The organism is Levilactobacillus tongjiangensis (assembly GCF_003946345.1).
Taxonomy (GTDB): domain Bacteria; phylum Bacillota; class Bacilli; order Lactobacillales; family Lactobacillaceae; genus Levilactobacillus; species Levilactobacillus tongjiangensis.
This window is the reverse complement of record NZ_RHNY01000009.1, coordinates 57,672-115,342: the sequence shown is the minus strand read 5'-3', so window position 1 is coordinate 115,342 and position 57,671 is coordinate 57,672. Positions and strand designations below refer to the sequence as shown.

Here is a 57,671-nt window from a genome sequence, read left to right as displayed (position 1 = left end):
TTGGTCATTTTCAATAATTTCTCGCAAAATCTTGCCAGGACCCAGTAGATGTTGCTGGCCAACGAATTGGTCCAGGTCTTGGGGCCGAACCCGACTGGCCAACGGCGTGTTCTCTGGTTGATTTGAGAAAAGTGATTCCTGTTTCATGTACGACGCCACCCTACCTTCAGACTTCAGTAATCGAACTGTTGTAGGTAATCATAAACTATGACGTTGCGGGACAGTCAACCAACAGCGCTTATTGATTTAAACACAGTCACGCTATCTGCAATAAAAAAAGCGAACACAGTATCTGCTCGCTTCGTTTACCTTAAACTATTCATCCTGACTCAAGCCCGAACCCGCCGGACCGACACCAGTTCTCCCTGCACCACCAACCGCTTAGGTTCGCCGCGCTTGGCGGAGGCACAAGTTACCAGTGTCACCAATTTCTTGCCGGGTACGTCGTCAATGACGTTGACCTGGTGGCGATCCACCACCCGGACCCGTGAGACTTGGTAATGGTACACCTGTTGCTTGTCCGTCAGATAGACGTTATCTCCGCGTTGCACGCCCTTTAGTGGGGAAAACAGGAGCCGCTTAGCCGCCATGTAATGCCCGGCCAATGCGTAATTACCCTGGCCCATCCGTTGGTCTGCCTTCAGCGTTCCCGCCCCCCGCACCAGCACGCTATTACTGACACCAATGCCGATCGGTAAGTCCAATCCCACCGTTGGGACTCTCAGCTGGCCCACCGCACCATCGTAACCACTATTCCCGGTCAACTCACGGAGGCGATACCCACCAACCGTGAGCGGTGTCAGCTGCGAGGTCTTGGCGTAATCAAACGGGGCCGTCCTACCCTGATCCGTTTTTTTCTGGGCCGATTGCTTGGCCCGCCGAACACTCTCAACCGTCATCTCCCGTTTAGCCGTATCACCCATCCGGGTTACCGAGGAATTTTGCGTCAACCCGAGTAGGACCAGTCCACTCCCGACGAGAAACATCACCAGCAACCAGAGGGAACCTTTTTTAAAGCGTCGTTTACGTTTCGTCATTTAGTTACCCTCCCTTGCTTGTCTGAATCGCCGGTAACCGGCCCACGTGCCACCGATCAGCAGGAGTGCCCCGATGACCAGCAGGATAATCTTGTACCAGTCCCACACCATCTTCCCTTGCGGAATCGTCTTAGTTTCGTTCGGAATTCGCTGTCCCGTCACCAAGAGCCGGTGGGTGTTGATCATATACGGCGTACAGGTCATCAGCGTCACCTGATTTTTGGTCGTGTCCCGCAGGATTGGCTGACGCGTGGCCGCTTTCACGGTCCGAATGTTCGTCACCCGATAGGTCATCAACCCGTAGGCATTCTTCAGGTAGAAATGGTCGCCCCGCTGTAACCGCGGTAGGTCCGTGAACAGGGTCGCGTTGGGTGACCCCCGGTGAGCCGTAATCAGACTGTGCTGGTTACGTTTGCCCTGCGGCACGTCCGTCCCGTGAACCAATCCTGCGTATTTCTGTAAAACGGGGTCGCTGGTCCCAGCAAACACCGGTAATTCCACGTTGATGGTAGGAATCGCCACTAACGCTAGGGGGGGCGTCCCCATGAACCGGTCATTTTCCTGTTTGAACGGGTTATAGAGGGTGGTCCGAGTATCCCTTGCCTGCCGTTGTAAGGACCGCTGGAGCGCTTTTCGTTGTCTAGTACTCGCCGACCGCAACTGGTTCTTATACGCCACCAGGACCCCCTGCTGACGCCAACCAATCACCAAGTTACTGGCGGCTGGGTAGGCAATCAGGCCTAAGCCGAAACAACATAGCAGAATCACTAGCCATTTACGCATGTGGGGGTCCTCCCTTCTCTAATTGTCTAAGTGGCTTACCAGTTAGGCCGCCTTCCGTTGCCGGTAGTAGAGGTAACCGGCGCCACCCATCAGAAGACTCCCGATGAGGAGGAATAGCCAGATGCCCATCCCCCCAGTGGTTGGCAAGGCGTAACTTTCGTTTTTGATCGTCTGGATGTTTGTTTCTTCATTAATTTCAAATGGTGTCGCTTCCTTCAACAACGCGTAGCCTGCTGGGGCTTGCGTTTCAACTAAGTTGTAGGTGACCTTGCCATGCCGTTGGTCATACACGTAAGGGACACCGGTGAAGTCAAACGTGCCATCTTCTGCGGACGTTAACTCAGTCGCGGTGGCCTTACTCGTCACCCATTTCACGAAAGTCTTACCTTGGAAGACGGCCCAGTAAGTTTTACCCTTGGGACTAATCTTTTGGACCTTAAACTTCGCTCCAGCCAGGCCTTTTTCGGTCTGCGCGTCCACCTTCTTGAATTCAGCACCCCCAAGAATCAGGTCGTTTTTGATTCCAATTCGCGTGCCCTGGATACCAAAGTGGTCTGCATTCGGTAGCGTTTTGAGTGCTTCGATGTTGCCTTCCTTATCGACCGTAAAGGTCAATGAAAGTTTGTGCTTCTTGGTATCCGTTTGCTGATACCACGGGTAGCGCTTGTTGGCAGACTCCGTTAACACGTACTCGGTCCCGACTTCCAGGCCACCAAATGCGATGTCCCCGTTTTTGTCGGTCTTCAGAGTCCGCACTTCACCTTCGCCATTCTTCTGTGCCAGGGTGAATTCTACCTTGCGTAATGGCAGGTACGTCTCACTGGTTGGATCTTGAGGATTACGCCCCACCTTGTGAATCTCAGGGTCGACGTCCCGGGCAATCAGGTTCTTAGGGTACAGGTGAATGGTCGCCTTATCACTCAACGGTAAACCAATGATCAGGGGCGCCGACAGCTTCGTCAAATGCTGCGTCGGGGCGACCGTTTCCATGATCAGGTAGAAGCCGCTGTTGCGGATGCCAGGAAAAGTTAGGGAACTAGACTGGCCTTTCAACGTTTTGTCAGCAATGCTGGTTAACCCGTTGGCCTTCACGAAGGCCTCTTGGGCGGCTAATAAGGCCGCTGGATCAGTCTGGTTAGCCGTAATGTCTGCCAGTAGTTGGGTCCGGGCAGTTTCAAAGGCTTCGCTGGTTGCTTCGCCACTGGTGATACCCCGCTCTTTCATCACGTCGGTCAGGTCATAAACGCTATAGGTGACCTCACCGTACTTACCAGCGTCGTAAGGCGTCACGCCGGTTGGCAGGGAAACTTCATCCCCAGTGTTCTTAATCGTTTCTGTCGTTTGATCCTCCGAGTTGTTGTCCAGTTTGTGCAGTTCCATTGTGACCGTGCTTGGCGCTTGCGTGCTGGCGTGGGCAACTGCCCGACCGCCTAGCGCCAAGCCACAAACGGCGAAGGTCGCAAGCACCAGCTGTCTAATTTTAGTGAATTTCATGGGTTATCCTCCTCTAGGGTAAGTGCGCCAAATGGCGAGAGACGATAGGGTGAGTATGAGCCCAACGACAATGAACCAGAAGATTCCTTGTCCCCCGGTTACGGGAAGACTGTAGGGGTCGTTTTCAATTTGCGTTGGTGTGGTCTGAGCCTTACCAGAAATGGTGAATTCAGTTGGCTTTCCGACTACGTGGCCATCGGGTGCCTTGGTTTCAATTAACTTGTACGTGCCTTTCGCGAGGCCAGCGACCTTAAAGTTGCCGTCGCTGTCGCCCTGCAGTCGGGTCGCCCGTGATTTCAGTGCGACCAGTCCGGTCTGACGATTGTTGACGTCAAAGGTCAGGTACTGACCATCCGCGTTTTGAATGATAAACGTGGAGCCGGCAAGGGACTTGCCCGTGGTGCCATCAACCTTCTGGAACTCGTAACTGCCCCGGATGAAATGGGTCACCACTTTGTTCGTGCGTTTCCGCCATCTGTGGTCGTCACCGGAATTGAATTCGATGCTGGCTCGATTCTTAAGGGTCCCGACAAAGTCGTCATCGATCTTCGCTGTGATTTGAACGGCGAAGTGGCCACCGTCAAATTTCAACTCTTCAATTTCTTTTTCAGAGAACTTGTATGTGATCTTACCTTCAGGGGTAATCTCGAGATTCCCAGTCAACGGCGTCATTTCTTTGCCATCTGTGTTGAATAGTCGGAAGCCACCTGCCTTAACCGTTAAACCAGCTGGCAATTTATCCCGAAAGATGATCTCATTCGGTTTCGCAATTGATTCGTTAGGAATACTGTAGGTCTTTTGGTAAACCGTGTAGACCAGGTCGTCTTGGCTGTCGTTGTCCCGGTCAATCGTCACGCCGTCTAAGTTGTTCTTGTCTAGTCCTAGCTCGTCGTCCCGGTGAACGGTCTTTTGTGGTGCTGGTTGCTCTAGTGGCATGATGTACCCACTAGAGAAGGACTGCCAAGTAAAGCCTGATTCACTTCTTAACTTAAATAGTTGGTCACGTCCAACCAGTGGGAAGGAAACGGCGCCCCGTTCGTAGTCACTGGAACCGAGGTAGTCTCCCCAGTCGGCTGGTCGCTCGCCTTCTTTTCTGTCCGCTTCATACTTCTCTTTATCAACGACCCCCATACCAGTACCTTCGTACCAACCATTTGGATGCTCGGCTATGGTCGCGTTAGGCGCTAACTTTCCTGGTAAGTTCAATCGACTACCAGCCCATTCGTGCGCACCATCTTCATTCCCGTTCAGTGACCCAAACGTGAAGTAGCTGCGAGCATCCCCGTTACCATCAAGTGGCGGGAAAACGAGCGCTTGCTTCCAGTCAGAAGTAGTAAACGTCACGTCGATATCGAGAGTTTCAATCCCGTTGTAGACCATTCCGGAGTAGAAGTTGTTGGAAAAATCAATGAAGGCCTTGCCATCTTTGGGTTCACCGCTAATCTTGTCGTGGTACTCAATGTTGGAAATCTTAACGATGGCCCCCATTGGTTCAGTTGGGTTGTCGGCCGTCGTTGAATCCGTGTAGGCCCCGACGTTTTGGTAATAAACGAGAATGTCGTCTGCTTTATTACTAGTTGGCTGGCCGTCAACCGCTACGGCGTAGGCCTTTTCACCATCTCCGGTCCCCGTGCCGTCGCCCTTTCGCATGTAGGATGAGTGGTAGTGTTTTTCGAAGTTATCAAAGTTGGTTCCACCGTAGTACCCACCTGAGATGATACCGTTGACGCCCAATTCTTTCTCCAACACGTTCACATTGTCTTTAGCAGGTAGTGAACCAGCCACAATTAGGCTGTCTGACCAGCTGTCCACCTGGATTTGCGCCCGGTGAACGTCGATATTTGTGCCAGATAGTGCATCTGTCGGTGCCGCGGCCATTTTGGATTTAGTAGTGGTAGCCGTCTTAGCCACCTTGTCGTCAGTGTCGTCCTTAGTAGTTGCCGGTTGCTCACTGGTGGTCGTTGTTTTTGGTGATTGTTGGCTCCCCTCTTTTGGTGAATTTGATGGTTGCTTGTCAGTCGTCTTGGTGTCGTTAGTCGTGTCTGATGCTGGTGTGACTTCTTTAGGTGTTTCTTTAGTTGTCTTCTTCGTAGATTTCTCAGGTGCTTTCGTAACTGACTCTTGAGTCGCGTCTTCCGCTGGTTCTTTAACGAAGTCTTCCGTTGATTCCTCGGCCTTTTCTTCGGCAGCTTCTTTAGTTTTTTCAGCTGTAACCGCGATTTCAGGAAGCGTGTAAGTTTCTTTTGAGTCGGCAACGTGTAAGTCGAGTTGTAGTTTAGCCACTAGTAGTGGGTTCGTCACTTCGACTGGTACGACCAGCTTCACCTTCTTGACGCGGCCTTGGTCATTTTGGATAATGAGTTGGTTTTGTTGGTCTACTCGCGCTGTGATGTCTTCGTTGGGCTGTAGGTCAACGATTTCCCCGGTCTTAAGCTTGACGTTGTCCTGGTCGGCTAACGTCATCATCGTCTCCCCAGTGGGTAGCTTGATGGTCAACGCCATCTGTAACTCTTGAGGGTCGTGACTGCTGACCTTTTCAACAACTTGGCCCGCCTGGTCTTGGAGGGCCGCCATCTTAATAATGTTTTCTCGCTTTTGCGCCTGAATACGTAACAGTGAAGCCAAGCCAAGGAAACATCCCAGTATCGCAATAATTCGTAACAGTTTTTTCATGCGGTAATCCTCCATATCCCCTGTGGGTTTCGTTCTGTCTTTTTTCGAGTGATTTCAGAATACCAACAAAATGTGAATAACTTATGAACACCATATGTATTTTATAATAATATTAACAAGGTTGTTGTGTTATATATTAAAACGATTATGTCAACTTCTAAATATATTGAACAGTTGTGGGTGGCGTTGTTTCTATCGAGTAAGGGGGGTTGGCGGCAGGATAGGGGTTGTAGGGAGGGGCAGGAATCGGCTGTTTTGAGCTTGGAGGGGCTAGCGGGTGATTTCGCTATCGATTTATTTTATTTCTCAATTCGTTTGTACGGGATAGTTGCGTGGATAACTTAGGTGAAAGCTGGTATGCAGACGCTGGATAATGCATAGAGACAGCAAAGAGGTCGCCCAACGTTGCTGGACGACCTCCTGTGAGTATTTAGATTGTTCTAGACTTACTGATGTAGCTAGACTAGCTGGGATTGGTTATTTACGGTAGAAATACGTAATCTTATCGTCGGCAATGCCATGCAGTCCCAATGCCTTTTTACCATTGTGGCGACCAGCAGTAAACGTCATGTAACCGGCATAGGGTAGCTTGCTCTTAGGAATTGATGACCCGCCAGGAAAGACGTTATACACTTTATAGTGGTGGTCATAGTTCATGCCACCAATTTCCTTCTTAGAAAAACGGATGGTCTTAGACTTCTTATGGCCACCCTTAAAGTCCATTCTCATGGAATAAGAGTGTTTCTTGAAGGTGTAACTCCATCTAACCTTGATACCCTTCTTGTACTTAGAGTAGCTCTTCTCCTGCCAGGTCCCTCGCAGAGCCTTGGGCATCGTCTTATAGGTCGTAATTCGCTTTGACTTCGCCGCGGCATTGACCGGTTGATCAAAGGTTGTCACAGCTCCGGCAAGGCCCAAGCTTAAGGCAGCCGCTGCCACCAAATATTTAACTTTCATTATGTATTCCTCCAATTGACTATAGTTTAATTCATCAATTACATCATAATTATAGCACTGGGTTAACAGTCGGAATACATAAATAATTTTTGACTGTGATCTTGTTGGAGGACGTGTAGATGAGCCCTGTTTGTTCACTTGTTATATTCTAACAACGCGGATAAACGTTGGTATTTGAATGTTTACGAGCCTCTCTGCAACTTTGTTATGGATTCCGTGAAAATTAATTGAAAAAGATTACTCATGACAATCAAACTCAACATCTTCCTAATATATAAAATAGGCTTAGTACGTAATACACTAAGCCTTCGTAGTAACAATATATATATTTGAAGTACAGATAATTCACTTCAATTTTGGTTTGACGTTGTTAAACTACCTTGTCTGAAACAGTGATTTTTTTCCTTCTAGAGATGACTTTGCCTTTTGAGTTTGTCGTACTTAATTTAAGCAGGTTACCAAGGAACGATACCATCAATATCTGAAAAAGTGCCAGAATCAGTTAACGCATCAGAAGTGGCCAATTCCACAGTCCGCGCGACACCCACTTGCACGGTCCGATTACCGCCGCCACCACCAAAACTGGTATCTACCCAACCAGGATTGACGGCGTTTACCGTGACAGGCGTTCCCTCAAGTTCGGCTGCGAGTTTGACGGTGAACATATTGACCGCTGACTTAGAAGCCTGATAGCCAGATGCTTGCAGTTTGTGAATACTGGTACTGGCATCGCTGGCTAGAGTCAATGACCCCACTGCACTAGAGATATTGAGAATCCGGCCAGCCGGCGCTGCCTTTAAAAGTGGTAAGAAGACCTGCGTAACGTCGATCAAGCCAAAATAATTCACGTTAAAATCTTGCCGAATTGCGTCTAGTGACAGCTCTGACGGCTTAGTCTCATGATCAACGGCAATCCCAGCATTATTGATTAGAATATCTAAATTAGGAATACTCGTTTTCGCGGCAGCAATCGACTCATGATCGGTCACGTCTAATTGTACCGCCTGAGCTTGCACACCAGCGGCCTCGAGCCGGGCAACAGCGGCCTGTCCACGAGCTAAATTCCTAGAACCAACATAGATAGACTGGCCTTTCAAACCAAGTTCTAGGGCTAATTCGTAACCCATCCCGCGATCAGCACCAGTAATTAATGTATTGATAGTCATATCCATAGCTTCCTTTTCTGTTATGATGGATTTACTATATCAGCCTAACGTAACGGGAGGTCAAGCCAAAATGGAAAATAATAAATTGATGCGAATCGGTGAGTTTGCGAAAGCCGCTAATGTTACTATTCGAACAGTCAGATATTACTTAGAATGTGATTTATTACCACCAGAAAAACGGAATAAAAATAATCAACGGGTCTTTAATGATGAAGACCTACACTGGATAACTAATTTACATTACTTGCGAGAAGCTGGCATGTCGATCGTTGAATTACAACACTACACCGCCTTAGTACGTGAAGGCGCTAGCAGCTTACCGCAACGAATTGAATTAATGCGCGAACAGCGTAAACAAGTCCTCACTGCGATTGCTGATAAGCAGGAACAGCTGAAAGTGATTGATCATAAGCTTGAGCGATATTTGGCTGGAGACAGTGCGGTGATATGAGCGACCTAAACAAGCAGGCCTCGACGATTTCGAGGCCTGCTTGTTTGTCGTATTTTTGTATTACTTATGGTTATGAATTCCGTAACTACCCATTCAGCGATTAGCCCCCCCAAAAAAGCATCACTTATGATATGAGAATCTATAGCATGCCTAGTTAACATTTGACATACAGACTGTCATAACAGATACGGCAATCTTGCTTTAAATAATCTTAAGAATCACAAAGGAATAATTTCATTGCTATCATACCTAGCACAACGTATCATTAAATTAAAAGAATACAAGGGGAGCGATTACAAATGTGGCGTCATAGTGGCAAAAACATTTATTTCAAAGATACAAGTATTCCCGAAGACATGGAAAAACGTATTAATGAGCTCAATGCGCACGTCGTAAAACTGCAAAGTCCCTCTCCAGTAATTGATTTAGTTTGTTACAAAGATAAGAACGCACTTGAAAAAAAGAACAAGGCATTCTTTAAACGACAAGAAATTCAAAAAAAACGCGGACAGGACATAGCATACATAAATCTTGACAATCTAAGAAATAGTCTAGGATATGATGAGTCATTGCCATTTGCAAGATGGTCTGTAATGCCAAGATTCGACCCGTTTAGTGGTAAAAAAGTAAGTCTAACTCGGTACAACAACAATAAAATTGAAGAGGATTAATTATATGATTGTTGCAAAAACTTATAAAGACGACTTTGATCGAACTGTAACACTTGTCGATTCTAAAAAAAAGAGCCAATTTAACCTAGACCAATTAACCTCCGGTGAAATCGTGGCGCTTTGGTGGAGTGCAAAATATAGAACCACAGCCTACATTCCAAAATATTTCAAACAAATTTATGCAATCGATATTCCTTGGCAAAGGAAAATATTTGAAAAATTTGGATACCTTGAAACCTCTGACGACCGCTACAATCTTACTGAAAAAGGACAAAACCTACTTGATTCATATAATTGGATTGTACAAGAACATATAGATAATACAGGTATATTCAATTCTGGTAGACGCTTGCTCTCACAAAAAGATATTTCAAATGCTCTATCCATCGGTTCAGGATTCAATATTCCAGATAATGGTATTCTACCAAACGATTTTATTTCTCTAGATATTGAAACAACCGGTCTTGAATCAAGCGACAACATTATTCAGTTATCAGCAACCCATGTTCTAAACGGTATCGAAGTGAATTATTTCGATACCTATGTCCACGGTAGTAATAATATAAGTACTTTCATTAAAAGCTTAACTAACATCACTGAAGCAGACCTAGCAAATGCTCCTACACTAGAACAGGTCAAGTCTGAATTTACTAAATTCGTCGGTAAACTGCCCATAGTAGGTTGGAATATTAAACGTTTTGATATCCCCTTTCTTTCATCTCGCGGAATTAACTTTTTTGATAATGACATTATTGATTTACTGTATGTTGTGCGTAGATACAACCATGGGGGTATAAATAACACCCTTACAACGGTAAAAAGAATGCTCGGTGTTAAATCATTAGCACATAATTCACTTGCTGATGCTAGAGCTACTGTTCTCGTTGGAAAACTCATCTCAAATTTCAAACAAGTGGTACCTTCAAAAAAAATATCTAGTTCGAAATATTCTAGTTCAGAAGTCTTTGAATATGACGATGATTCTCCAATCTTCGACGGGCTGCGGTTTATATTTACTGGAAGTATTGAAGATGGATCCTACAATCGAAAACAGATGGAATATATTGTTAAAAAACATGGTGGTATAGTTACTGGATCTCTAAGCAAAAACGTTAATTACTTTATTCAGGGTATACAAGTTTCTGCAAACTTGACGGATGGAGAACACAGTAGCAAAGAACTAAAATTTCAAGAATTACAAAAAAACGGGGTTGATATTTATAAAACTGATGGCCGTGGATTCGAAAAATTACTAGCTAGTTATAAATGTACTGCTTTATTATAGATTACTAGTAAGTAACACAAAGTATCTTTTTGTATATTTATTGATAATGCGAATAAATGTTCATAAAATTAAAAAGCCCTACAATTGTTAAACGGATAAGCTTAACAATTGCAGGGCTTTTCTCATAAGACGAATTTACGATTAAAGTACAACACTAAAATGAATAAAAAGCCATGGCGAGGTTATACCTACTTAACAACCAAGAAAAGTAACGGAGTGCTATCTGTAAGTTATCACCGTCTTACTATAAAAGAACGAAAAAATGTTCTAAAATTATTGGTAAGAGGTCTATCTATCCGAGGTGTAGCTTTACAGCTACGTCGTTCACTATCACTATATCTAGAGAGATTTGCTGATACCGAAATATCGTTCCCCCTCCCAAGGCCCAAAAATTTCATCGATTCAGGAGACAATACAGTCATAAACCAAGACTTCCAGAACAATTCCCAGAAGTATGTGCTCAAGTTTTGTGAACATCACTAGCCCCCAAAGCAGATCTCTCAGCGCCTAAAATTAGACGGCAAAGTGACTGTGACTGTTAATGACAATACAATCTATCAATACATTAAAAATCACAATCTGAATTTACCATCCTTGAGAAAGTTGGAGAATCTGTCCTAGTGGCTGCAGTTGAGTAATCAATGAACGCAGCCCTCACAACAAGGTTTGTTCAAGTTCCTAAAGAATTTGTTCTCTCATTTACTCCAGACCATGGAGCAGAATTTTTAAGCTTAACAAAAATCCGTGAAGAACTTATTGTTAATGTCTAATGGCCAGATCCATATACGCCTCAACAACAAGGAACAAACGAGAATACTTCCCTAAAAATAAAAATCTAGAAGCCGCAGATAGACGATAAAATTTAAAAAATCCCCCCATAAGAATTAGAATGTCGGCCTCAACACCTACATTCTAATTCTTATGGGGGGATTTTTTAGTACCGATTTATTATCCCGCCCGCATAATTGTTAAGCACGCTTTAGCACGCTTTAGCGCGCTCAACATGGCCTAAAGGCATTATTAAGAGCTGCCAATGGCAGCTAAGCCACTGGAAAGGTTCTAGTTTACTGTATCCCTGAAGGAGGTCTATTTAATAATACTGTTGCGCCTGGTTTAACAATTCGTTACATTGTAAAAAAGTAACGGTTATTTATTGCTGTAATCGAAATCGTCCCTCAACCTAGCTAAATTTTCTGGCGGCAAAACTTGCTCAGCTTCATCCAATACAGCAAAAACAGACTCCCTTAACCCTTCACTTGAAAGTTTTTTCAAAATATTTGTCATTTGACCAAGTGTAACTTCATTTATTGGTAATAAATTCTTAGCCAAAGCTATCTTCAAATAACTTCCAATTAAACCTATGTGTTCATGGTCTAATTTATCAAAATATATTTCACAGGAAAAGACGTAGTTGTTTAATTTATCATCGCTTGAAGTAATTGCCCTTTCAATGATATTTAATAATTGATTTCCCCGCTTAATTGATACATCATTTATTTCTCTTAATAAATGAGAAATAGTTACATTCACTGATCCTTGGTAATTTCCAATGAACCATTGAAGCCATTTCGAAGTATTATATCTATCTGCATCATCTCTTTTAATAAAGAAATCTAGCAATTGTCGAAACACTGCAGATTTAATATTAGTAACATCATGACTATGTTCTGAGTTTTGATACTCTTCTGGTCTAATTGAAACGAGCGTAGTCAATGCTATATTATTTATAACCCGATTGTCGTCTATTTGAGAGCTTAACAAGCCTTCAACTACGTTTTTAAATTTATCTGTCCACTTTTTATTAAGACTAAGATGATAATTATGGGAAAATCCTACAAAACCGGAGTAAGATACAACCTCTGGATCCTCCTCAAATATTACCACAAACATACCTTTTAAATAACACCTATAGTTCATATTTTGTTGCATAATTCTTTCCAAAAACCGTTCTTTATTAGTTCCAGAAATTACAGTTTGAAAATCAGTTTCAATTTTCTTGATCAAGGAATAATAAATTCCACTCTCGGTATTAATAAAAGTAGTAAGATCTACAAATTCTGTGTTGTCTGGTCTTATTAAAGTTGTTGGATCAACCTCGCGAAATAGAAATCGATAAATGGTTGCTTCTTTATCATCTTTAGCTCGTTGAATCATCTTTGAAAATAACTTCTCATTAAGAACTGTAAACGCCGGCAAGCTTGTCTTCTGCAATTGACGTAAGAAAAAATCAGAGATTTTCTCAGTATCATATCCATTTTTCAAAGCGAAGTTTAACATCTTCACAATTACTGAAATATATTTTTTGAAAAGATCTATATTACTGATTAATTTTTCAATAAAATCCAAATTCTCTATCTTAAAACTTTCCCATTGTTTTTTGGTGTTTAACACTGATTCAAGTTGATTACACTGACCTTCAACACCTATATCCACAAAACTATCCCCAAGACTTATACTTTTCTCAGGGGGCGTTTCTTTCAATTTTTGTATCAATTCGTCAACTTGTTGTATGTTTTCTATAGGCTGTACTTTAAAAAACGCCTGTTCCTGAACTGGATTCATCATTGAAATTTCACTCTCATCATCAATATAACGAAATCGATCACTAATTGGAATGTTATATTTTTCAGAAAATTCAACTGCATTTGATCCTAAGCATCCGCTATTAATATCTAAATTTTTCCGTAAACACTCTAAAACACCAATATCTAAACCACGTTCTAAATCAAGATGTATTAAGATCCTTTGGATTAAGACATTTTTATAGAAAGAATCCGGAAAGATTTGTTTTCGCTCATAAGTCAATTTTCCAGATTGTATTAACTGATTCAAATTTTTCACTATCGTATTTTCCAGAAGTGAAGACATGCTTAAATACTCTGTCTTATTTTGCAGATTGCTCAGAGACGCTTCAAGATAAGGAAGCGTCTTCTGATTGAAACTAAAGAACATCTTATCTGACCACATGGTAGCTACAAAAATTGACTGTGAATGATCAATTTGATGAGAAAACCACAAACACCGAATATCTTGATCTGCTACTTCAATATCAAAATACTCTGCGTTTAAAAATTGACTCAGTATTCTATTTAATTGATCAACTTTTGTATTTGGATTTTGATTGACATATTGAAGAACAATGTCAAAAATCACCTTTTCAGTTTCTGTACTCCATTCCCTTATCTGCTCTATCTCCGATATAATCTTTTCTTTAAATTCCGAACTAAGAGACCCAAACACCCGAGCAATGCACCGCCAATACTCAATAAATAGCGTAGAACTTGTAGCTATATGTTCTTTAAAAAGCAGACTCTCAGAAGTACATTCAATATTTTTAATTTCTACTTCATTAGAGAGATTCGAATACTTTTTAAAAATGGAATCCACGACATAATAAGTTTTCGTACGAAGGGCCCCATTAAGGGCATTTAGGAAATCTGTTTGACTTGAACTTGACAAAAGTATTTCTTCTAATTTGTCTGGATTTGGTAAAAAAGACATTTCTAAATCATGAACTGATTCTGCCAACTTAGCTGAAAACTTTGTTAAATCCGAGAAACGGTTTCCATACCAAATAAGCTGAACACTTTGTTCTTGATTGTAATAACTTTGAATAATTGAATTACGAGTTTCATTTTCTTGAGGCATGTGACTACTGTCATCGTATTTCATTAATGCATAGTGCTGGATATTTAGCCCCTTACATTCAAGCAATGTTAAGACCTCATCCTCTTCCATACTACAACCAACATAAATAATTACTGGTTTCTTTTTTCCAGAAAAAAGATCTCTAACTTTCGAATGTACATCATTTGGTTTCAAATATAAATCTGTATATGATTTAGAAGAACTAATTACTCTAGACCAATTTATAGACGGCAATCCGTGCAAGTGAATCACCATATTAGACGTAAGACTTCCCTCAATGGAAAAAGCGTCTGGAAAAACTTGAGGATTTCCACCCAAAATGGAATGATAAGCATTTTCAATTTCCTCATCATAATTAGTCGTCAAAAACGCTGCATTTAGTTTGACCAACTCATTTAAAATAGTGTTTTCGTGAAATAATGGTTCAGATTCAGAAAAAATAAACCGCTCGCATTCTAAATAATAGTTCTGATACATTGTTTCGCTCGTTTCTGAATTACCTGTATTACAATATTTCTTCACCATAAAGTTTACAAGATCAACTTTACGTTTATTCGATTGCGACGAATCACTTAAACTTTCAAGAAACAAAATATCTGTGCGCTCCACCTTAGTTGCTAAAGTTTCAGAATTTTTAACCAAATTTCTTAAGTTAGAAGTCCAGTAGTTAATTAGTTCTTGAACATAATGATTCCAATCAGGATATCCCTGGGATATCGAAACCCCAGCACCCACAACACAAATTAGTGACTCCTCACGACGTGCATCAACAATATCAGAGATGAAACTATCAATAATATCTTCTGAGTTATATCTTGTTAAATTCATAGGCACCCTTTCATTATCCAGATTCCACATATGACTACACTCATTCCGCCATAACCTGTATCACTTATGATACGGGTTATGACGGAATGACCCACTCAGTGATTAATCCCAAGAAAACCCACATCACTTATGATACGGTGATCCTTCATTAATCATAAACGCCCGATAAACCTGCTCCGTCAACACCAACCGCATCAACTGATGAGGCAGCGTGAACCGGCCAAACGAAATCTGAGCGTCTGCGCGCTTCAGAACGGCCGGCGTCAGTCCCAGTGAGCCCCCGATGACGAACGTGATGTCTGAGTGGCCATACGTGGTCAAGTCCTTCAGTTCCTTGGCAAACTCCTCCGACGAGCGTTCCTTGCCTAAGATGGCCAATGCGTAGACGTATTCACGGTCCTTGATCTTACTCAAGATTCGTTCGCCTTCTGCCGCCATCACCTGATCCATCTCCGCCTGCGACAAATTCTCTGGTGCCTTTTCATCTGGGACCTCGACGATTGAAAATTTACAGAACCGCGACAGTCTTTTGGCGTACTCCGCGATGCCCTGTTTGAAGTACTTTTCCTTCAATTTACCCACAACCACAAACTTGATGTTCATAATTAGCCTCCTGTACACAGGTTGTCCACAAAGTTATCCACAGGTGGACAATCTGGTTTCCTAGATATTGGGGTGAGTAGTCGGACCACCCACCACATGTATTTTTTGTTAAAAAGTCAATCTCAAATTAGTTATCCACCGTTGTCCACCGAAACGGACGTTCGGGGGTCCCGCTTACAAACCGCATTGCATAAGGGTTTCGGGCACCTAAAATGGCGAACAACTTTTTCTATCCACAGTTATCCACCGTGCCTGTGGATAACTTTTGCACCGGGTCGGCCCTCTGATTATCCCCCAAGTTATCCACAGATACAAATTCAATTATTTTCGGCCCTGAATTACCCAGGCCCCTCATAAATTTTTCGTTCGGTTACCGAACCGGCGGGGACGTTTTCATCCGCCTTAGGCCGACCATAAACTTCGGCTTTTCACTAAACAGTTTATCATACACAAAAACGACAGTCGGAAAATCCGACTGCCGTTTTTCATTTTTCACAGATTATTCGGTTAGCTTTCGGAATTCGTCGTTGTCCCGGACGTGGTCTTCAATTGTGAAGAGGTCTCAGTCAACTTGACCTTGGTGGTCTGCTTCTTACCGTTGTGGTAGTACGTCATCGAAACGGTATCGTTCAACTTGTACTTGTACAGAATGTCCCGCAACGTGGACTGGTTCGAAATTTCGTGACCACCCATGGCGGTAATGACGTCGTACTTGGTCAGTCCAGCCTTCTTAGCTGGTGACCCTGCCGTGGCGCTCATCACAACCACACCGCTATCTACGTTAGATGGCAACTTCAAGATTGACTTCTGTTGTGAGCTGGAAACGTTCGCCAGGTCCACGTAGGTGATCCCTAACGCTGGGCGAACGACCTTGCCTCGCTTGACCAACTGATTGATGATGTTGACCACTTCGTTAGATGGAATGGCAAAGCCCATCCCCTCAACGCTAGTCCCCTCAGCATCGCTGGCAATCTTAGAAGACGTGATCCCGACGACTTGGCCGCCAACGTTGATCAGCGCCCCACCGGAGTTCCCCGGGTTAATCGCCGCATCGGTTTGAATAACCGTGGCGTTCCCCGTCTGAGCTCCATTAGAGTTGGTGGTCTCAATCGTCCGCTTCTTGGCGGAGATGATCCCTTCCGTCAGAGACGTTGCGTACTGGCTACCCAGTGGCGACCCAATGGCCAAGGCCGTTTCGCCGACCTTCACCTTGTCAGAGTCACCAAACGACGCAATGGTCTTCAAGTCCGCACCGTTGACCTTTAAGACGGCCAGGTCGGTCACGGAATCCTTCCCCACTAATTTCGCTTGCAGCTGCTTACCTGAGCTGGTGACGACCCGCAGCGCCGATGACCCGGACACCACGTGATTGTTGGTCACGATGTACGCCGAGTTCCCACTCTTCTTGTAAACGACCCCGGAACCTTCGGAAGCTTCCTGCAGGGCCGCCTTACTGGTCGATGAGCCCGAAGAGTCTTCACCAAATAATTGACCCAACGTGCTGTTACTACTGCTTTGTTTTTGTAAATTAATAACAGAGACCATCGCCCCCTTGACCTTGTTAAAGGCCTTGGTGGATTGGCTGGACACGTTGACCGTCACGTTAGAGGTCGACGCGTTCCCACTCTTATTGCTTCCGGCAGGTACCGCCGTATCGTTGAGGCCACTGTTGTTGATGTAGGTGATGCCACCGTATGCGGCACCCCCACCGAGTAGCCCGGCCACCAGTGCGGTCACGGCGACCTTGGTCAAGGTCAGTCCGCCCCGCTTCTTCCGTGGTTCTGGAGTAGGCGTTGGAGTTGCTTGGTTATTATCAGTTGTTTGGTTGTTATCATTATTTTGATTATTGTTGTTATCCATCACATTGCGCTAACGCGCGAACCCTCCCTTATCCGTCAGTTGAAAAATACCTTCAACCGCTTATTTTATAAACTTAATCATAGCGAGTGAGTGTGAATTTTTTTTGATAATTTCATGCACAAGTCCTAAAATTTACGCTTTCTTAACCTATAAAGCGACTAAGGGCGTGGCTTCCTCGGGGTTGGTATCGATCAACTGGAAGTCGTGACCCACACCGAAGTCGCGGTTCTCCATCATGGAGGCGACCGTCAAGTGACACAGCGACTGCATGTTATTGTGCAGACTCCGGTGGCCCAGATAAATCTTCTTGGTCCGGTTACCCAGTACGTCCATCAGAGCGTCGGCACCTTCCTCATTAGAGAGGTGCCCCTTGTCACCCAAGATCCGTTGCTTCAGTGGCCACGAGTACTCACCCATCCGCAGCATCTCTACGTCGTGGTTACACTCCAACAGATAGGCGTCGGCGTCCTTGATAACGCCCTCCACGTGCTCGGAGACGTAGCCGGTATCGGTCAGGATGACGAAGGTCTTGCCGTGGTAGTGGATGGCGTAGAATTGAGGTTCAGCGGCATCGTGGGACACGGAGAAGCTCTCCACGTCGATGTCCCCAAACGTCTGAACCGTATCTGGCGCAAACATATGCTTCTGAGCCAAATCGACCTCACCAATCTTGGAAGACATGGCATCCCAAGTCCCCTGGTTGGCGTACACGTTCAGTTGTTCATACCGCCGCGCCAAAATACCCACGGCCTGGCGGTGATCGGAATGTTCATGCGTTACCAGGAGGGCGTTGACATCGCTCATGTTGCGGTCAATGTCGCCCATTAATTTTTCAATTTTCTTACCACTCAGTCCCGCGTCAATCATAATCTTCTCGTTAGGGCTCTCCACGTAGGCTACGTTACCCGTGCTCCCACTGGAAAGAATACTGATGCGTAAGTTATCTGCTGTTGTTTCTGTCCGCAAGTCCATTCGACCTCTCCTTAAATTCAATACCGTTATCATACCGCATCTGGCCGGCTTTGTAACTAACGCCGTCCGCTACCAAGTAAAAAAGGGCAACCAGCTGGCCGCCCCCCGATTCATCATGCGTTTAATCACTCGTTGACGTGGTCCCACTGACCGTCTTCACGTTACTGTCGTTGGTCAAGATGGCTCCCGTGAACGCGTTGACGTGTTTCAGCTGTAAGACCCCGGCGTTGTTCCCGCTGTTGGCCTTGACCGCAATGACCCAGGTCGGAATGTACACGCTGCTGTTCTTCAAAGTGAAGTAACGGGTGTACGCCAGCTTGGTCCACACGATCTTGGTGTTATTCGAAATCTGATTGTACTGATACAACCAGATCAGCGCCTTCCGCTCGGAAATGGTTTCCGTCTTTTCACGTAAGGTCGATACGTCTGACAGGTAACCCTGCGTGTAGCCGGTCACCGTGCCATCGTTGGTCAGGCTAAAGCGAATTTCACCATACCGCGAGTAAATCTGCCCGTCCGCCACGTGTTGCGTGTAGACCACGGTGTTTTGACTGGACAACTGCTTGTTATAGAAGTAATTTGTCCCGTTCAAAATCATGGCCCCGTTATTGACCACGGTATCCAGCGTCTTATCCGGATGCTTGGTATCAACACCCGTAATGGGCGTCTTAAACGTCGACGCAACCGTGCCGTCATCGTGGTACAGGACCGTTTGATCACTCAGCGTCGTCAGCATATTTTTAACACTGCTGTCGTTACTGGTTGAAATGTAGTAGCCTTCGCTACTGGCCTTCGACGGCGTCTTAAAGGTGATATCGTCGGACCGCATTTCTTTGACGATGGTGGCATCGCTATCCGCCGAACGTGTCGAGGCCGTCTCCGTTTGCCCGGATGTATCTCGTTGAAAGGCAACGAACAAGAAAATATCAATGACAATGAACGCGACTAGGAATAACCATTCGATGCGGCGGAAATCCATGCCAAACCACCCTCCTTTTTAGCGACTTACTGTTTCAACATCTGTGAATACGTCTTCCAGCTACCGTCGTAGAAAACGTACCAGGTAGGCGTCAGGTTGACGACCTTATCTGATGAGGACGAAGCCAGCCACTGATACCCAAGTTGCACGGTCGTAATCTTCTTTTTACTATACCCGGCGGCCGTTAGCTGGTCAATCACACTCTGCGTGCTAGGCAGCGAAACGGACTTCTTGTCGGTTGGTACGGGGACCTGCAAGCTGTACAGCGAGAAATAGTACCGCCGCACACCCTGTGACAGCATCTGAATCCGTGCTGCCCCGTAATTACTCTGATTAAAAATGGGGAACCCTTCAACGAAACTCCGGTACGTGACCGTTGAGTTCGTGTGGTTGTACCCGTAGTACCGCAGGTTTTCCATTGGAATCCCCACGGCCTTCACAGCACTATAGCTGGCATTCAGCGCCTGACTAAAGCTCAGCGACGCTTGCAACGCGCTGTAGTCTTCATACAGGGCCGTCCCCTTCTTATGGTAGACGGTCAGCTGTTGTGACGCCCCATCGCTATAGATGGTGTTATCTTTGTTTTTCTTGGCCGAAACGTTGGTCGACTCCCCCTTATTCAGGAGGCGTGTGGTAAAGTAATCCGTCGACTGTTGGTTGACCAAGTAGCTGTAGGATTGCACGGTCACGTTGTTCATGACGTACGGTACCGCCGAGCCGTTGAGCCACTGCATCTTAATGTCGATTCGAAAGAGATTTTCCTTCAGAATCTTGTTCAGCTGCTTGTTGTTCCCCTTCTTCACGGTCACCTGGTAGACTTCCTGATCCTTATCGTCTAATAGGTAGATGTGCTTGGAATTGTCCAGTGGCACCATGATCCGCGAAAATTGGGTAGCGGACCGCCCTAAGTTACTGTTAAACACCGTGTTGAACAGTTTAACGTTGACCGGCGCCCCGTAGGACAAGAGAATGCTGCTCTTAGTCGTCAAAAACTTCATATAAACGGCTTGGGACTTAACATCGACTCGGCGAATTCGCCCTAAGTCCCATTTGGACAGGGCCTCGCGAATCTCCGTGGTCAAATTAACTTTCCGGTTATTCAACAGTTCCTGATTGCCGCTACCATTGGTGTACACCACCTGCGTTGGCAAATAAACGTCCTGCTTCGGCCGCGAATTTAACTCGGTCGTGGGCGTATTAGAGCTACGCTGGCGGTTACGCTCGTACTGAGCCGGATTCGTCCAGATCATGGCGGACAACGCCACACTGATCACTACGGCGATGGTAAGCCCGAGTGGTAAGAATGCTTTAGTTATCTTCATCCCAGAGATCCTCCTCATCGTACGGCTTGTAAGGCAAGGAAATGTAGAACGTAGAGCCGCGGCCCTCACGACTATCGACCCAGATTCGGCCGCCCAACATTTGGACAACTTCACGGGAAATCGCAAGTCCGAGCCCACTCCCACCTTGGGCCCGTGAACGGGCCTTATCGACCCGGTAGAACCGGTCGAAAATGCGTGGAACATCTGCTCGTGGAATCCCTAACCCTTGGTCAGAAACGCTTAAAATCACGTTATTATGCGTCTCCAGCAAGCGGGCCGTTACGACACCACCGTCTGGGGAATATTTAATCGCGTTATTCATCAAGTTATCCAACACTTGTGTGAACCGGTCCGTGTCAATCTCGACCCAGAGGTCCCGCTTCGTGAAGTCCCGCTTGATAGTGTACGTCTTCTTAGGCTGGTCGTCTTGCTTCAACATCATGTCAAAGCGATCCAGCACATAGTTAAAGAGTTCGTTTAAGTTAACCATTTCGAGTTCAAGCTTTTGCGTTCCAGAGTCCATCCGTGACAGCGTTAAGAGGTCATTGATCATCCGAATCATCCGATCAGTTTCCTCTTGGGTGACCTTCAAGAACTGTGGTGCCACCTCGGGATCCTTCCAGGCCCCTTCAGACAGTGATTCGATGTACGCCCGCACACTGGTCAGTGGCGTCCGTAATTCATGGGACACGTTGGAAACGAATTCCTTCCGGTCCTGATCGATCTTCTGTTGTTCGGTGACATCGTGTAGGACACAGACTAACCCGGAAATAAAGCCAGATTCCCGCTGAATCAGGGAGAAATAGGCTTGCAAGATCAGGTCATGTTCCTTCGTTGAAAAGTCCAAGACCAAATCATCTGGGTCCTCTAAGAGTTCCCGCAACGTATAGTCATCACGAATATCGAGCAGGTCCAGAATCGACTTACCCACGGCATCGTCCGTCTCCTGGTCGAGCAGGCTACCGGCGGTTTCGTTAATAATCGTGACGTTCCCCCGACGATCGGTGGCAATAACGCCATCGGTCATGTGAGACATCACCGAGTCCAGCCGACGCCGTTCAGACTCAGTGGATTCCTGAGCCTCTTCGACCCGCACGGACAGGTTATTGACGGCACTGGCTAATTGCCCTAGTTCATCATTTCCATATACGTGGACGTGGCCAGAGTAGTCCCCACGGGCGATTCGTAGCGTTTGTTTCTTCATTTCATCAATCGGTCGGGTAATGGCTCGCGAAATAATAATCGCCATGACCAGGCCCAAAATAATCGCAACAAACGTGGCTGAGAAGTAAATCAACGTGATTTGATTGATATTTTGATAGACCGAGTCTAAGCTTGAGCGCATTGAAATAACCCCGACTAATTCGCTGTTATTTCCCTGGGTTCGAATCAGCCGCGTAATGGTGGTGTAGTACCGACTATTGTTCTGTGAATTGTACGTCGTCCGCACCACATCGCGATTATTGTAGATGGCGTTTTTAATGTTGTTATCGGTCGTTTTTTGGCCAACGATCCCTTGGTTGTCGACTTCATTGGTTCCCCGAATGGTCCCTTTGTTATCGATGACCCGAATCTGGGCGTTGTTGGTATTATTGATTTCCGACAACGTTGATTTAATTTGCTTATTTCCCTTGACGGTGTTCGTCATTGTCAGCTCATCTGAGAGCCGATTCCCAATATAAGTTTGCACGACTTGTTGGGCTTTAAACGTATTTAAGTTCTGCCGCTCCAACTGGCGCACAAATACAGCACCAACGATCTCCAGCGTTAAAAGTAGGAGTAGCGCGAAGACCAGCGCGATTTTAAAGTGAATCGACTGGAAAAATTTAATTTTACTATTCACGAAGTCACATACTCCTCAATGCGAGATTTAGCGTTGCCGCTAGCTTAAGCTTGGTCTGAATCTGGGTTGCGCAGGTAGTACCCCACACCCCGTCGCGTTACCAGCCAAGTTGGGTGGCTCGGTGCATCTTCAATTTTTTCTCTGAGCCGGCGGACAGTAACGTCCACGGTCCGGACATCACCAAAGTAATCGTAACCCCAGACCGTTTGTAGCAAGTGTTCCCGCGTCATCACTTGCCCAATGTGTTGGGCCAAGTAATGGAGTAATTCAAACTCCCGGTGGGTCAGATCAATGTTGGCACCGCGCTTAGAAACGGAATAAGCCTCAGGATGGATGGTCAAATCACCGATCTCAATATCTTGGTTTTCTGGTTCTTCTGGCTGGGCGTGAGCGACAGTATCCTGCCGACGCAGGTTAGCTTTCACCCGAGCAACCAATTCTCGGTTAGAGAATGGTTTAGTCACGTAGTCATCAGCCCCAACTTCCAGACCAACGACCTTATCTAATTCAGAATCCTTAGCAGTTACCATAATGATTGGCATATCGTGCTTCCGACGAATTTCACGGGCAACACCAAGGCCATCGACCTTAGGCAACATTAAATCTAAGATAACCAAGTCAGGGCTATCCTCTTCGACCTGCTGAATAGCAGCCTCACCATCGTAGGCAACGGCCACTTCATAACCCTCTTTTTCAAGGTTAAACTTCATAATATCAGTAATCGGCTTTTCATCATCAACAACGAGAATTTTCTTAGGCATAATAAAAATTTCCTCCTTAAAGGGAAATACAAATGAATCCGGCAATTACAGGATTGCCGGCAGGCCGGCCGTTGGGTGTCACACTACCACCGTCAACGGGGCCACTACGTTTTAATGTACAGTTTGGTTCATCGTTTAAAGTCAAGGATAGAACGGACCACCATACAACTGATGGCCCAAAATGTTTTCAAAAGTAACGTTGAACGGCCCGAGATATTTCCGGTGCCGAGAGAACAACGCTAACTGAATTATAACACATCATGAAGTTTCTTTCAGCCTAGGCACATCAAGGATTTAAGCTTCCCTTAACGTGTCATTTCCCGGGAAATACACTTTTCTAATGAACATATACGCTAGTTTAGTCTATTAGCTGTCCGGTGGCTAATAAGACAGCGGTTTCAATCTCGCCTATCAATGGCTTCTTAACATTTTCACGACAATCTCTTTACGAAGATTAATTTCTATTTCGTCAAATTTAGATGGCCAGTCATCCTCAGCTGACCACGCGACTGATTAACTAAACAAACTGGGAAATAATTTTAGAACGGTTATTTTCAAGGAGCTATCTGCTAAATTCAACAATAATTGACCCTTACTTAGCAAATCTGCGAGATTTTTAAATTTTTTGACAAAGACTGCCCTCTGATTAGTGGTGAGCTTTCCTAAAGTTACGCATATTTGACCTAATCTCAAAAAAAACGCAAAATTCTGAAATCTTTTTTAGATTCAGAAATAACCGTGGTAAACCGGGATTTTTCGCTCCTTCGTCATTATGAAATTTGCAATTTTTTTGAATAAAAATCAACTTTTTTCGAAAAAAGGGTTGCGCCCCCCTAATCCTCATGATATGATAGTTCTCGTTGATATGGAAGACATACGACATAACCGATATGGGCAGTTAGCTCAGCTGGCAGAGCAACGGACTCTTAATCCGTGGGTCCAGGGTTCGATCCCCTGACTGCCCATCACTTACTAATCAGCTTTCACGAAGCTAACTTCGTGGTTGCTGATTTTTTTGTACCCTGAGGTAATAAATATCCGCTGACCTCATGTTTATTCATAGTGAGTTCACACGTTGCTTTTTCACTGAACAGTAGCGATTTATCACCGTGAACTCCCTCAGAAGCCGCCACAGTAAGCCTGCTTCACCGACACTTCCTACATATATGGATGACACCCGCAACGGAAACTTGCAGAGGTGATGCGTTATCCAACAGCAACATCAGAAGAATCGCATGTCTTACCGGGTCGTCGCCCTCTTGATTGGCCTGGTCTTAAACGCCTTCGGCAACGCCCTCAGTGTTTCAGCCAACGCTGGGAGTGGGATTTGGACCGCGGCGGCCGTTAACATCGCTTACTGGATTCACGGCAACGTAGGGGTCATCCTCCTCATCGTCGGGGTTCTGAGCGCGCTTTTGAATCAGATTCTGATTCACCAGATCGACATCCCCCGGTTCGTGGGTGAGGTGGCCTTCATTTCCTGTTTCGGTTACTTCATTGACGTGTTCGTTTCCATGTTTGGCAAATGGGGGGTTCCCGACCTTTCCTTGGGTTGGCGCATGCTCCTCAGCATCGTAGGGGTCACCATCTTTGCTAGCTCCATTTCCATCTATCAGCGGGCTAACCTCATCATGCACCCCAACGATGACACGTCGAACATCCTGCGATTTATGTATCTAGGTGGGCGGGCCACGGCTTCACAGCTGGTCGACTTCATTCCACCGATTATCATGATTGCTGTTTGTTACATCGCCACCCGGCAGATTTACTCCGTCAACGTGGGGACGTTATACTCCATTATCTTTAACGGCGTCATCATTGCCGCCGCTGACAAGCACATCATGCCACATTTATACCACAACTTTAGAGTTTCTCATTAAAGTAACCTTATCCGTTGACCACTAGTTGGTCAGCGGATTTTTTTCGTCTTCCCAAATTTGTTTTCAGTCGTTCATACTGTCTATACTGGTCTTTGAAAGGAGGCACCATCATGCGATTTACATCAAAATTTCTTGATTCCTATTCACGCTGGGTTAGAACCTTAGATTTTCTCGAGTTACCCTTCGGCATCGTCTGGCTGCTCAACTTTCTCTGGCCGCGCTACGTGGTGCAGATTAGTATCGTCTTTGCCCTCTATAACATTATCTTCTTCCTCTCCTGGTTGGTCGAAACCATTTGGCGCCATCATCAGCAGAAAAATGGGCGTCTAAAGCGTTGATTTGGACTGGACAAGCTCCCACCTCAGGGACTACGCTTAATAAAAATAAGTGGAGTGGACTGTTTCTCGGATAATTATTTTATCGACTAGTCTATCCCCACAGCTTAGAGGGGAACCGTCACTATGAGAAAATCCGTCGTCCTGTTCGCCAGTTGTCTGGTCCTGCTGACTAGTCTGCCAGCCGCCGCTGCCACTAAGAATCCAACACCCATCAGCAAATACCGTTACGCTAGTAAGAAAGCCGCCTACTATAACAAATCGACCAGTGCTTACTACCGGTCTATTTGGACGGCCGCTCGTAAGGCTTGGAATAAATCCAAGGCCTTCAAGTGGTCCGCGACCAAGAATAAAAAGTCGCGAACGTTTACCACGACCGTCAGCAAGGCTTCCGGCATCTGGATCAACGCAACCGGGATGGCTTACAACGGCATGTCCTTTGACAAGGCCGGTCACCAAACCGGTTCAGCCATGTATCTGAACCGCTCCGTTCTGAAAAAGTACAAATACAATAAGAAACAACGGACTAACGTTGCTATTCACGAAATGGGTCACGCTCTGGGTCTCAGCCATAACGCCAAGGGCTCCGTTAGTGTGATGAATCCAGCTAACCGGGTCCAACCGCTACGTAACGTTGATATTCGTGGCGTTAAGAAGGCCTACAGCACCCCCGTCGCCACGCGCAAAGCTCTGGCTTCCGCTGCCAAACCATCGCTCTCCGTCGACCACATTAAGGACTATTCCAACAATATTTATGGCGTCGAGGGACTGGTTCACGATGCCGGGACCATTGTGGAAGGGACCATCACCAAGAGTGTTGGCCACCACCAGACCCCTAAGAATTACTATACGACCCAAACGTTAAAGGTGTCAGACAAGTTTAAGGGCGCCGCCGCTGGAACCACCCTCACCTTCACCCAGGGGGGAACTACACAGATGGCCGTTACCGACAGCGAGGTCTTGCATCCCGGTGAAGACGTGCTGGTCATGTTGGGGAAGAGTGCCGCTGGTAAATACTACGTTATCAATGACGGCCAAGGCATGTTCCTCGACACCCACACCAGTAACGGGCACGAGCTCTTTGAACACGTGTCTGATCACACCATCTACACGGAAGACATGCTCCACTAAGTCTATCTTCTCGCCTTGCCAGCCGCCAGATATGGGCTGGAACGGTGCGGGCACAACTTGAAACCTCGAAAGTGCTGAGTCTTCAAGCTTGACCTTCTGCTAAGCCAGCAGGAAAAACACCTCCTGACTAAGCAGAACGACGCGCCTGAGCCCATATCTGGCGGCCTCTCGGCTTAAATAGTAGTTTGCTTTCAAGTTGTCTGCTATCAGTGAGACCGTTAACAGTGCCTCAACTGACCCCTTGTCAGCGATAATCATGTTGCAACACAATCAGAGCCGGATTCCCTGGCCGTCGGAGTGCGTTCAATTTAGCGTATTAATACTTGCTAATACTGGATTGAAGCAACTAATTTATCTTTCAAGCTTTAGTTCTGATTTAAAATGAAAAGCGGTCGTGACGGTTTAACCCGTGACGACCGCTTTTCTATGTATAACTTAGCGCAGGTACCAATGATGCAGTGCCGTTACCAGGTCAATCAACGCAAATAACGCGATGAATCCACCTACGCTAGCAATAAATAGGAGTCCATAACTTCGCCAGAACAACTGGCCTTGCGTGATGAAATCAACGGTTCCCTTAAACAGAAATACCGGTAATAAAAAGAACAGATAAATCGCTAACAAGTCAACCGATTGGGTTACTTGCTCCCTTAGAATCTTCCGAAAACCCATCACACAACCTCCTCCGATGATCCATCATCGCCGAAGCCTGATCTAACAGCAGTTAGCCACCGCCATCGCCCCATAATCAGTTCCGGTTGACCTCATCCCCGAGTCCCCATGCAGATATCATACCATGGTCCCCCCGCAATAACTATGCCCATGAACTAAGTTGTACGGAAAAACTAAAGCTTATCGACAACTTGCTTATATAACTGTTTTTGCTAGTTTGAATGACTAGTTCATCGCCGCTTAACTTGGTGACGAACCCATGTTGCTAGTTATTATTTTGATAATCAGAATGTCAGCTTTCGTAGCCTTTACTGCCCGTTCTTGCGCAAAAAAGCGCTTATCTGTGAAAAGCGTTGACGTCGTCCTGATTACCAGCTATGCTTAGGTCCTCATTCTGATACCCGAAAAAGCTGTCCCGAGTTCTGGGGCAGCTTTTTTGGTTGCTGTCGGGGCTTGAGCGGTTGGATGACGTGTTTTATTGGGGTTGTCTCCAGACTTAGCTTCCCTTGGCTGGGTGTGGAACTAGGCAGATTCCTGCGCTTAGCACAAAACAAGCTCCAAACTGGATAAATCCAGTCTGAAGCTTGTTTTACGCTAATGCTCAGAATCTAAGCGCCTATTTCCACACTCTACTTCCAATAAGCATACTTATACTGTGCGTCACTCATCATGGTGTACTTCAAACCACCAACCGTCTTAGATACTAAGTGCGCCTTGGCTTGTTGGTACAGTGGGACTAAGCCCGCTTGTTCCGTGACGTACGTGTCCGCCTTCTTTAACATATCCCACCGTTGTTGCGTGGTGTACTTCGCCGTGTTGTCGATTTCTTTCATCATGTTACTGAAGTGAGCGTTGTTCCATTTCGTGAAGTTAACTGAACTGGTTCCATCCGCCATCTGTAAGAAGTCTGATGGGTCCCGCCAGTCTGTGGTCCAGCCGTCCAAATCAATATCGAAGTTCCCAGCCGCCCCTTTGGCAATCTGCTGTGCCAAAGGCATCGACTTAATGGTGATTGTCAGACCTGGCATGTACTTCTGCGCCTGTTGTTGTAAGTATTGGGCCACGTGCTTCTGTTCGTCCGTATCAGCCGTCAGGAGCTCTAAATTAGCCTTCTTGATGCCCAACTCCTTCTTTGCTTGGTTCCAAAGTTGCGTCGCTTTCTTGGGGTTGTAACTCAACAGGTTACCCACGTCTTGCGAGAAGTCCTTACCAGTAGTTGGGTCATTGCCGTCACCATAAGGAATCAAACTCTTAGCCGCCGATGAACCATCTTGCAGCACGCTCTTCGTCACAGCCTTCCGGTTCACAACGTAGGAGAATGCTTGCCGAACCTTCGTGTTATGCGTCACGGTCTTCTTGTCGTTAAATTCCAGGAACCGCATGGAGCTGTTCAACGTCGTCTTTAATTCTGGATTGTTGGCGTTTTGCTTGATGTATTGACCTGACAGTACCGTTTCTTGAACCTTACCAGACTTGAACAAACTAGCTGAGGTCCCCGGGTCCTTCACAACCTGAACGCCCACCTTCTTGATTTTCACGTTCTTAGCGTTCCAGTAGTTGTCGTTCTTCACGTAAGTCCATGAATCGGCACTCCCACTCCAACCGACTAACTTGTAGGCACCTTCGGACATGGTCTTAGCTGCGGAAGTTCCGTACTTGTTACCATATTTATTAAATAAATTCGTCTTGATTGGATAAACGGCCGTTGCCAAGATATCTGGCAACCAAGGCTGTGGTTTGGACAGCGTCAGTTGTAATGTCTGCTTATCCAAAGCCTTGGCACCAATGGCCGAAGGATCCTTCTTGCCGTTTTGCACGTCATCGTAGTTCTTCAAAAACTTCAGTTTGTTGGCCACTTGCGACTTGGACTTGGGATTGACCTGCCAGTCAATGGAAGTAACGAAGTCCTGAGCCGTGACAGCATCACCGTTGGCCCACTTAGCATTCTTTTTGATCTTAAACGTATAAACGGTGCCATTCTTCGTGGGCTTAACTACTTTTTCAGCAACCCCGGCCACGACCTTTCCGTTGGCATTCAGCGTGTACAGCCCTTCTTCAGTTTGGGCAATCATGCTGGAACTGTTGCTGTCACCCGAAATCGCTGGGTTAGCCGTCGCCGGGTTCCCCACCATCGTCACGTTTAATTCTTTATTTGCATCGCTCTTGGCTTGCGTGGACCCACAACCGGCCAACGCAGCCACTGCTAACAACCCAAAACCTAATCCCATTAATTTTTTCATTTTAATTACCCCTCATCATTAATTATCACTAAAAAAGTCGTCCGTCCTTGTCAGCCACCTCTGGCTAACAAGGGCGAACGACTCGCGGTACCACCTTGTTTTATCTCTCATGGAGTTCCTTAGAACTCTCCGTGCGGTAGTGGACACGAACCAGTAACGGCTACTCCATTCACCGTTACGACTTCCAGATGCGCTTCACTCGTATGGTTTGATCCGGCTTTCATCTTCCCGGACTCGCTCAACAAACCATCACGAGCTACTCTTCTGTTTGACGTCTTCTTGATTGATATTAAATTTATCATCATTCATTTTATCTGTCAATGCTTTTATAAACATTCATTTTTATGTATATTTTATAGATATTTGGGTAAAAAAACAGCCAACCCACGTCGCCGTAGGTTGGCCAAAATGAATAATCGTGAAGATTCCCTAAATAATCGCGATAATTTTTTTATTTATGCGTCCAATGTTGATGATTTTGTGTGGTGGTCGTCGTTTGCCGACTCACGGTCTTCCCCGCCTGACTGGTCGTGGTCTGCGTCTTAACGGCAACGTGACCTTTACCTTTGCCGCCATTTGATAGCTGGACGGCCGTTTGACCAGATGTTGGTTGGACCACTGAGTCCGTCACGGTTGATTGGCTCTTAGGTGCCTGAATGAACAGAAAAGCGCCTAAAACCAGACCGATCAACAGACCGCTGATTCCCCGAATACTTTTTTTCATGTGCTTTCCCCTGATTTCCCTATGTGCGTTTTAGTCCTCTAGCGACATTATACACCTAAGTTGTCCAAAACTTATCGATAAGTTTCCACACGCCGTTGGTTTCCCGTTACAACAACCCCAGTCAAGACCAAGACAATCAGGTTAGCCGCAGCTGCCACCACGAAGAGTACGGTGTAGGATGCGTGGTCGATCACCAGGCCCCCGAAGAGTGGCCCCAAGGCCTTCCCAACGGACGCCCAAGCGTTGGCCATCCCCTGATACTTTCCTTTGACTACGGTCGGTGTCAGGTCGTTAACGAGCGCTGGAATCGCCGGGAACGCAGTTGCTTCACCCATCGTCAGGATTACCATGGCAATGACGAAGTGCAGGTAGTCCTTGGCAAAAATCAGCGTAATGAACGACAACGCCACGAAGAAGATCCCGGCGTAAACCTGCACGTAGAGATTGCTAACATAGTTGGCTAACCAGTTCAGCCCCGCCTGGAAAACTACAATCAGCGCGGCATTTAGCGTCCACAACAGACTGTATTCCTTCATGGGAATGCCCATCCCCGTCATGTAGACGGACAGGTTCGAGGCCCATTGCTCATACATCGTCCAAATGATGACCAACGAGATGAAGAACGTCGCCATGATCCGCCGGTTGGGCAGCGCAATGTGGACGGTCGTCTTGGCCCTGGTCACCACTTTGCGGTTCACCACGGCTGGCACCTTGTAGCACACGATGGCCACGATGAGAAAGCCCACGAACAGGCCAAAGGCGATACCAAACAGCAGCGTAATGCTGGTCGTGTAGACAAAACCCACCATGGCAGTTCCGAGCACGATTCCCAGATTTTCTGCAAAGTACAACATGTTGAAGATGTACCGACCATCCCGACTATGAATGGTCGTGGCCAATGAATTGACCATCGTTAACGTCCACCCTGAGGCAAACCCCAGGAAGACCAACGCAATTGGATAAGCTGGCCAGCCATGCGTGACGACCAGCGTGCCAAACGTGACCAGGGACATGCACAACCCCAGCGATGGTTAGATGGTAAGGATTGAGGCGGTCAAACAAACGGCCCCCCAATACACTACCCACGACATTGGCGAGGGAGTAAAACAGCAAGATGATACCCACCTCGGTCAATGACGTTCCCAGCCGATTATGTAAATAAATGGTGGTCAGCGGCCAAATAAAACTCATGCCGATACTACTGAACAATGCACCCAGTAGGAGCCACCGGATACGGATTTCTTGCATAAAACCCCTCCTTTTCTCAAAAGATGTTAAGCTTTATTCTAGCACTCGTGGGGCGAACGTGACCACCCCACATCTAGGAGGTCATCCCATGACAAAACTCATTCAATCCGTTCAACGGGCCGCGGCCATCTGTCGACTACTGACCACTCAACCAGAAACGAGTCTCCACGATCTCCAGGTGGCGCTTCAGCTCCCCAAAGCCACCACTTACGGCCTACTGGCGACCCTGGTCGCCGAACGTCTCGTTTATAAAAATCCGCTGACCGCCGCCTATTCACTGGGCCCGGCTGCATTGGTTGGGGACCAACCGCTCACTGCCACCCAACTGGTTCGGCTACTCCGTCCCGACCTACAACAACTGGCGCGTGATCAGAATCTGGCCGTTCACGTCGCGGTCCGCCAAGCTGAACGCGCACACTACTTAGCCAAAATTGAGGCCCCCCACCCCCAACACGTGTCAGCTCAGCCCGGCCAAGACGACTCATTGGCCATCACAGCAACCGGTAAGTTGCTGCTTAGCGCCAGCCCAGCCGACTTTCAAGCCAGCTATTTAGCGAGTCTGGCCGCACCACTAGCCCGACAATTACGAGCCGAACTCCCCAGCATCAGGCATCGAAACGTAGCTTACGACCGCGGCGAACAGACCCATCAAATTGACTGTGTCGCTACCGGCCTGCGCGACCACCGCGGGCAGGTGATTGCCAGCGTCAGTCTCGTTTTACCAGCCACTGCTAATACAACTGACTTGCAGACTGGTGAGCAGCAGTTACTCGCATTAACTGCGGCTTTAGCGCCCCGCATTTAGATTTAAAGAGTGGACCACCTACATTTATCATAAAAAAAAGGGCCAGGAATTTCGTCCCGGCCCCGCAAAATAACATTGAATTTATTGCACTGGTTGGCCAGAATGCTGTTCCAAGCCACCTGATACTGGCAAGTTCTCCCCGTTGATTGGGTCAGATTCGTCACTAGCCAAGAAATACATGACCCGCGCAATGTCTTCCGGCTGGGCAATCCGTTTCAATGGATTTGCCTGTTCGAACTGTGCCACGACCTCTGGTGGGTTGGCCATAAACATCGGCGTCTTGGTTGCACTTGGATCCACGTTGTTCACACGAATATTGTACTGTCCGTAGTCCAACGCCATGGCGCGCACCAGGTTGACAACGGCTCCCTTGGCAGCGTTATAGGCCGCCATGTTATAGTCGCCCCGCAACCCAGAAATGGAACCCGTGTTCACAATCGTCCCGTGTCCCTGTTCAATCATACCGGGAACAAAGGCCGCACTCATCAGATAGATGGATTTGACGTCGACCGCCATGATACGGTCCCAATCGGCTTCCTTGACCTGGTGGAGCATCCCTGGGACAAAGATTCCAGCGTTATTCACCAGACTGTCAACGGTCCAACCTTTGGCCTGAATAGCCACGGCTAAGGCATTTACGGAATCAGCCTGACTAACATCCGTCGCCTGAAAGAAGAGGTTAGCATACCCCGCTTGCTGTAAGTCTGCGACCACTTGGGTCCCCTTTTCAGCGTTTAAATCAGCTAAAACGACGCGCCAGCCACGGTGACTAAAGAGTTTGACGGCACTGAGCCCCATCCCAGACGTAGCACCAGTAATAATTACAGTTTTCATGGTTCAAAACCTCCCAATTTTAAATGGGGGTTCGACAATGCCGAACGGACTTTTCCTGAACCCCGCACACTATACGAGGCCCTAGCCAATTTGTCAAACGCTTCAATTGCATTTCTATGTAGCTTTCCCTACACTTAGTTCCTAAGGAGGACCACCACGATGACAATCTTACTGATCAATGGCAGTCCCAGAAAGACTGGTAACACAGCTACTCTCGGCGATCGACTGCTCACTAACCTACCTTATCGCACCATTCATCTGGCCGACCACCAACTCAACTTTGTTCAAGATTACCGGGATACGACCCACCCGCAACAGGATCTGACCGACGATTACGAAACACTGATGACCCAATTTGCCCAAGCAACCGACATTGTGCTGGGAACACCAGTCTACTGGTATGGCATGACCGGGCAACTCAAGGTCTTCATGGACCGCTGGTTTGACAGCTTCACCAACGACTTCTCTTTTTCTGGCAAGCGCCTCTACCTACTAGTCGTGGGTGCCGATGAACCGGAAACCAAGGCAACGGGTATCACCCAGGCAGTTCAGGAATCCTGTGACTGGTTACAGATGGACTTTCAAGGGACGGCGACCGTTACGGCAGATGGCCCCTCAGACGTTGCTAAAATGGCGGAGCTGCCCGCTAGCGTACGTCGGTTACGCGATATCTTGCAGCAGCATCAAGCCTAAATGTTTCATGTGAAACATAACTAAACAGCTAAACCTCTTTGACCAGTTGTCACCCGCAACCCGCAACCGGTCATTTTATTTTGCCTAAACGCCCTATTCACCCGCGAACTATGCTAGAGTAAAAGTTGAATTCAGTGAGAAAGTGAGGCTTCACCCATGCAATTTCGACTTATCCAACCAACCGACAATCCTGCGTTAGCTAAAATTCTACGCGATAACCTTAAAGCCAACGGATTAGACATCCCGGGGACCGCCTACTTTGACGACCTCGAACACCTCAGCGACTTCTACCAGCAAACTGGGCGCGACTACCTTGTCGCCCTCAACGACGCTGGCGAAATCCTCGGTGGTGGTGGTTTTGCCGAATACCTCCCCGATCAAGGCATCGCGGAACTCCAAAAACTGTACCTAACTGATACCGCTAAGGGACAAGGCGTGGGCTACCGTTTGGTTCGAACGGTCGAAGTCATGGCCCGTGAGGCTGGTTACCAACAAATGTATCTAGAAACACACCACGCGTTGAAGCCGGCCATGCACCTCTATGAAGAGATGCACTACCAATTGGTGCCTGAACCTTTAAAAACCGCGGTACATCAAACGATGGATTGCTTCTACGTTAAACCACTCGTTAAAAGCTAAATTCCCCCCCAAAAAAGAACGTGTGCCAGCTACCTCCTGGCACACGTTCTTTACAGGTAAACTTGGAAAAAGTAAAAGGCCTGAGGCGTTCATGTCAGGCCTTTTACCTATCGTGCGATAAATAAGTGACAAATAAAAAACCACCGCTCGGGGAAAGCGATGGTCATCGGAGTAGGGGTAACGTCACTATATAAGAATGACGTTAACTATTTTTTCATTATTCCAGGGGAGGAGGAGTACATGAAAAAAGATTGTTAATCTTTGGTAGAAGCAACCTACTGGTTAACTTCTATGCTTCATATAATAATTGGAAAATATGATGAAAGTGTGAACTTTCTGGCACACTCTTATGAATTTTGCGCATAGCCACTATTTAAGACATTATTTCCTTACGGGGAGAAGGGTTTTGCGGCATCACTATTTTTGGCATATTTCGCCCAATTCATCTATTTAGTTTCAATTTATACAGCGTATAATGCTTTATGCATTGGTTTATACACCAGATTCATTCTACCTCAGACTAGTTTGTTCTGACGACTGAAGCGTGCGCCGTCAGCCAGACTCCTCCGCTTAGTAAAAATAAGGTCCCTGTCCAGCGTTGCTGAACAGGGGCCTTATTTCCATACACTCATTTTATGTTCCGTTCCTGGCGGCCTCTGAAACGTGCTCCGCAAGGCAGGTCCCTGCGCTTAACCCCGCCAAGCACCAGACCGGTTTCACCGGTCCGGCACTTGGCGACGTTAATGCTCAGGACCTAACCGCCTTGCTCCACACTCTTACCCTTCCGGTGTATAAGCCACCGAGGAGAATTTGTTGAACGATTTGACGAAAAGTAGTTTGACCGTGCCCCGAGGACCCGACCGGTTCTTTTCGATAATGACTTCAACTTCACCGACGTCTTGGTCGCCCTCTTCACGTGGGTCACTGTTGTTGTCACCGCCACCGCCGTCTTCGTCGCCTTCCCGTTCGTAATAATCATCACGGTACAGGAACGAAACGATATCGGCATCTTGTTCGATTGATCCAGATTCACGAATATCAGATAGAACTGGGCGTTTGTCTTGCCGCTGTTCCACTCCCCGTGAGAGCTGGGACAACGCAATAACTGGTACGTGCAATTCCTTGGCTAATTTCTTCAATTGCCGTGAAATATCAGAAACTTCTTGTTGCCGACTTTCGTGGTTGGTTCCTTCAATCAGCTGCAGGTAATCGATCACGATTAGCCCCAGGTTACCCTTTTCTTTCGCTAACCGCCGACACTTGGCCCGAATTTCAGTAATCTTATTTCCGGCCGTATCGTCGATATAAATGTTGGCCTTGGCCAGACTGCCCATAGCCACAATCAGGTTTTGCCATTCATCTTCGGACAATTGCCCAGTCCGCAAGTGGTTGGCATCGATGGAACCTTCCGCACACAGCATCCGGTTGACCAACGATTCCGCACTCATTTCCAAACTAAAGATGGCCACGGTTTTATCCGTCTTGGTCCCCACGTTTTGCGCAATGTTCAGAGCAAACGCGGTCTTCCCAACGGCTGGCCGCGCAGCGAGAATCATTAATTCATCGTCGTGCAACCCCGTCGTCATCTTATCCAGCTCGGCGTAACCGGTAGATAGCCCGGTAATCACGTCACCCTGTTCGGAAAGTTTATTGATCTCTTCAAATGAGTTATTTAAGACATCACGGATCGGCTTGAAACCAGATTGGTTCCGCGTTTCCGCCACACTCATGATATCTCGTTCGGCGTTATCTAACAGGTCCGAAACATCCTCGTCCTGCTGATAACCCTGTGTCGCAATGTTCGTGGCCGTCTGAATCAACCGCCGTAAAATGGCCTTTTCTTGAACAATTTTAGCGTAGTAGGTCGCGTTGGCCGCAGTAGGCACGGAACCCGCTAACTCAGCGATGTAGGTCACACCACCGACGTCATCCAGCTCATTTTTGGCCGTCAGTCGGTCGGTAATGGTCACCACATCAATGGCTTCATCACGATCGTTCAGGTCGATCATGGCCTGAAAGATAATCTGATGTTCCCGGCGATAGAAGTCTTCCGGGGACAAGTATTCCATGGCATCCACCAACGCGTCGGTACTCAAAAAGATCGCCCCGAGGACGGCCTTCTCGGCATCGAGGTTCTGTGGTGGTGTGTGATCTGTTAAAACGTTATTATCCATGCTTAACTGATTACCTCTTAACTCAATTTTGTCTGCCGCAACGAGCTTCTGAACTTATATTTTACCATGTAAGCCAGGATGGGGGAAATATAAGTTACCTCCCATCGATTACTGGTTCCATGAAAAAAGCCGTCCTGTATAGGGCGGCTTTTGAAATATTTATTTTTGCTTGGCAACCACGTGAACCCGAATCTTAGCGATCACGTAACTGTGCAGCTTGACTGGCACGTTCGTGAAGCCCAAGGACCGGATAGGTTCTGGGAGCTCAACTTTGCGCTTGTCGATCTTTAAATCAAATTGCTTTTGCAGCGCCTGAACAATCTGCTTACTAGGAATGGACCCGAATAACCGGTCATCTTCCCCCGCCTTAGCCACGATTTCAACAACCGTCTTGTCGGCTTCCAACTTCTTTTGTAAGTCCTTGGCTTCTGCCAATTCTTCGGCATCTCGCCGTTGTTCAGCTTTGCGTTCGGCATTCAACTGACTCATCGTGGCTTGGTTAGCTTCCTTAGCCAATCCACGCTTGATCAGGAAGTTTTGGGCGTAGCCATCGGGAACATTCTTGATTTCCCCACGCTTACCCTTACCGCGAACGTCCTTGACAAAAATAACTTTCACGTCGCTCACTCCTCACTTATTCCAACTATAATATTAATCCTACGCTAAGACGGCGCGTTTAGCAATTAACTAAGTCGTCGTTTCCTCCGGCTCATCGCTATGATTTAAAATATCGATCAGCTGTTGCTTGACCTCAGCCACCGTCTTGTCGCTGATTTGCGTGGCCGCGTTCGACAAGTGACCACCACCACCCATGGCTTCCATGGACAGTTGCACGTTGATTTCCCCCAGTGACCGGGCAGAAATACCGACCCGACCATCGGCCCGACGCGTAATGACAAACGACGCATCGACACCCGACATGTTTAAGAGGTCATCGGCAGCCTGAGCAGCTGTAACCGGATCGTATGTTTGATCCTCCTCGCCTGCAATCAGCGCCATGTCTTCGTTGACGAACTCGACCATTTCAATCAAATGGTTACGTTGCAGGTAACTGTCGACGTTTTCTTTCATATACTGTTGCATCTGAATCGCGTCCGCCCCAGCAGACCGCAAGTAACTGGCAGCATCAAACGTCCGCGTCCCAGTCCGCAGCGAGAAGTGTTTGGTGTCGACGAAGATCCCCGTCAGCATCGCAGTGGCTTCCAGCTTATTGATTGGTTCACCCTCTTGTGACTGATACTCAAACATTTCGGTAATCAGCTCACACGTTGAGCTAGCGTACGGTTCAATGTAGACCAACAGCGGATTCTCGGGGAACTCTTCACCACGACGGTGATGGTCAATAATCATGACCCGGTTCTCCAAGCGATGATACAGTTCAGACGAAATGGAAATTGACGACTTAGAGTGGTCAACCATCAGCAACATACTCTGATCGGTCGCTTTCTCTAGAGCTTCCTCTGGTGAAATAATGGCGGCATCGACATCTGGATATTCTTTCAAATTATCCAACAACCGTTGCACGTCGGAATGGACGGTCTCTTTGTCGAGAACGATCCACGCCTTTTTATTATTCATCTTCGCAATCCGTCGAATCCCTAGGCAGGCTCCCAACGAATCCATATCCGGTTGGGTGTGCCCTTGAACAAAAATCTGGTCGGATTCATTCATCAATTCTTGTAGGGCCTGTGAAATCATCCGCGCCCGAACCCGCGTCCGTTTCTCCATCGGGTTCGTCTTGCCACCATAGTAGCGGGCCTCCTGGTCAGCGGCTTTCACCACGACCTGGTCCCCACCCCGACCGAGGGCCAAATCCAGATTACTCTGAGCTTGATCGGCCAGTTTGTTCAGGTTGGGGTCGCCGTACGCAATCCCCATACTCAAGGTCAGTGGGAAGTTTTGCTTCGACGTACTCTCCCGAATGGTGTCCAGAATCTTAAACTTATCCGCTTCAATCCCAGCCAATGATTTAGCATAGGCCAGAATGAAGTAGTGGTCATCATCCAATTGTTTGAGGTACATATCAAATTGCTGGACCCACGCCGACAATTCATTCGTGACATAATTTCTCAGGTTGGAAATGTCTTGGTCGGTCATTGACTGTGTGACTTCATCATAGTTATCCAAGAAAATCTGCCCAATCGCAATTTTCTCATTATCGTACTGTTCCTGAATCAATTGGTAATGGGTGATATCATACAAATAAATCGCATGAAAATCTGGTTGAACGTACATTGTGAAGCGTTTATCCCGCCATTTCACGGTCGTCATAGTCTGGGGTTCCGCGCCTTCCACCAGCTTTGCCAAATCCGTATCAACCGCCCCAATCGTGCGGTTCAAAACGTCCTGGTCACCAAAGTAGTGTTGCAGGTAGGGATTGACCCATTCAATCTGATCGTTTTCCCCGAGAATAATCACACCAGGTGGCATCCGTAGCAATGCTTCCTGTTCACCCTGTTGAATTCGAAAGGACAGGTCAGAGATGTACTGCGTCGTATCGGCACCAATTTCCGCCATCGTATTAAATGCTATCAGCGTTGCGATTCCCACCAGAACTAAAACGACAATCCCAAAAATCCAATTGAGCAGAAACGAGAGCACAATGCCGAGAATTGCCAGTATGGCAGTCATCATTGCAATGCCTCGCAAGCGCCGGTTCTGTAAGAACTCGGGCACATTTGCTCGTGAAAATAATTTATTCATTTTGCTCCTCATCTGATTCATCTGGAAAAGATATTTTGATCCACCCGTACCGGGCAAAAACTCACGGGATCAAAAAGTGTCAAATAATAACCTTATTTTATCACACTCGCTGGTAATGACAAACCCACCCAGCGCAATAAACCGCGCCATGACGGGAACGGCAAGGGTTTAGGTACGATTAAAAATTCCCAGTTGACCTTGACGTTACGTCAACCACTATAGTAGATTACAAGCAAGACAGGAGGTGGTCGCCATGACCTACAGTATTCAACAGTTAGCCAATTTAGCTGGTGTCAGTACCCGGACCTTACGCTACTATGACCAAATCAAACTGTTACCCGCTAATCGCAACGTTCATAATGGCTACCGTGAATACGGTGCGGACGCCGTAGACCGGCTCCAATTGATTCGCTACTTTCAAACGTTTGGGTTCGAGCTGACCACTATTCAACAATTGCTCGACCAGCCCCGCGCCGTCCAGACAGCCGCATTGGCTGCACAACGGGCCCAGTTAGCCGCGAAACGCGATCACCTCACGACCTTGCTGAATACGCTGGACCGCACCCTAGCGGCCCGTAACGGAGGACCTCAGATGACTGATTCAGAAAAATTTGCCACCTTTAAACAGGCACAACTCGCCGACAACGAACAAACCTTTGGTATGGAAGCGCGTCAACTATATGGAAAAGAAACCGTCACGACCAGTCAACAGCGGTTTGCTAATCTAAGTGAGCCCGAATACCACGACATGCAGGCCACTGAGGCCGAGCTATTTGCCGCTCTCAAAACGGTCGCCACAACGGGTGACCTCACGAGCGAAGCCGCCCAGCGGGTCTACGAGTGCCATCGGAAATGGCTATGTTTCACGTGGAACAACTACTCCCCTGCTGCTCACCGTGGCTTGGCTCAAATGTACTCGCATGATTCCCGCTTTGCCGACTACTACAATCAACGGGTCGGCTTACCTAATGCGGCGGCTACATTAGTGGCCGTAATCAATCGGTTTACGGCATAGCTCGACTCACAACGCGCCAGCCATTTTTAATCTACTATAGAAACCAGCGGCCATGAGAAAATCATGGTCGCTGGTTTTTTGATAAAATTTCTAAAATTGCAGATCAAAAACAGCTTATTGGTTGGGATCCTTGATTTGGCTCCAAGGCATCACGTGCAGCATCCAAGAAATGCCGTACTTGTCAGTGAAATGGCCCATCTTACCACCCCAGAACTGCTCCTCATATGGCATATCAATGGTCACTTCACCTGAGGCAACCAACCGTTGGTAAAAAGCGTCCGCCGCCTGAACACTAGCGGCATCATCTCCATTGATATCCAAGATCATATCCACCTGATTAGATGACTGAACGGGGCCCCGAAAACTATCGGCACACTGAAAGCTCATGCCCAGGACTGTAAAACCGGCATGAATCGTCAGACTCTCGAGGTCGGCATCTGCTGGTAGATGAAACTGTTTAGCCTGCTCTGGTTGGGGGCTAAAGCGATAGACATCCGTGGCACCAAAGACCGTTTGGTAATAGGCCAAGGCCTCCTTGGCACTTTCAAAGGTAAAGCTGGGAATAATTCTGGATTGCATAAATAACCATCTCCTGACTGTGAATATCCTTAGTGTAGCAAGCTTTTCATTAAGATGGTAGTAAAGGGGCTTGAATAATTTGTTATTCTCAATCTGATGACGGCTGTCACTGATGCTTGTATTAATGTTGCTCACCAAATGCCAACTTAAATCACTTACTATTCCTTAAACAAGCTCTGATGTTTCATGTGAAACAAAGCTATTCAGTCTGATATCTCACCTGTTTAGTTGATAAACGTCCTGATTTTATCTGACTTGCCGTGATTAATAACAATCCATTAACATGTATAAATATTATCCGTGCAATACGCCATATTTATTCAATTATGTTAGCGTTATTCTTCTTGTCTCCTCAATTTTCCTATGCTAAGCTTGGTTTTCAATCAGTCAGGAGGCCATCCTTATCCTTAGCTTACTCATGCGTTTAATCATTTGGTTACCCACCTTGCTAATCACTTGCTTTGCCCTCTTTATGATATTGGGCCGACTAACAGGTCTCCTCCTAGTAAATGACAGCATCAGCATCGTCTTCACGATTATCATCCTAATCATCAGCGTAGCGGTTGCTGTCGAGATTGCCAACTGGGTAAGTTCTCGTCATTGGCCTGAGTCAGGCAACGACTAAATCCAATCGTCTACCAAAATTTCTTACATTATAGAGCATAAAAACGAGGTCGGCATTTTTACCAGCCTCGTTTTTGATAATCGCTATTTTACCATCAGCATCTGTCGCCTTTCTCATTTTCCAACCTCCTTGGACCGATTTTACTGGGTAGCTAACCTGAAAATACTGGCAACAATCATCAGAATAAAATTTTACTAACTCCTAAACTACCTCACGTCTTCGGTGAATGATCCACCAAATCAGCCACAACATGTTAGCGTTTACATTACTATTGATATCACATTTATCCCACAACATCCAACCATACCCGCCATCGTCTCTCGACTAACCATCACTGAAAATACCGCGTTTTTTTTTTCAAATTCACCGTTGACAAAACAAATTTCGGTGCTAAACTAGCAATTATTAACAATTGATTAGAAAATTAAAAAGTGATGATGAAGTCCAGTAGTGCTAAACGATCTTGTCAGCGAGCCCGGTTAAGTGAGAGCGGGTCAAGATTCTTAGCATGAACATCCCTTCGGAGCTGTTAGCTGAAATTCAAGTAAGTTTATACCGGAAGCATCCGTTATCAATGCAGTGAATCGCGGGAGTGGTTGTTTCCCAAAAGTTCCTAGCTTTTGAGGCTCGTCCTCTAGGAGCCCGCCGTTCATAGATAAGGCTACTTTTTAAGTAGCAAAAAATAAGGTGGTACCGTGCTAACTGCACCCTTACAGAGAAACATTTTCTGTAGGGGTGCTTTTTATTTCCCCGCTAATTACTTCTAATCAATTGAATCTAGGAGGTTGTTTCACATGAAACATTCAGTTTGGGCAATGCCCGCATCTTTATTATTACTCTTTACACTCAGTGCCTGTGGTCAGGCATCCGGTAACACGGCCAATAAGAACAAGACGTTAAATGTTACGCTGGCCAGTGAGCCCGCCACTGCCGACCCTAACAAGTCGACCGACACCAACAGTGGTAACGTCATCACCCAAACAATGGAAGGCCTCTATACCTATAACAAAGCCGGCAAATTAACCGCCGGAGTTGCCACCAAGATGGTAAAACCCACCAACAACGGCAAGACCTACACTTTCACATTACGTAAGAACGCCAAGTGGTCCAACGGCCAGCCAGTTACCGCCCAAGACTTCGTAACATCCATGCGGCGGTGGGTCGATCCCAAGACCAAGGCCCAATATGCTAGTCTCCTGAGTGCTTTTAAAAACTATGATGCCGTCCAGAAGGGCACCCTCACCCCCGATAAATTAGGGGTCAAAGCTTTAAGCAAAACCAAACTTCAATTTCAATTAAGCAAGGCTGTTCCCTACTTCGATGACTTAGTCGCCGGTTACTATCCACTGAACACCGACGCCGTTAAGAAATACGGACAAAAGTACGGAACTAGCGCCGCTAAGACCGTCAGCAATGGCGCCTACAAGTTGGTCGGCTGGACTGGTAGTAATTCCTCATGGACCTACGTGAAGAACACCCATTACTGGAACGCCCAAAACGTTAAAATCAAGAAAGTCGCTGTATCCGTTACCAAAGATGAAAGCACCGCCTCTAATCTTTTTAAGAGCGGTAAGATCCAGGAAACCACGGTTAGTGGCCAGTACGTCCGGGCCAACGCTAACGACAAGCAACTCCACACCCACCTGTTGGGCCGGTTACAATACCTCTACGTTAACAGTAAGAAGAAAGCAACGGATTCAGAAAACCTGCGTCAAGCTGTTTCACTCGTCATGAGCCGGTCAACGTTGACTAAGAAAGTGCTTCAGGATGGCTCCAAACCAGCCCTCAGCGCCGTCCCTCGTGGTGATCAAGCTAATCCTAAGACTGGCCAAGATATGGCCGCTCAGGTTGGGAACCTGTTACCTCAAGACGTCACCAAAGCCAAGGAATACTGGGCTAAATACCTCAAGGAAACTGGCAAGACTAAGGTCACGTTGAACCTTCTGACCGATGATACCGACGATGACAAACACGTTGGGACCTACCTACAATCCGTTATGCAAAAGAACTTCAAGGGCTTGACGGTCAATGTGACCTCAATCCCTCACGCCCAACACGTTGCCCGTGACTTTGCCGGGAACTTTGAATTGAACCTTACCGGCTGGTCCAGTAGTTGGCTAGATGCCTCTGATTACCTCAGCCTAGCCGCTAAGACCAACACCGTGAACTTCACCGGCTGGAACGATGATCAATTCAACGAATTGCTGAACGACGCCAACAGTAAGACTGGTTTAGCACGCTACAACGGTCTGATGGCTGCTGACAAGCGGTTGATGGCAGTCAAGGGGTACATCCCCGTTTACCAACCTTCAGAAGCTAAGTTGGTCTCCAGCAAGGTGGGCGGTCTGACCTACACGCTCCTACACGATGCTAAATACCAATACGCTTACTGGAAATAAACACTTCCACTAGCAACATGATCATAACCACCAGTACTTCCACTAACAACCAAACGATGCTAACGAAACGAGTTACTTAATATATAGGAGGAAACGCATATGAGCAAAAAAACTTTCTTTAACTTCACCTTATTTGATGGCACCACCGATCAGAATGAAGCCGACGCCTGGTTCACTGTCGACACTGAAACGGGTAAATTAGTCGACCGCGGGCAGGGCACGCCCGCTGAGGCCGATGAACAGGTTGATTTAGGCGGTCAGTACGTCATGCCAGGGTTCTTTAACGTTCACACCCACGTCTCAGCCAATCCTTTAGCACTGAACGGCAGTCACAACTCTGAATCCGAAGTCTCCGTCTTTGCCTGGACCAACCTCCAAGCACTCTTAAAGTCCGGTGTAACCTACGTCCGAGGCTGCGGAAACGATTACGACGTTGACGTGAAACTCAAGCGTCTGCAGAAAACCGGTCAGCTCCCACACACTCCTCGGATGTTGACCTCCGGCAAGGCCTTCTCGATGACCGGTGGCCATGGTGATTCCGCAACTGGTGGGCACGCCGTTGACTCACCCGATGAGATGCGAAAGGCTGTCCGGACCGCTTTTAAGAACGGTGCTGAGAGTGTCAAGGTCATGGCCACTGGTGGCGTCATGACACCGAACGATTTCATGGAAGACGCTCAATTATCCGTGGCCGAAATGCACGTGGCCGTTGAAGAGGCTCACCATAAGCGTCGCGTCGTCGCTGCCCACGCCGAAGGGAACCCTGGTATCCAGAACGCTTTGGATGCAGGTGTTGATTCCATCGAGCACGGTTTCTACGTCAACGAATCTGAAGCCAAGCAAATGGTCAAACAGGGCACCTACCTCACGCCAACGTTGATCGCTGAATGGGTCATCCCAGAATTTGGCAACGGTGATCTCCCTGACTGGGAAGTGAAGAAGGCCGCCGACGCCTTAGACGATACCTACGTCAACATGAAGCGGGCCTTCAAGTTAGGCGTCAAATTCACCTGTGGGACCGACGCCGGTACTCCTTACAACGGTTTCGATAAGACGCCCGAGGAATTTGGCTTACTCACCAAGTTAGGCATGACCAATGCCGAAGCCTACCAGTGCTCGACGTTGAACTCCCCTAAGTTATTGGGGGTTGCCGATGAATACGGCACCCTCGAAGTTGGCAAATTTGCCGACTTCCAAGTCCTTAAGAAGGACCCCCTCGCTGACACCGCCAATGTCGTTCAGGCAGACAAACAAGTCTACCTTGGCGGTCATCGCGAGTTCTAAACCTCGTTAAAAAGCAATGCGTTCACACGGGATCCGACCCCCAGTGCTGACGCATTGCTTTTTTTATGTTTGCCTGTAATTAAGCCAATCCTTGCATCTTCCGTGACAGACTATCGGTTGCCTTAATGGCTGCCAGGACGTCTCGTGGCGTGACAGGGAACCCCATGTTGTGAATGGTTTCGCCCTTTTGAGTGGTCAGCGTGGCCACTTTTAGCAGGTCTTCGTCACTCACATTTTCCAGATGGAGGTCAGCCAAGGTGGTTGGCAGGCCCAATGCCGCCTCAAATTCCAGATAACGCCGGAACTGGTCGTCAGTCGCTCCTTCCAGAACTAGATTGACTAATGTTCCGAAGGAGACCTTTTGCCCGTGTGAAAGCTTATGCACGTCACCGGACAGCGCAGTCAAACCGTTTTGGAAACTGTGTGCGGCCGCTAAACCAGAGCTTTCGGCACCTACCCCACTCAGTAGGATGTTGGCCTCAATGATGTGGGACAACGCTGGCGTCACCACGTGGTCCTGAGCAGCTGCAACTGCTTGATCCGTGTATTTGAACAGTAATTCTTCACACTTCTCGGCCAAAGCAATCCCGGCTGCTGTCTGGTCAGTCTGCAATGGGAGTAAGGTTGTCGCCCGGGCCCGCGCCACGGTCTGAGCTTCCACGTTAGTCGATAACGCGTCGGCAATCCCGTCAATCAGGAACCGAACGGGCGCCCCCGCAATCACGGAGGAATCTACCAGAACTAGATCTGGGTTCTTGTCGTAGAATTGGTATTTCAGAAATTCTCCGTTAGCGGAGTAAATGACACTCAACCGGGTACAAGGTGAATCATTCGAAGCCAGTGTGGGCACGATGACCACTGGAACGTGGAGGCGATCACCAACGGCCTTGGTCGTATCGTTGGTCTTCCCACCGCCGAGGGCAATGACGAACTTGGCATCCTTTTGCTCACCGATACCCTGAATCCGTTCAATTTCTTCCGGTGAACTTTCCCCGTTGAACGAAATATGTTCGATTTCCAATCCATCAGCGGTCAAGTATTGGTAGAACTGTTCACCAATCAGTTGCCAAACAATATCATCCGCAATCAAGAGCCCATGATCCCCAAATGGTGCGATGTACCGCGCCGCGTGCTGTAGTAACTGATCACCTTGAACGTATGTCGAAGGACTTGCAAATGCCGTAATCATTGAAAATACCTCCATCCTTAAGAAAGGTTTCATTCTAATCAACTAGGTACGAATGAACAGGTAACTTGCCATATGACTGGCGCTTACCGTGAGATTCCAGTAGTTACGGGTGGACGTCTCCCCCATGGTTTACTGACCTAATCCTGGCCTGTGATTAAGCTTATGACCAGAGTATGCCCCGATTTAGTTAAGGGTGCAAGTAAGATATCTTGTGAAAGTTTTGGCCAATTTCCGTTTTCTTTACTTGTGAATTGTTCTGAAAGCAGGCTACACAAAGGGATTATCAATTCACAATCACAAAAAATGGGTAAAAAAAAGACCCCCTACATTTCTGTAGTTAGGTCTAATTCTTTATTAACCTTCTTCACTGACGAAAGGCATTAAGCCCATGATCCGTGAACGCTTGATAGCGATAGTTAACTTCCGTTGGTTCTTGGCACTAGTACCAGTAACCCGGCGAGGTAAGATCTTACCCCGTTCAGAGATGAACCGACGTAATAAGTCAGTATCCTTGTAATCAATGTATTCGATGTGGTTGGCTGCAATAAAGTCAACCTTCCGACGGCGACGGCCGCCACGACGTTGTCCTGCCATGAAAATTTCCCTCCTCGTTATTTGAGATTAGAACGGTAAATCATCATCGGAAATGTCAATTGAATCGCCGGAATTCGCAAACGGATCAGCTGAGTTGTTCCCAGCGTTACCTTGGTTGTTATTGACCGGATTAGGATTCGAGTTCGTAGGCGCGGATGGGGCCGACGATGTCGGATTCCCACTCGTGTACGGATTGGCATTTTGATTCTGATTCTGAGGAGCGTTATTCGCGGAACCACCATTGTAATTACCACCGGCGTTGCCACCCGCGTTACGATTGCTCGAACGGGGTTCCAAGAACGAAAAGTTCTCAACGACAACTTCGGTCACGTAAACACGTTGGCCTTGTTGATTTTCATAATTCCGGGTCTGGATGCGTCCTTCAATCCCACAAAGAGAACCTTTGTGCATGAAGTTAGCAAAGTTTTCCGCGGATTTACGCCAGATGACGCAACTTACGAAATCAGCTTCCCGTTCACCTTGTTGGTTGGTGAACCGCCGATCAACGGCCAGCGTGAATGTGGCAACAGCAGCACCGCTTTGGGTGTAACGTAAGTCAACATCCCGTGTCAGTCGGCCAGTAAGTACTACTTGGTTGATCATTGCTGAATAACTCCCTCTCTACATATAGTTAGTTTTGAATTTAGTCTTCGCGCTTAACGATCATGTGACGTAAGATACTGTCGTTGATCTTAGCCAAACGGTCGAATTCGTTCAATGCTGCGTCATCAGTAGCGTTAATCAGGTTGATGTGGTAAATACCTTCGTTAAAGCCGCCAATTTCGTAGGCGAACCGACGCTTTGACCAGTCTTTTGAACTGATCATATCTGCACCGTTATCAGTCAGCACCTTGTCGAAGCGTTCAACCAGAGCGGTCTTCGCAGCATCGTCAAGATCTGGACGAATGATGTAGGTGATTTCGTATTTAGTAGATTCCATGAATGTTACACCTCCTTATGGACTTCAGGCCCCCGCTGCAATGCGGAAGCAAGGAGAGACACTAGCGTAAGCCAGATACTCACAAGCTAGTAGTATAGCATAAACGTAACAGTTAAGCAAATCGGGGCCGACCGATGGGTGTTGCTGACGTTACAAAGATTAACTACGCAAAGTCCATGTTGTTTTTTTGAAGGAATTGAAAATTTCCAACAATTAATTTTCTCCGTCCCTAGACTATGCCCAACAAAGCCCCCACCCGTGGTAACATCGTCGAAAAATTACTTAACTGTCTGCTTAGCTATCTCACTATCAAAAAGGCGTCCGAGAACATCCCAGACACCTGTAATCGTCTTTTTACTTAATAATTGCTGCGATGTTCTCATCAGTCCACACCCGTCCTAGCTTTACACAACGGCCACGCTTTGATGAGCTTGTAGATAAGCCTGCGCTAACAAGGTGTAATCGTCAGCTAACAGGTAATGCGAGTCATGGGAAATCGCCCAGTTAACGCCCGCACTAATGGTCTGAACGGCCTGGTTGACCTGCCCCTGTTGCAACAGAACCTGCGCGTACTGATAGAAAACGACATTTAAATTTTCATCAGGATCCATGACCCGCTTCGTCCGCATAATGGCTAGCGCACGCTCAAACCCCGCAAAGTTTCCGGGCTGGCTGTCCGCCAACAAATAATTTTCCACCGCAATCAGTAAAACCTCCAACGATCGATACTGAGTCGGCCGCTGGGGCACCATCATCGTCAATGCCGTCCGAACGTGTTGCAACGCGCCTGTCGGCTCCTGAGTTGCCTGGTAAAGGGCCCAACCATAGTAGTAATAATAAGTCTTTAAGTCCTCATCCGTTGTTAGTGTGGGCAGTAGGTCGGTAGCGTCCATATAAGCCACCACCTCGGCGAAGCGGCCAGCCCGGTATAACTTGTGGACCTTGCGACTAAACGTTGGCTGGCGACGAATCGGATAGTTCTGACGCAACGTCTGCTTCATGGGTAACCGTAGCCGCTCACAGAGCTGGGTTAACAAATCGGCATCGGGAATTCCTTGCCCCTGTTCAATCTTGTTGATCAGCGACTGGCCACACAGACCTGCCGCCAAAACATTTTGTGCAATTCCTAGCTCCAACCGTCGCGCTCGCAAACCGCGACCCAGTAGCTGACCGGCCTGTGATAAGTCATCTGCCATGACGCCCATCGCCCCCACTTTCATCCGTAAATAAGTTACTCTCAGAGTAGCAAATCCTGTCAAAAAAGTAAATCCGTTAAACCATTTACAATAAAGAAAATATTAAATACAAATTTAATCGTAAAACATCCCGCCTCCCTGCCAGTAACTTGGTCACCCAAAAAGAACGACCACCCCAATTTCCGGGTGGCCGCTCTATTAAATCTATTTTTTCTAATCTTGCCGCTTAAACCAGTGAATACTCAGCAAGCTTAGGCCTAAGAAGCCCGCTAATACGGCAACCCAACTCGATTTTTGTTCGTTGGTTTGTGGCAAAGTCGTGGCCGCCTGTTGTTGCGTTGCAGTTGATGATGACTTTGGCTGTGCAGCCAGTTGCTGCTGACCTGGCTGTTGCGTACCATGACCCACCTTTGCAGCTAATGAACCATTTACAGTTACGACTTGACCACCAGTCCGGCTGCTAATTTTAGCCGCTGACCCGGTCGTCACAACTTCTGGCTGATTCGTCTTAGTTTGCTTGACTGGCGTTTTAATCGTCGGTTTTTTAACCGTCGTACTGCCTAAATTAGCCCCACTACCGCCAGAAACTTTATCGCCTTCATTGGTATTGGTATCAGGTTCGGGTGTTGGCGTTGGTATTTCCGGTTCAATCGGTGTCCCTGTATTACTCCCACCACCAGGATTGGTGTCAGGGTCAGTTGGGGTCGCCACTTTTTGCCAAACGTACGTGTCCGCCATGGTGCTGCCATCGTAAGCGGTATTGAGTTGCGCACTCGTGAACGTGGTGCCCTTAGGCTTATCAACCGTTCCAGTTCCAACTGCTTGCCAGAGGCCCGTGTAAACGTCCGTCACCGGGACATCTGGTAAGAACGCATTACCGTTCGTCGTATCACCTAGGCTGGTATTTGGTCCTAGAATCAATTCCTGTAACCCAGTTGTCCCATCCAAGGCCTCATTAACATGGTTACCGTCCACGGCCGCCAAGTTAAACCCGGAGAGATCTAATTTCGTTAAAGCTGTGTCTCCAGCAAACATCCGAATCATGTAGTTAATCGTGGGATGCCACTGGCTCAAGTCCAGCGTAGCCAACGACGGATCGTTGTGGAACATACTTGTGAACTGACTGCCGCCAGAAACGTCCCAATCACTGACCTTAGCCGTTGTCAGTAACGGATCACCCTCAAAGGCCTGAACGAAGATAGTGACATTGCTGGTATCCCAGTTACTCCCGTCAAATGATGTCAGGTTAGGCATACTAGCAAAGGTCCCACTCAACGATTTCAGATTGCTGGTCTGCCAGCCAGATAAGTTCAGGTTAGCAATGGCCGTCCCATAAAATAGTGAAGCGGCTGAGGTTAAACTGCTAACGTCCCAATCAGCCGCATCAACCGTGGTTAAAGCATCATCGTTGTAGAGCATCGAATCCATGGTCTTCACATTGCTGGTAGTTGTCCCCAATTTGAGGTCAACTAGTCCCATCTTGTAGTGCGTTTCGGTTTCTGGATCATAGTAGCGACCACTGAAGGCCTCGGTCATATCCGTCACGTTACTCAGGTCCCAGCTACTGAGATCCAAGCTCTTCAAGGCGAAGTCCTGGCTGAACATCTGCGTCATGTTCTTGACTTGACTGGCATCGACGTTGTCCATCCCCTCAAATGCCGTCACGTTTTCCCAGTCCCAGAACAACATCATACAGTTCGCTGGCAGGACAACTTTCCCCTGACTACCGTCAAAAACCACTTTAGTGGCACTGTAATACCGCCCGATGTTGGCTAACGTCCCAGCGTAAAAGGTCATCACACCATTGCTATCCATCGTCCATTTGCTAGTCCCAGACATCCCCGTCTTAACAATCGTTGGGGCTGCCGCTGCAGTATCCGCTGGAGCAACTGGTGCGACTGGAGCCATCGCTCGAGCCATCGTACCCCGGTTAATCTGAGCAACCTTTGGCGTAGTCTGTTCCTCGCTGACCACTTTCTTGGGTGTCGACGTCGTGACCGGCACCACTGGCTCGGTTGTCGATTTGTCAGTTGTATCTGCCGGTTGTGTAGGTGTGGTGGTTGGCTTATCGGCCGCTGGCGTTTCCGGTTCTGGAGTAGCAGCGCTAGTTGGTTTAGTCGTAGGTGTCTGCGTATCTTCTTCGTTAGTTAGTTTTGATTGTGAACCAGTTAGTGCTGCTGATTGCTTGGTTGTGTCGTTAGCCGTGCTGGCCGCTGAATCGCTGACCTGATTATCGGAACTGTTTGCGCTTTCATTAGTGTCAGCATAAGCCGTGTTCATCTGGGTGCCAACGCCTGCAATAGCCCCCATGATTGCTAAGGTTGTCAACCTTGTCTTTGTCGTGTTCCTCAACTTTTTAGTCATGATTAATCCCCCTCAACTTTGTAACACATCGATCAAACTGTCTAACCGTAGTATAAGCGCGAAATGGTTAAAAATCTACCTATGCGCACCAATTAATCGTCGATTTTACTGGCTGTCGAACTTGTTTCTTATGCAAACAATGTTTCATGGGAAACATTGTGGCTTATTCCCCATTAAAAAGGCGTTGGAACGCGGTTCCAACGCCTGTCGAGTTTACAAATTACCTTTATTAACTAATCTTGTCGTTTAAACCAGTGTGCGCCAAGTAAGCTCATGCTGAGGGCACCCGCTACGACAGCTAACCAACTAGTCTTTTGTTCACCAGTTTGAGGTAGCGTTGCTTGCTGCGTAGTCTGTGATACCGGCGTCTTGGAAGCGGCTGGCACTACAGTTGGCATTGTGGTCGCTACTACCGCTGAACGGGTTCCTTTGACAGCTTGACCGGATGTCTTAACCGTCTGCACTGGCACAGTTTTCACAGTCTTCTTAGGGGCAACCGTATCTGCCGCGCTGTCGTCAATGGTGGCGGCATCTCCACCGTTAACGATGTCCGTCGTTGGCGTCTCTGGAGTTGGACCTGGCGTCACAACATCTGGCGTACCTGGATTTACCGGTGTTCCAGGATCAACTGGCGTAACTGGCTTAGGCGTCGTCTTCTGCCAAACGTAGGTGCCGGCCATCGTGGCCCCGTCGTAGGTCGCAACCAGCTCATCACTCGTGTAAGTGGCACCCGTTTCAACCGATTGCCAGAGTCCCGTGTAGTCGTCATTGACTGGGACTGCTGGTAACGCCACGTTACCGTAATCATTGGTCAGTACGGTGTTGGGCCCCAGTACGAGCTGTGACAATCCGGTATTTCCGTCCAATAGATTGGTGATGTATTGGCCACCAACATTGGTTAAATCAAGTTGCGTCAACAGTGGGTCATTTCTAAACATCCCGATTGCGTTCCCTACTTTACCGGTCTGCCAGTCGCCCAGGTTAATGGCGGTCAAATTAGCCATATTGGAGAAGGCATCCCGCGTAGATGTCACGTGGCCGACATTCCAACCACTGACATCTAAGGTACTAAAACCAGTTCCACTTAACATAATTTGAATATTCGTGGCATGACTCAGATCCCAGTTCGCAAAGTCTACATCGGTCAAGTTCGCAGCGTTCTGGAACATCCCCGTCAAATTGATGGCGGCATTGAAGCTCTTACCTAATTTAACACTCTTTAACTGCATCTCTTCCAAGATGGCTGGTGATTGCCCAGCAAACATATAACTGACGTTGGAAACATGACTGAAGTCCCAGCTACTGAGATCAATACTGGTCAGCGCCAAATTCTCAGCAAAGAGATTGTTCATCATGGCAACCTGACTGGTATCAACGTTGTCCAGCCCTTCATAGGCGGTCACTTTTTCAAAACTAGCGAACAAAGAATTCGCGTTAGCCGGCAAAACAATTTTACCCGCGGTACCATCAAAGACCACCTTCTTGGCGCCAAAGATGTTGTCGTTGGTACTGTCAAACTGATTAAACGCCCTGCCCAACGTCCCTGCAAAAATCGTCATAGTGCCCTGATCGTTTAGTGTCCACTTACTGGTACCCCAAACGCCAGTCTGAATATCAATGGGGGCAACTGGTGTGGCCATTCTCGCTCGCTTAACTGGCTGCTGTGGTTGCACCACATCTAAGTTGGTTGGCTGTGGTGTATCGTGTTTAGCCGGTGTGGCTACTTTGTCTGGAGTTGTCTGTTCGGGGGCCGCCGGTGCCTGAGGCGCTGCTGGTGTTTCTTCTGGCTGCGGTTCAGCTTCTTTAACCAGTTGTGAGTTCTCAACGTTACCGGATTTGTTTTGAGATGGTTCTTCCTGTGAACGACTTAACGTAGCCGACTTATCCTGAAGTTGATTAGTCGTTGTTGCCGGTGAAGTTACCGTTGTCTTAGGTGCTTGTTGGTCGGGTGTTGCCGTTGTATCCGCCTGAGCAACGTCGATTTGGTAGCCTAGTCCTGCCACGGCACCTAGTAATGCCAAGGTTGCCAATTTTTGTTTTGAACTGTTCCCCAACTTTGTACTCATGGTAATACCCCTTTCGTTTTTGTAACACATCCGCCTATCTGTCTAAAGTCACTATAACATGGTCGTGAAGAAAAGTACATGCTACTCAATAATTAACATATGTTTTCATTTTGCCAAATATCGGTGAAATCATGTAATGGTATATCACCAAAACTAATCGCCTTGTAAGACTTATCTTTTCTGCAAGTAACGGCTGGCTTTCTGAGAGACAAAGTCGACTAACATCAGCTTTAACGCTCGCTCATCCCAACGAGCGTTTCCAAGACCGTCGTTTATCTTTAGCCAAATGAGCACGCAAAAAGGACCCTACCAGTTGGTAAGGTCCCTTTACAAGACAATTTAATCTTCAGTTGGTGCATCGGAATCTGGGGTAACGTGAGTGGCTTCGTCAGTTGACGGTGCCTCCTCGTTAGCAGCAGTTCCATCAGCGGCTTCATCCGACGTGTCGGCTTCCTTGTCGACTTTAGCCATGGTTGCCACAGCAGTATCGTCGGCCAAACGAATCAGGTGAACCCCTAAGGTTGCCCGTCCCGTTTCGGAAACATCAGCGCCACTGAACCGGATCATAACACCCTTATCGGTAACTAACATTAAGTCTTCATCACCGTTCAAGGTGGTCAATCCAGCCAACGGTCCGTTCTTCTCGGTCACGTTAACGGTCTTGATTCCTTTACCGCCACGGCCCTTGATTGGGTACTCGCTAGCAGCCGTTTGCTTCCCGTAACCCTTTTCGGAAATGACAAACACGTGACTGTCTGGCTTGAGCACGCTGGCACCAATGACGTAGTCACTGTCCCGTAGGCGAATCCCCCGGACACCGGTTGCGGAACGACCCATCGACCGAACATCCTGAGCAGCAAAGCTAACGGCGTAACCCAAGTGGGTCCCGATGATCATGTTGGCATCACCATTGATGATGTCCACGTCGATCAATTCGTCGTCTTCCTTCAAGTTGATGGCTTTCAAACCATTACTCCGGATATTGGCAAATTCGTCCACAGGCGTCCGTTTAACGGTCCCTTGTACCGTGGTGAAGAAGATATCCCTATCTTCGTTTTCACCAGGGTTAGCGACGTTAATAACGGCCTGTACGTGTTCGTTGTTGTTGATTCCCAGTAAGTTGATTACAGGAATCCCCTTGGCAGTCCGACCGTATTCAGGGATTTCATATCCCTTCATCCGGTAGACCTTCCCAGTGTTCGTAAAGAACAACAACATATCGTGGGTGGAGGTCGCTACGAGGTGTTCGATGAAATCATCATCGTGCACGCCCATCCCTTGGACCCCTTTACCACCACGGTTTTGTGCCTTAAATTCAGACGTTGGCAAGCGCTTGATGTACCCGTTATGCGTCAGTGAGACCACAACGTCTTCTTCAGCGATCAAGTCTTCGTCTTCCAGGCTCAACACTTCGCCGACCATTAATTCGGTCCGTCGTGCGTCGCCAAACTTGTTTTGAATATCTAACAATTCTTGATAAATGATGGCTTGTTGCCGATCCTTGGATGCCAAGATTTCCTTGTAATCCTTGATGTTAGCCATCACTTCGTTATATTCTTTCTCAACCTTTTCACGTTCCAAACCGGTCAAACGAACTAACCGCATATCCAAAATGGCTTGCGATTGCTTATCTGACAAGCTGTAACGAGTCATCAATTCATTCTTAGCCACTTCCGCCGTTTGTGACTGACGGATGATGGTAATAATGGCATCGATGTGGTCTAGGGCAATCCGCAACCCTTCCAGGATGTGCGCCCGGGCTTCAGCCTTCCGTAATTCAAAGGCAGTCCGCCGACGAATAACTTCCATCTGGAATTCCAGGTAGTACTGCAAGATAGCCTTTAACCCCAGGACCTTAGGCGCACCGTTAACGATGGCCAACATATTGATTCCAAAGGAGGTCTGCATCAATGTCATCTTGTACAAGTTGTTCAAGATGACTTCAGCACTGGCGTCACGACGAACGTCAATGACGATTCGCATCCCCGTCCGGTCGGTTTCATCGTTGACATCCGTGATGCCTTCGATTCGCTTGTCCCGAGCTAATTCAGCGATTCGTTCGATCAGCTTAGCCTTGTTGACCATGTACGGAATTTCCGTGGCCACAATGCGTTGCTTCCCGTTCTTTTCTTCCTCAATGTCGACCTTAGCCCGCAAGGTAATGGTGCCCTTCCCGGTCTCGTAAGCCCGGCGAATGGCTGCCTTACCCATAACGATCCCACCAGTTGGGAAGTCGGGACCTGGTAAGGCCTCCATCAACTCAGCCAAGCTGGCATCGGGATTGTCCATCAAGATGTGTAAAGCACTGATAACTTCCGTTAAGTTGTGAGGTGGAATGTTGGTAGCCATCCCCACAGCAATCCCGGAAGCCCCGTTGACCAAGAGGTTCGGGAACCGTGATGGCAGCACAACGGGTTCCCGTTCGCTACCGTCATAGTTATCTTGAAAATCAATCGTATCTTTGTTGATGTCACGCAGCATTTCCATCGCGATTTTACTTAACCGCGCTTCGGTATACCGCATGGCAGCGGCCCCATCACCATCGACGGAACCAAAGTTCCCATGACCATCAACCAGCATGTAGCGGTATGAAAAGTCTTGCGCCATCCGCACCATGGATTCGTACACAGCCGAGTCACCATGGGGGTGATACTTACCAAGAACATCCCCAACCATCCGGGCTGATTTCCGGAATGGCTTGTCGGGAGTAATTCCCAGTTCATGCATATCATATAAAATCCGACGGTGAACGGGTTTTAGCCCGTCCCGCACGTCTGGTAACGCCCGTTGAACAATCACGCTCATTGCGTAATCCAAGAAGGATGTCCGCATCGTTTGTGAAAGGTCAACGTCGGTAATCCGACTTAAATAATCTTGATCAGCCAAATCTTTACCCTCCGTTCTTCCCTAACACACACTAAACATCCAATTCAGCGAAGGTGGCATTATCTTCGATGAACTGACGCCGTGGCGCCACTTTGTCTCCCATCAACATGGTAAAGACTTGGTCAGCGTTGATAGCATCTTCGGCATCAACTCGTAAGAGCCGCCGGTTTTCTGGATTCATGGTCGTTTCCCATAATTGTTCCGCGTCCATTTCCCCTAACCCTTTGTACCGTTGGATTTGTGGTTTCGGTGCTGGTGGTAATTGTCCTAAGAGTTCTTTCAATTCATCATCGCTATCCAGGTACCGTTGCATCTTACCTTGCCGGACCCGATAAAGGGGTGGGCAGGCGATGTAAACGAAACCGGCATCCAATAATGGCCGCATGTAGCGGTAGATCAACGTCAACAATAAGGTCCGAATATGGGCCCCATCGACATCGGCATCAGTCATGATGATCAGCTTGTGGTAATTGGCCTTGGAAACATCAAAGTCGTTCCCAAAACCAGTTCCCATAGCCGTGAACATTGACCGAATTTCTTCATTGGCCAAGATACGATCCATCGAGGCCTTTTCAACGTTCAAAATCTTACCCCGAATTGGTAAAATCGCTTGCGTCAACCGCGAACGCCCCTGCTTAGCAGAGCCACCAGCGGAATCCCCTTCGACAATAAACAATTCAGAGATAGCTGGATCTTTAGACGTGTTGTCCGCCAGCTTACCAGGGAGGTTGGAAATTTCCAACCCGCTCTTCTTCCGCGTAACTTCACGCGCCCGTTTAGCAGCCACTCGCGCCTTAGAAGCCAACGTCCCCTTGTCCACAACCTTGCGGGCAATGTCAGGATGTTCCATCAAGTAACGCATAAAGTGGTCAGCAAACGTATGATCCACGGCGGTCCGTGCATCGGAATTCCCTAATTTGGTCTTGGTTTGACCTTCAAATTGGGGGTCCGGGTGCTTCACGGAAACGACGGCCGTCAAACCTTCACGAACATCATCCCCCGTTAAGTTGGGTTCGTTGTCCTTCATCAGTTTATTCTGCCGAGCGTAGTCGTTCACGACCCGCGTCAATGCCCGTTTGAACCCTTCCTCATGCGTCCCACCTTCGTAGGTGTGGATGTTGTT

45 protein-coding genes, 1 tRNA gene, 2 pseudogenes and 2 other annotated features (2 of these 50 cut by a window edge) are annotated in these 57,671 nt (G+C 47.4%); of the genes and pseudogenes, 14 read left to right on the top strand and 34 right to left on the bottom strand.

Features of this window, described 5'->3' with window-relative positions; all coding sequences use genetic code 11:
• From EKM75_RS07205 to EKM75_RS07175, 7 genes are all read right to left on the bottom strand, one after another.
• Positions 1-147 carry the 5' portion of a replication-associated recombination protein A gene (locus tag EKM75_RS07205; protein ID WP_125693308.1) on the bottom strand. The gene continues 1,173 nt to the left of window position 1, outside the view, so the window shows 147 of its 1,320 coding nt (coding positions 1-147); it begins with the start codon at positions 145-147; its stop codon lies off the left edge, out of view.
• 182 nt (positions 148-329) lie between these two features.
• Positions 330-1,037: a class A sortase gene (locus tag EKM75_RS07200; protein WP_125693306.1), complete on the bottom strand. Its 708-nt coding sequence runs from the start codon at positions 1,035-1,037 to the stop codon at positions 330-332.
• On the bottom strand, positions 1,038-1,820 hold the full coding sequence (locus EKM75_RS07195; protein WP_125693304.1) for a class C sortase: 783 nt from the start codon (positions 1,818-1,820) through the stop codon (positions 1,038-1,040). It lies immediately after the preceding gene.
• 42 nt (positions 1,821-1,862) lie between these two features.
• Complete coding sequence (locus EKM75_RS07190; protein ID WP_125693302.1) at positions 1,863-3,314, bottom strand: SpaA isopeptide-forming pilin-related protein; 1,452 nt, start codon at positions 3,312-3,314, stop codon at positions 1,863-1,865.
• A gap of 3 nt (positions 3,315-3,317) precedes the next feature.
• Positions 3,318-5,987 (bottom strand): SpaA isopeptide-forming pilin-related protein, encoded by a 2,670-nt coding sequence (locus EKM75_RS07185; protein WP_125693300.1) that lies wholly within the window; start codon positions 5,985-5,987, stop codon positions 3,318-3,320.
• Between the two features lie 477 nt (positions 5,988-6,464).
• Positions 6,465-6,944 carry a hypothetical protein gene (locus tag EKM75_RS07180; RefSeq protein WP_125693298.1) on the bottom strand — a complete coding sequence of 160 codons (480 nt, stop codon included), beginning with the start codon at positions 6,942-6,944 and terminating at the stop codon, positions 6,465-6,467.
• 455 nt (positions 6,945-7,399) lie between these two features.
• A complete protein-coding gene (locus EKM75_RS07175) occupies positions 7,400-8,110 on the bottom strand; it encodes an SDR family NAD(P)-dependent oxidoreductase (protein WP_125693296.1) in 711 nt (236 codons plus the stop codon).
• A gap of 70 nt (positions 8,111-8,180) precedes the next feature.
• Here EKM75_RS07175 and EKM75_RS07170 point away from each other — a divergent pair, with 70 nt between their 5' ends.
• From EKM75_RS07170 to EKM75_RS13130, 4 genes and pseudogenes are all read left to right on the top strand, one after another.
• Positions 8,181-8,561: a MerR family transcriptional regulator gene (locus EKM75_RS07170; RefSeq protein ID WP_164508754.1), complete on the top strand. Its 381-nt coding sequence runs from the start codon at positions 8,181-8,183 to the stop codon at positions 8,559-8,561.
• A 299-nt stretch (positions 8,562-8,860) separates the two neighbouring features.
• On the top strand, positions 8,861-9,232 hold the full coding sequence (locus tag EKM75_RS07165) for a hypothetical protein (protein WP_125693292.1): 372 nt from the start codon (positions 8,861-8,863) through the stop codon (positions 9,230-9,232).
• Positions 9,233-9,236: 4 nt separating this feature from the next.
• On the top strand, positions 9,237-10,517 hold the full coding sequence (locus tag EKM75_RS07160; protein ID WP_125693290.1) for an exonuclease domain-containing protein: 1,281 nt from the start codon (positions 9,237-9,239) through the stop codon (positions 10,515-10,517).
• Positions 10,518-10,733: 216 nt separating this feature from the next.
• A pseudogene (locus EKM75_RS13130) lies at positions 10,734-11,284 on the top strand (helix-turn-helix domain-containing protein); the annotation flags it as partial.
• A 379-nt stretch (positions 11,285-11,663) separates the two neighbouring features.
• Here EKM75_RS13130 and EKM75_RS07155 read toward each other — a convergent pair.
• The 8 genes from EKM75_RS07155 to yycF form a co-directional block, all read right to left on the bottom strand.
• Positions 11,664-15,023 (bottom strand): SIR2 family protein, encoded by a 3,360-nt coding sequence (locus EKM75_RS07155; RefSeq protein ID WP_125693288.1) that lies wholly within the window; start codon positions 15,021-15,023, stop codon positions 11,664-11,666.
• A gap of 93 nt (positions 15,024-15,116) precedes the next feature.
• Positions 15,117-15,596: a 23S rRNA (pseudouridine(1915)-N(3))-methyltransferase RlmH gene (gene rlmH / locus EKM75_RS07150; protein WP_125680648.1), complete on the bottom strand. Its 480-nt coding sequence runs from the start codon at positions 15,594-15,596 to the stop codon at positions 15,117-15,119.
• 507 nt (positions 15,597-16,103) lie between these two features.
• On the bottom strand, positions 16,104-17,456 hold the full coding sequence (locus tag EKM75_RS07145) for a S1C family serine protease (RefSeq protein WP_164508753.1): 1,353 nt from the start codon (positions 17,454-17,456) through the stop codon (positions 16,104-16,106).
• A 147-nt stretch (positions 17,457-17,603) separates the two neighbouring features.
• The gene (locus EKM75_RS07140; RefSeq protein WP_125693284.1) at positions 17,604-18,428 is read right to left on the bottom strand and encodes an MBL fold metallo-hydrolase; all 825 of its coding nucleotides are present in this window, start codon (positions 18,426-18,428) and stop codon (positions 17,604-17,606) included.
• A 121-nt stretch (positions 18,429-18,549) separates the two neighbouring features.
• Positions 18,550-19,407, bottom strand: coding sequence for a two-component system regulatory protein YycI (locus tag EKM75_RS07135; RefSeq protein WP_125693282.1), 858 nt, complete (start codon positions 19,405-19,407; stop codon positions 18,550-18,552).
• A 26-nt stretch (positions 19,408-19,433) separates the two neighbouring features.
• Positions 19,434-20,729 (bottom strand): YycH family regulatory protein, encoded by a 1,296-nt coding sequence (locus tag EKM75_RS07130; protein ID WP_125693280.1) that lies wholly within the window; start codon positions 20,727-20,729, stop codon positions 19,434-19,436.
• The gene (gene walK, locus EKM75_RS07125; RefSeq protein WP_125693278.1) at positions 20,716-22,572 is read right to left on the bottom strand and encodes a cell wall metabolism sensor histidine kinase WalK; all 1,857 of its coding nucleotides are present in this window, start codon (positions 22,570-22,572) and stop codon (positions 20,716-20,718) included. The genes EKM75_RS07130 and walK overlap by 14 nt, the downstream gene beginning before the upstream one ends.
• Before the next feature lie 44 nt (positions 22,573-22,616).
• Positions 22,617-23,333, bottom strand: a complete 717-nt coding sequence (gene yycF, locus EKM75_RS07120) for a response regulator YycF (RefSeq protein ID WP_125680637.1) — start codon at positions 23,331-23,333, stop codon at positions 22,617-22,619.
• An 892-nt stretch (positions 23,334-24,225) separates the two neighbouring features.
• Between yycF and EKM75_RS07115 the strand changes: the two genes are divergently transcribed.
• The 4 genes from EKM75_RS07115 (at position 24,226) to EKM75_RS07100 (ending at position 26,679) form a co-directional block, all read left to right on the top strand.
• A tRNA-Lys gene (locus EKM75_RS07115) sits at positions 24,226-24,298 on the top strand.
• A 270-nt stretch (positions 24,299-24,568) separates the two neighbouring features.
• Positions 24,569-25,213 carry a hypothetical protein gene (locus EKM75_RS07110; protein WP_125693276.1) on the top strand — a complete coding sequence of 215 codons (645 nt, stop codon included), beginning with the start codon at positions 24,569-24,571 and terminating at the stop codon, positions 25,211-25,213.
• 110 nt (positions 25,214-25,323) lie between these two features.
• Positions 25,324-25,551, top strand: coding sequence for a hypothetical protein (locus tag EKM75_RS07105; RefSeq protein WP_125693274.1), 228 nt, complete (start codon positions 25,324-25,326; stop codon positions 25,549-25,551).
• A gap of 123 nt (positions 25,552-25,674) precedes the next feature.
• Positions 25,675-26,679 carry a matrixin family metalloprotease gene (locus tag EKM75_RS07100; protein WP_125693271.1) on the top strand — a complete coding sequence of 335 codons (1,005 nt, stop codon included), beginning with the start codon at positions 25,675-25,677 and terminating at the stop codon, positions 26,677-26,679.
• 435 nt (positions 26,680-27,114) lie between these two features.
• Here EKM75_RS07100 and EKM75_RS07095 read toward each other — a convergent pair whose 3' ends face one another.
• The 4 genes and pseudogenes from EKM75_RS07095 to EKM75_RS07080 all read right to left on the bottom strand — a co-directional run bounded on the left by EKM75_RS07095 (position 27,115) and on the right by EKM75_RS07080 (position 31,563).
• Positions 27,115-27,351 carry a hypothetical protein gene (locus EKM75_RS07095; protein ID WP_125693269.1) on the bottom strand — a complete coding sequence of 79 codons (237 nt, stop codon included), beginning with the start codon at positions 27,349-27,351 and terminating at the stop codon, positions 27,115-27,117.
• 629 nt (positions 27,352-27,980) lie between these two features.
• On the bottom strand, positions 27,981-29,591 hold the full coding sequence (locus EKM75_RS07090; RefSeq protein WP_125693267.1) for a peptide ABC transporter substrate-binding protein: 1,611 nt from the start codon (positions 29,589-29,591) through the stop codon (positions 27,981-27,983).
• A 66-nt stretch (positions 29,592-29,657) separates the two neighbouring features.
• Positions 29,658-29,872: a binding site (T-box leader), on the bottom strand.
• Positions 29,873-30,042: 170 nt separating this feature from the next.
• Positions 30,043-30,315 (bottom strand): hypothetical protein, encoded by a 273-nt coding sequence (locus EKM75_RS07085; RefSeq protein ID WP_125693265.1) that lies wholly within the window; start codon positions 30,313-30,315, stop codon positions 30,043-30,045.
• A 71-nt stretch (positions 30,316-30,386) separates the two neighbouring features.
• Positions 30,387-31,563 (bottom strand): annotated as a pseudogene (locus EKM75_RS07080) (MDR family MFS transporter).
• Positions 31,564-31,651: 88 nt separating this feature from the next.
• Here EKM75_RS07080 and EKM75_RS07075 point away from each other — a divergent pair.
• On the top strand, positions 31,652-32,368 hold the full coding sequence (locus EKM75_RS07075; RefSeq protein ID WP_164508752.1) for an IclR family transcriptional regulator: 717 nt from the start codon (positions 31,652-31,654) through the stop codon (positions 32,366-32,368).
• Between the two features lie 81 nt (positions 32,369-32,449).
• Here the strand turns inward: EKM75_RS07075 and EKM75_RS07070 are convergent, their stop codons facing one another.
• Complete coding sequence (locus EKM75_RS07070; RefSeq protein ID WP_125693261.1) at positions 32,450-33,202, bottom strand: SDR family NAD(P)-dependent oxidoreductase; 753 nt, start codon at positions 33,200-33,202, stop codon at positions 32,450-32,452.
• 159 nt (positions 33,203-33,361) lie between these two features.
• On the opposite strand from EKM75_RS07070, the gene EKM75_RS07065 reads away from it, so the two are divergent.
• Both EKM75_RS07065 and EKM75_RS07060 read left to right on the top strand, forming a co-directional pair.
• Positions 33,362-33,895, top strand: coding sequence for a flavodoxin family protein (locus EKM75_RS07065; protein ID WP_125693259.1), 534 nt, complete (start codon positions 33,362-33,364; stop codon positions 33,893-33,895).
• 156 nt (positions 33,896-34,051) lie between these two features.
• The gene (locus EKM75_RS07060) at positions 34,052-34,534 is read left to right on the top strand and encodes a GNAT family N-acetyltransferase (protein WP_125693256.1); all 483 of its coding nucleotides are present in this window, start codon (positions 34,052-34,054) and stop codon (positions 34,532-34,534) included.
• Between the two features lie 776 nt (positions 34,535-35,310).
• On the opposite strand, the gene dnaB is transcribed toward EKM75_RS07060, so the two are convergent.
• From dnaB to EKM75_RS07045, 3 genes are all read right to left on the bottom strand, one after another.
• The gene (dnaB, locus tag EKM75_RS07055; RefSeq protein ID WP_125680613.1) at positions 35,311-36,708 is read right to left on the bottom strand and encodes a replicative DNA helicase; all 1,398 of its coding nucleotides are present in this window, start codon (positions 36,706-36,708) and stop codon (positions 35,311-35,313) included.
• Positions 36,709-36,867: 159 nt separating this feature from the next.
• On the bottom strand, positions 36,868-37,326 hold the full coding sequence (rplI, locus tag EKM75_RS07050) for a 50S ribosomal protein L9 (RefSeq protein ID WP_125693254.1): 459 nt from the start codon (positions 37,324-37,326) through the stop codon (positions 36,868-36,870).
• 69 nt (positions 37,327-37,395) lie between these two features.
• Entirely contained in the window at positions 37,396-39,411 is a 2,016-nt protein-coding gene (locus EKM75_RS07045) for a DHH family phosphoesterase (protein ID WP_125693252.1), read from the bottom strand.
• 253 nt (positions 39,412-39,664) lie between these two features.
• Between EKM75_RS07045 and EKM75_RS07040 the strand changes: the two genes are divergently transcribed.
• Positions 39,665-40,426, top strand: coding sequence for a MerR family transcriptional regulator (locus tag EKM75_RS07040; RefSeq protein WP_125693250.1), 762 nt, complete (start codon positions 39,665-39,667; stop codon positions 40,424-40,426).
• Between the two features lie 114 nt (positions 40,427-40,540).
• Here the strand turns inward: EKM75_RS07040 and EKM75_RS07035 are convergent, their stop codons facing one another.
• Both EKM75_RS07035 and EKM75_RS13010 read right to left on the bottom strand, forming a co-directional pair.
• Entirely contained in the window at positions 40,541-41,005 is a 465-nt protein-coding gene (locus EKM75_RS07035) for a VOC family protein (RefSeq protein WP_125693248.1), read from the bottom strand.
• A gap of 610 nt (positions 41,006-41,615) precedes the next feature.
• Positions 41,616-41,747, bottom strand: coding sequence for a hypothetical protein (locus tag EKM75_RS13010; protein ID WP_263853492.1), 132 nt, complete (start codon positions 41,745-41,747; stop codon positions 41,616-41,618).
• A gap of 308 nt (positions 41,748-42,055) precedes the next feature.
• Positions 42,056-42,345, top strand: a binding site (T-box leader).
• A gap of 79 nt (positions 42,346-42,424) precedes the next feature.
• Here EKM75_RS13010 and EKM75_RS07030 point away from each other — a divergent pair.
• Entirely contained in the window at positions 42,425-44,029 is a 1,605-nt protein-coding gene (locus tag EKM75_RS07030; protein ID WP_125693246.1) for a peptide ABC transporter substrate-binding protein, read from the top strand.
• A gap of 99 nt (positions 44,030-44,128) precedes the next feature.
• Positions 44,129-45,313, top strand: a complete 1,185-nt coding sequence (locus EKM75_RS07025; RefSeq protein WP_125680601.1) for a metal-dependent hydrolase family protein — start codon at positions 44,129-44,131, stop codon at positions 45,311-45,313.
• Positions 45,314-45,392: 79 nt separating this feature from the next.
• Here EKM75_RS07025 and EKM75_RS07020 read toward each other — a convergent pair whose 3' ends face one another.
• The 9 genes from EKM75_RS07020 to gyrB form a co-directional block, all read right to left on the bottom strand.
• Complete coding sequence (locus EKM75_RS07020) at positions 45,393-46,502, bottom strand: glycerol dehydrogenase (protein ID WP_125693244.1); 1,110 nt, start codon at positions 46,500-46,502, stop codon at positions 45,393-45,395.
• 354 nt (positions 46,503-46,856) lie between these two features.
• A complete protein-coding gene (rpsR, locus tag EKM75_RS07015; RefSeq protein ID WP_048733694.1) occupies positions 46,857-47,096 on the bottom strand; it encodes a 30S ribosomal protein S18 in 240 nt (79 codons plus the stop codon).
• 27 nt (positions 47,097-47,123) lie between these two features.
• Positions 47,124-47,699 (bottom strand): single-stranded DNA-binding protein, encoded by a 576-nt coding sequence (gene ssb / locus EKM75_RS07010; RefSeq protein WP_125693242.1) that lies wholly within the window; start codon positions 47,697-47,699, stop codon positions 47,124-47,126.
• Positions 47,700-47,739: 40 nt separating this feature from the next.
• Positions 47,740-48,036, bottom strand: coding sequence for a 30S ribosomal protein S6 (rpsF, locus tag EKM75_RS07005; RefSeq protein ID WP_125693240.1), 297 nt, complete (start codon positions 48,034-48,036; stop codon positions 47,740-47,742).
• A 404-nt stretch (positions 48,037-48,440) separates the two neighbouring features.
• Positions 48,441-49,232, bottom strand: a complete 792-nt coding sequence (locus EKM75_RS07000) for a helix-turn-helix domain-containing protein (RefSeq protein WP_164508751.1) — start codon at positions 49,230-49,232, stop codon at positions 48,441-48,443.
• Positions 49,233-49,445: 213 nt separating this feature from the next.
• Complete coding sequence (locus EKM75_RS06995; protein WP_125693236.1) at positions 49,446-51,596, bottom strand: BspA family leucine-rich repeat surface protein; 2,151 nt, start codon at positions 51,594-51,596, stop codon at positions 49,446-49,448.
• 233 nt (positions 51,597-51,829) lie between these two features.
• The gene (locus EKM75_RS06990; protein ID WP_164508750.1) at positions 51,830-53,662 is read right to left on the bottom strand and encodes a BspA family leucine-rich repeat surface protein; all 1,833 of its coding nucleotides are present in this window, start codon (positions 53,660-53,662) and stop codon (positions 51,830-51,832) included.
• 339 nt (positions 53,663-54,001) lie between these two features.
• A complete protein-coding gene (gene gyrA / locus EKM75_RS06985; RefSeq protein ID WP_125693232.1) occupies positions 54,002-56,548 on the bottom strand; it encodes a DNA gyrase subunit A in 2,547 nt (848 codons plus the stop codon).
• 31 nt (positions 56,549-56,579) lie between these two features.
• Positions 56,580-57,671 carry the 3' portion of a DNA topoisomerase (ATP-hydrolyzing) subunit B gene (gene gyrB, locus EKM75_RS06980; protein WP_125693230.1) on the bottom strand. Its footprint extends 852 nt past the window's final position, so only the last 1,092 of its 1,944 coding nucleotides appear in the window; the start codon falls outside the window, past its right edge — the gene reads right to left on this strand; the stop codon is at positions 56,580-56,582.

Bases quoted from the DNA above. Each gene is read 5' to 3' on its own strand.
- EKM75_RS07060 (WP_125693256.1), top strand. From the start codon at position 34,052: ATGCAATTTCGACTTATCCAACCAACCGACAATCCTGCGTTAGCTAAA.
- EKM75_RS07065 (WP_125693259.1), top strand. From the start codon at position 33,362: ATGACAATCTTACTGATCAATGGCAGTCCCAGAAAGACTGGTAACACA.
- EKM75_RS07045 (WP_125693252.1), bottom strand. From the start codon at position 39,411: ATGAATAAATTATTTTCACGAGCAAATGTGCCCGAGTTCTTACAGAAC.
- EKM75_RS07160 (WP_125693290.1), top strand. From the start codon at position 9,237: ATGATTGTTGCAAAAACTTATAAAGACGACTTTGATCGAACTGTAACA.
- EKM75_RS07175 (WP_125693296.1), bottom strand. From the start codon at position 8,110: ATGACTATCAATACATTAATTACTGGTGCTGATCGCGGGATGGGTTAC.
- dnaB (WP_125680613.1), bottom strand. From the start codon at position 36,708: ATGGATAATAACGTTTTAACAGATCACACACCACCACAGAACCTCGAT.
- EKM75_RS07035 (WP_125693248.1), bottom strand. From the start codon at position 41,005: ATGCAATCCAGAATTATTCCCAGCTTTACCTTTGAAAGTGCCAAGGAG.
- EKM75_RS07095 (WP_125693269.1), bottom strand. From the start codon at position 27,351: ATGGGTTTTCGGAAGATTCTAAGGGAGCAAGTAACCCAATCGGTTGAC.
- EKM75_RS07130 (WP_125693280.1), bottom strand. From the start codon at position 20,729: ATGAAGATAACTAAAGCATTCTTACCACTCGGGCTTACCATCGCCGTA.
- EKM75_RS07100 (WP_125693271.1), top strand. From the start codon at position 25,675: ATGAGAAAATCCGTCGTCCTGTTCGCCAGTTGTCTGGTCCTGCTGACT.
- EKM75_RS07030 (WP_125693246.1), top strand. From the start codon at position 42,425: ATGAAACATTCAGTTTGGGCAATGCCCGCATCTTTATTATTACTCTTT.
- EKM75_RS07165 (WP_125693292.1), top strand. From the start codon at position 8,861: ATGTGGCGTCATAGTGGCAAAAACATTTATTTCAAAGATACAAGTATT.
- EKM75_RS06990 (WP_164508750.1), bottom strand. From the start codon at position 53,662: ATGAGTACAAAGTTGGGGAACAGTTCAAAACAAAAATTGGCAACCTTG.
- EKM75_RS07185 (WP_125693300.1), bottom strand. From the start codon at position 5,987: ATGAAAAAACTGTTACGAATTATTGCGATACTGGGATGTTTCCTTGGC.
- yycF (WP_125680637.1), bottom strand. From the start codon at position 23,333: ATGCCTAAGAAAATTCTCGTTGTTGATGATGAAAAGCCGATTACTGAT.
- EKM75_RS06995 (WP_125693236.1), bottom strand. From the start codon at position 51,596: ATGACTAAAAAGTTGAGGAACACGACAAAGACAAGGTTGACAACCTTA.
- ssb (WP_125693242.1), bottom strand. From the start codon at position 47,699: ATGATCAACCAAGTAGTACTTACTGGCCGACTGACACGGGATGTTGAC.
- EKM75_RS07140 (WP_125693284.1), bottom strand. From the start codon at position 18,428: ATGGACTTGCGGACAGAAACAACAGCAGATAACTTACGCATCAGTATT.
- EKM75_RS07145 (WP_164508753.1), bottom strand. From the start codon at position 17,456: ATGGATAACAACAATAATCAAAATAATGATAACAACCAAACAACTGAT.
- EKM75_RS07070 (WP_125693261.1), bottom strand. From the start codon at position 33,202: ATGAAAACTGTAATTATTACTGGTGCTACGTCTGGGATGGGGCTCAGT.
- EKM75_RS07200 (WP_125693306.1), bottom strand. From the start codon at position 1,037: ATGACGAAACGTAAACGACGCTTTAAAAAAGGTTCCCTCTGGTTGCTG.
- EKM75_RS07025 (WP_125680601.1), top strand. From the start codon at position 44,129: ATGAGCAAAAAAACTTTCTTTAACTTCACCTTATTTGATGGCACCACC.
- EKM75_RS07075 (WP_164508752.1), top strand. From the start codon at position 31,652: ATGACAAAACTCATTCAATCCGTTCAACGGGCCGCGGCCATCTGTCGA.
- EKM75_RS07180 (WP_125693298.1), bottom strand. From the start codon at position 6,944: ATGAAAGTTAAATATTTGGTGGCAGCGGCTGCCTTAAGCTTGGGCCTT.
- EKM75_RS07110 (WP_125693276.1), top strand. From the start codon at position 24,569: ATGTCTTACCGGGTCGTCGCCCTCTTGATTGGCCTGGTCTTAAACGCC.
- EKM75_RS07085 (WP_125693265.1), bottom strand. From the start codon at position 30,315: ATGAAAAAAAGTATTCGGGGAATCAGCGGTCTGTTGATCGGTCTGGTT.
- EKM75_RS07190 (WP_125693302.1), bottom strand. From the start codon at position 3,314: ATGAAATTCACTAAAATTAGACAGCTGGTGCTTGCGACCTTCGCCGTT.
- EKM75_RS07135 (WP_125693282.1), bottom strand. From the start codon at position 19,407: ATGGATTTCCGCCGCATCGAATGGTTATTCCTAGTCGCGTTCATTGTC.
- EKM75_RS07105 (WP_125693274.1), top strand. From the start codon at position 25,324: ATGCGATTTACATCAAAATTTCTTGATTCCTATTCACGCTGGGTTAGA.
- EKM75_RS07195 (WP_125693304.1), bottom strand. From the start codon at position 1,820: ATGCGTAAATGGCTAGTGATTCTGCTATGTTGTTTCGGCTTAGGCCTG.
- EKM75_RS07155 (WP_125693288.1), bottom strand. From the start codon at position 15,023: ATGTGGAATCTGGATAATGAAAGGGTGCCTATGAATTTAACAAGATAT.
- EKM75_RS13010 (WP_263853492.1), bottom strand. From the start codon at position 41,747: ATGAGAAAGGCGACAGATGCTGATGGTAAAATAGCGATTATCAAAAAC.
- EKM75_RS07020 (WP_125693244.1), bottom strand. From the start codon at position 46,502: ATGATTACGGCATTTGCAAGTCCTTCGACATACGTTCAAGGTGATCAG.
- rpsF (WP_125693240.1), bottom strand. From the start codon at position 48,036: ATGGAATCTACTAAATACGAAATCACCTACATCATTCGTCCAGATCTT.
- rpsR (WP_048733694.1), bottom strand. From the start codon at position 47,096: ATGGCAGGACAACGTCGTGGCGGCCGTCGCCGTCGGAAGGTTGACTTT.
- EKM75_RS07040 (WP_125693250.1), top strand. From the start codon at position 39,665: ATGACCTACAGTATTCAACAGTTAGCCAATTTAGCTGGTGTCAGTACC.
- rlmH (WP_125680648.1), bottom strand. From the start codon at position 15,596: ATGAACATCAAGTTTGTGGTTGTGGGTAAATTGAAGGAAAAGTACTTC.
- EKM75_RS07000 (WP_164508751.1), bottom strand. From the start codon at position 49,232: ATGGCAGATGACTTATCACAGGCCGGTCAGCTACTGGGTCGCGGTTTG.
- EKM75_RS07170 (WP_164508754.1), top strand. From the start codon at position 8,181: ATGGAAAATAATAAATTGATGCGAATCGGTGAGTTTGCGAAAGCCGCT.
- EKM75_RS07090 (WP_125693267.1), bottom strand. From the start codon at position 29,591: ATGAAAAAATTAATGGGATTAGGTTTTGGGTTGTTAGCAGTGGCTGCG.